The organism is Oleisolibacter albus, assembly GCF_003336875.1.
In the GTDB taxonomy this organism is placed as follows: domain Bacteria; phylum Pseudomonadota; class Alphaproteobacteria; order Azospirillales; family Azospirillaceae; genus Niveispirillum; species Niveispirillum album.
In genome coordinates, this window is record NZ_QGNJ01000002.1 from 167836 (window position 1) to 224591 (window position 56756).

Below are 56756 nucleotides of genomic sequence, written 5' to 3' on the forward strand. Positions count from 1 at the left end.
GCCTGCTGGAGGCGGTGGTGGACCGGGCGGCCGACGTGCTGGAGATGGTGGGTGGCGATCTGGACGAGCTGTCCAGCCGCGTCTTCGCCGAGGCCAAGGAGCACGAGCTGCGGACCGACGACCGCGCCGGTGACGGTGCCCGCCGCCGCCGCATCGTGCAGCGGGCCGTCACCGGCTCGCCCAAGCCTGTGGCCGACAGCCTGAAGGCTGTCATCACCGGTGTGGGCCGGGCCGGCGACCTGACGCAGAAGGTCCGCGCCTGCCTGGCCGGACTGGAGCGGCTGTGCGCCTTCGCCCTGACCGTGGTGGGCGCACGCATGAACAAGGACCAGAAGGTCCGGCTGAAGACCATCGCCCGCGACGTGCATTCGCTGGTGGAGCATGCGGGCTTCCAGGCCATGCAGACCAACTTCCTGCTGGATGCCACGCTGGGCGTCATCGACATCCAGCAGACCAACATCATCAAGATCTTCTCGGTGGCGGCCGTGGTCTTCCTGCCGCCGACGCTGGTGGCCAGCATCTATGGCATGAACTTCCATCACCAGCCGGAGCTGGACTGGTCCTTCGGCTATCCGCTGGCGCTGCTGCTGATGCTGTTGTCGGCGGTGCTGCCGCTGGTCTATTTCCGTCGCCGTGGCTGGCTGTAGCGGAGTCCGGCGGCGCGGCATTAACCCAACCTTCAAGAATATTCCGTTGTCTCGGCAGGCCGGTCCCGCGCAGGGTGCCCGGCGCCCGGGAGATATCGTCTGATGGAGAGGCGTATGCCGACGGCTGCTCAGCCGCCCGCACCGCGGCCCGCGCCGCGGTTCGAATCCTGGGCCAACCTGCCCGCCATGTTCTTCGACCAGGCCGACCGGCTGGGGGATCGCCCCCTGCTGCGGGTCAAGCGCGACGGCGCCTGGCACAGTCTCAGCTGGCGGCAGGTGGCGGCGCAGGTGGAGCAGGCCGCCCGCGGGCTGGCGGCGCTGGGCGTCAAGCCCGGCGACCGGGTCTGCATCGTGGCCGAGAACCGGCCGGAATGGCTGGTGGCCGATCTGGCGATCATGAGCCTGGGGGCCGTCACCGTCCCGGCCTACACCACCATCGGCATCCCGGATTATGTGCATGTGCTGCGCAACAGCGGGTCGAGTCTGGTGCTGGTGTCGGGGGCGGCGCTGACGCGCAAGGTCCATATGGCCATGCAGGAGACCCGCTGCTGCGCCACCCTGGTCACCATCGGGGTGGAGCCGCCGGCCGATCCCGCGCTGCGCACCCTGGATTGGGCCGGCCTGCTGGACGCAGGGCGGCAGACGGCGGTTTCCGGCGGGGATCAGCCCGGCGATGTGCTGCCCGGCGGGGCGCTCGACGTGCGGGCGCTGGTCGCCGGCTGGCCGCTCGACCGGCCCGCCTGCATCATCTACACGTCCGGCACCGGCGGCGCCCCCAAGGGCGTGGTGCTCAGCCACCGGGCGGTGCTGGCCAATTGCCGCGGCGCCGTCGACGTCATTGCCGAGATCGGCATCGGCACCGAGCTGTTCCTGTCCTGCCTGCCGCTGTCGCACGCCTATGAGCACAGCTGCGGCCAGTTCTTCCCCCTGACCATCGGGGCCGAGATCGCCTATGCCGAGGCCGTGGACAAGATCGGTGCCAACCTGCAGGAGCTGCGCCCCACCATCGTGCTGGTGGTGCCGCGCCTGTGCGAGGTGGTGATGCAGCGCATCCAGCGCGAGGTGGACCGGGCGCCGGCCCTGAACCGGCGGCTGTTCCAGCTGGCCCTGGCCCTGGGTGAGCAGCGCTACCGGGCCGGGGGCCGGCTGCCCCCGCACAAGGCCCTGCTGGACCGGCTGCTGGACCGGCTGGTGCGGCGGAAGGTGCAGGCCAGGCTGGGTGGGCGCATCCGCGGCCTGATCTCCGGCGGGGCGGCGCTGAACCCCGGTGTGGGCCTGTTCTTCCAGGCCCTGGGCTTCCCGCTGCTGCAGGGCTATGGCCAGACCGAGGCGGCGCCGCTGATCAGCGTCAACCGCTTCTCCAGCCCGCGCATCGATTCGGTGGGGCCGCCGGTGACCGGCTGCGTCGTCACCTTCGCCCCCGACGGCGAACTGCTGGTGCGTGGCCCCAATGTCATGCTGGGCTATTGGGACGACGATGCCGCCAGCGAGCGGGCGCTGGTGGACGGCTGGCTGCACACCGGCGATGTCGGCCACCGGGATGTGGAAGGCCGGATCGTCATCACCGACCGCAAGAAGGACCTGCTGGTGACCTCGGGCGGCGACAATGTCTCGCCGGCGCGGCTGGAGGCGCGGCTGAGCCTGGAGCCGGAGATCGCCCAGGCCGTGGTCTGCGGCGACAAGCGCCCCTATATCGTTGCCCTGCTGGTGCCGGATGCCGAGATCGCTGCCGCCTGGGCCCGCCGCCGCGGCAAGCCCGAGGCGCTGTCCGTCCTGGCCGGGGATGCCGAGTTCCGCAAACTGGTGGGCGATGCCGTCGACCGGGCCAACCGCACCCTGGCCGGGGTGGAGCGCATCCGCAAATTCGCCCTGGTGGCCGAGCCCTTCACCATCGACAACGGCATGCTGACGCCGACGCTGAAGATCAAGCGCGGCGTGGTCCAGGCCCGGTTCCAAGCCCAGATCGACGCCCTGTACGACTGAGGCCGGCCGCCGCGGTCAGGCCGGCGTCACCCGGCGCAGGGTCAGGTTGATGCGGCCGCCGCCCGGCACCAGCCGGCTGCTGCCGGGCAGGATGCGGTCGATGCCGTGGTAGCAGACGCGGGACAGGCCGCCGAAGACCATGGCGGTGCCGCTGGTCACGGCGAAGCTGCGGGTGGGGTCGCCGCGCCGGGGGCCGCCCAGCCGGAACACGGCCGTATCGCCCAGCGACAGGTTCAGGATCGGGGCGTCGAAGGTCTGCTCGTCCTCGTCCCGGTGCAGGCCCAGCCTGGCGCCGGCCCCGTGATAGAGGTTGATCAGGCAGCATTCCGGATCGGCGCGGTAGCCGGTCAGTGTCCGCCACAGCGCCAGCAGCGCCTCCGGGATCGGCGGCCAGGGCCGGCCGGTGCCGGGATGGGCCGGGGCATAGCGGTAGCCGCTGCGGTCGGCCACCCAGCCCAGCGGGCCGGCATTGGTCATGTCGATGCTGAAGGGCCGCCCGGACCCGGGCATGACATAGCGGCTGAACGGCGCCTCCCCGGCCAGGGTCAGCACGGTCCGCACCAGCGCCTGCTGGGCGGCGGGATCGAGGTGATCGGGATGGTGGCGGAAGCCGTCCACGGCGACCGGCATGGCGGGATCTCCAGGCGGGATATCCTGATGTATGGGCGTTGCCTGCCGGACTGCCAAGTCCGGCAAATTCGTCCCAGCCTTCTGCCGGACATGGACTCCCGGCCCGGGCATGCCTAGATTCGACCCCATGTGGGATGAAGCCTTCGATACGGACCCGGGTTCGGACTGGAGCCCCGTCGCCCTGCGCGGCGGCGTGGCCTCGCTACGCCTGCCGGCGGACTGGCGCCGCCTGTCGCGGGATGATGGCGGGCTGGCCTTCCAGTCGCCCGGCCCCAACCCGGTTGACCTGCTGGTGTCGGTCACCACCTACCGCAATCCCTATGGCGTGCGGACGGAGGAAGCCATCCAGTATCTCGACCGGGAGAATGTGCTGCCCCACGGCATCGCCCCCTCGGAGGATGGCGATGATGACGGGCGGCGCTGGATCGCCTATGCCGTGGCCCAGCCGCCGGACCGCCAGATCTTCGTCTGGAAGGTGGCGGACTTCCAGCCGCCGGATCAGGTGCGGGTGGTGACGGTGCAGCTGCTGGTGCCCGAACTCAGCAGTGCCCAGCCCGATCTGGACGAGCTGGTGGACCGCCTGGGGGAAGAGGCGGCGCGCATCCAGTTCCATCCCGCCTCCGAAGCGGAGCCGGTGAAGCGGGTGACCATGCGCAATGTCGGCCATGCCGACATGGTGCGCTTCCGTCTGCCCTGGGACTGGCAGATGGACAGGGACGGCGACCTCTCCGTCTTTTTCCGCGACGAAGCGGACAGCGGCACCCTGCGTGTGGCCGTCCATAGCTTCCCCCATACGGGAGAAGGGGCGGAGGGGGAGGCGCTGGCGCGCGTGGTGCTGCAACAGACGGCGCAGCAGTTCGCCGAAGGGCCCGACGGCCGCGTGGGCGAGGGCAGCGTCGAGGATCTCAGCGGCGACAGCGTGCTGGCGCGCTTCACCACCGATGGCGAGGAGGATGGGGAGAAGCTGCGCTTCCATCTCTGGCTGCGGGGCGTCACCGTCGATAACCAGACCATGCTGGCCCTGTTCAGCTATGCCATCGCCGAGGACCGGCGTGGCACGGAGATGGCGCGGGACACGCTGGCCATGCTGGAGCGGGAGATCCGCGCCGCCGTCCTCGGCCACACCACAGTCGAGGACGAGGATGAGGAGGACCTGTTGCCCGCACCGGATGTGGCCGGCAGCCAGGACGATGACGGTGATGACGATGATGACGGTGTCTGATCCGCTGCCCGCGCTGCGGCCGGCTCCGGAACACCTTTTGGTGGCAGAAATGACTTTTTTCGCCGAATCAGGGGCTTGCCAGCTCCCCCGGAATTGTTCCAGATAGATAGACACCTTCCATACCCTGTGCCGGCATCCCATATCCCCGCCATGACCACGACCGCCGCCCCCCGCACCTACAAGCCCGCCCTGGATCGTCTGCTCCAGGCCGGTCTGCGTCCCACCCGTCAGCGGCTGGGGCTGGCCCGTCTGCTGTTCGATGGCTGCGACCGCCACATCACGGCGGAACAGCTGCATGGGGAGGCGGTGGCGGCCGATCTGCCGGTGTCGCTGGCCACGGTCTACAACACGCTGAACCAGTTCACCACCGCAGGACTGCTGCGTGAGGTGGTTGTGGAGGCGGGACGCTCCTACTTCGACACCAATGTCGGCATCCACCACCATTTCTTCGTCGAGGGCAGCGGCCACCTGCAGGACATCCCGGAAGAGAGCATCCAGGTCTCCAACCTGCCGGAGCCGCCGCCGGGCACCCGCATCGCCCGCGTCGATATCATCGTCCGCCTGGCCGAAGTCGACGGCGCCGCCGATCGTGGCCTGGACCAGCCCACGGCGGAGTGATCGCCGGTCCTGATCTGCCGGTCCTGATCCGCCGGTCCTGGTCCAGCGTGTGTCGTTTCGTCACCGGAACGGCAGCTGACACCTCTGTGAGCGGCAGGGGGTGGGCCGGGGCGGCTCTGTGCGCTATAAGCCGGAAAACACTTCCGGAGCCTCGGCACGATGGATCATCCCCTCTATCTCTGGATCAAGTCCCTGCACATCATCGCGGTGACCGCGTGGATGGCCGGCCTGTTCTACCTGCCGCGCCTGTTCGTCTATCATTGCGAGGTGCAGCCGGGCACGCCGGAGTCCGAGCGCTTCAAGGTCATGGAGCGGCGGCTGCTGCGCGCCATCATGAATCCGTCCATGATCGCCACCTGGCTGTTCGGCCTGACGCTGCTGGTGATGGAACCGGGCTGGCTGCAGGGGCAGGGCTGGCTGCATGCCAAGCTGCTTCTGGTGCTGGGCCTGAGCGGCGTGCATGGCGTGCTGGCGAAGCACCGCAAGGCCTTCGCCGCCGACCAGCGGCCGAAGCCGCAGCGATATTACCGCATCCTCAACGAGGTCCCGACCCTGCTGCTGATCGGGATCGTCATCCTGGTGGTGGTGAAGCCGTTCTGATCGGCTCGGCGGCGGCGGCTCAGGCCGCCGCGCAGGCCCCGTCCTGGCAGCCGCTGCGCCGGTTGGCCGCCACCTGCTGGACCAGGGCCAGCAGATCCTCGCGATAGACGCCGTCGCGCGCCATCAGCAGCTGCAGCGGCTCATCCTCCAGCAGATCGCGCAGGCGCGGCTCGGCCAGGATCAGTCCGGTCACCACCGGCCCGGCGACGGTGGCTTCGGGCTCTCGGTTGTCCATGTCGTCCTCCTGATGCTTGGCAGCGCTGCTGCGTGACGCGCTCCTGCCGCGGACCATGCCCCGGTCCGATTACAGCGGCATGAAGGATCTGCGGCACTTGGGCCGTCCTATCCCAAAGAACAGGGCTTCGGACTGTTGGTTGCAAATGTGGCAACCATAAGGTCGGGCGTCCCTGTCATGGCGCTGTCGACCGCCCAGAACAGAACCGCCCCGGGCCGGGTGGCCGCGGGGCGGTTCGTCGCACATCCGTGGGAAAGCCGCCGGCGGGCGGCCCGCCGTTACTGGTTCATGCTGTCGAAGAAGTCGTTGTTGGTCTTCGACTGCTTCAGCTTGTCCACCAGGAATTCGACGGCGTCCTGGGTGCCCATGGGGTTCAGGATGCGGCGCAGGATCCACATCTTGGACATGGCGCCCTTGTCGACCAGCAGCTCCTCCTTGCGGGTGCCGGACTTCTGGATGTCGATGGCCGGGAAGATGCGCTTGTCCGAGAGCTTGCGGTCCAGCACGATCTCGCTGTTGCCGGTGCCCTTGAACTCTTCGAAGATCACCTCGTCCATGCGGCTGCCGGTGTCGATCAGCGCCGTGGCGATGATGGTCAGGCTGCCGCCCTCTTCCACATTGCGGGCGGCGCCGAAGAAGCGCTTGGGCCGCTGCAGGGCGTTGGCGTCGACACCGCCGGTCAGCACCTTGCCCGACGACGGCACCACCGTGTTGTAGGCGCGGCCCAGGCGGGTGATGCTGTCCAGCAGGATGACCACGTCGCGCTTGTGCTCGACCAGGCGCTTGGCCTTTTCCAGCACCATCTCCGTCACCTGCACATGGCGGGTGGCCGGCTCGTCGAAGGTGGAGCTGATGACCTCGCCGCGCACGGACCGGGCCATGTCGGTCACTTCCTCCGGCCGCTCATCGATCAGCAGGACGATGAGATAGACCTCGGGGTGGTTGGTGGCGATGGAATGGGCGATGTTCTGCAGCATCACCGTCTTGCCGGTGCGCGGCGGCGCCACGATCAGGGCGCGCTGGCCCTTGCCCAGGGGGCTGACAAGGTCGATGACCCGGGTGGTCATGTCCTTGCGCTTGCCGGAATTATCGACCTCGATCTCCAGCTTCAGCCGCTCGTCGGGATAGAGCGGCGTCAGATTGTCGAAGTTGATGCGGTGCCGGACCTTGTCCGGGTGGTCGAAATTGATGCTGTTGACCTTCAGCAGGGCGAAATAGCGCTCGCCATCCTTGGGCGCGCGGATCTGCCCTTCCACCGTGTCGCCGGTGCGCAGGCCGAAGCGCTTCACCTGGGACGGCGACACATAGATGTCGTCCGGACCCGGCAGGTAGTTGGCTTCCGGCGAGCGCAGGAAGCCGAACCCGTCGGACAGCACCTCCAGCACGCCCTCGCCATAGATGGGCACGTCGTTTTCGGCCAGCTGCTTCAGGATCGCGAACATCATGTCCTGCTTGCGCAGGGTTCCGGCATTCTCGATCTGCAGCTCCTCGGCGAAGGCGAGGAGTTCGGCGGGGGTCTTGGCCTTGAGTTCCTGAAGATTCATCGGGATTTGGCTTTGGTCGGGGGCCGTATGGCGAGGGGGAGGAAAGCCGGGATTGGCCGGGGGGCAGGTCGCCGATGTGCCCGCAACGGCAGGCGCCGTGGAACACACCGAAGCTCAGGTCCGGGAATCGGGCCACAGTCACGTCGTCCACGAGGCGGACGCCGGAGAACTCTTGACGGTTCTCAAGGGAAAGGGCCGATGGCCTTGAAGATGGTTATTACACCGATTCCGTCAAGTCAAAGCAAAACCGTGGCCCGCCCCGGCTCTCCCGGGGGATTATGGGGGAGGGGGGGCGATTCCGCCCCGGCCGGCGGCCGCCGATGCGCCCGGTCATGGCGGCCGATGGTCGTCCGCGTCCAGGATGGGACTGCGCGATGATCCCTTGCCGTCCGGTGCCATCCCGGCTTTCGAGGAGACAGGCCATGTCCGACCGCCCCGAACTGCCCACCATCGTCCGTGCCACCGCGGCCGCCGCTACCCCGGCCGATGCCCCCGGCTGGCATCGCCTGCCGGTGCCGGAGGTGCTGGCACGGCTGGACAGCGCGCCCCATGGGCTGGCGGAGGCGGAGGCCGCCGCCCGGCTGGCGCGGCATGGCCCCAACCGGCTGACCCCGCCGCGCCCGGTCTCCGCCCTCCAGCGCTTCCTGCGCCAGTTCACCAATCCGCTGATCGCCGTGCTGATCCCGGCGGCGCTGGTCATGGCCGCCCTGGGCGATCTGGTGGATGCCGCCGTCGTCGCCGGGGTGGTGCTGATCAATGCGCTGATCGGCTTCATCCAGGAGGGCCGGGCCGAGCAGGCGCTGGCCGCCATCCGGGACATGCTGTCGCCGCAGGCGGGGGTGGTGCGCGGCGGGCAGCGCCACACCATCCCCGCCGAACATCTGGTGCCGGGCGACGTGGTCTGGCTGGCCAGCGGCGACCGGGTGCCGGCCGACCTGCGGGTGCTGCAGGCGAAGGGGCTGGAGGTGCAGGAGGCCGCCCTGACCGGCGAGAGCCTGGCCGTGGCCAAGCACAGCGCCCCGGCGGCGGCGGACGCCGCCCTGGGCGAACGCCATTCCATCCTGCATTCCGGCACGCTGGTGGCCCGCGGCCAGGGGCAGGGCGTGGTGGTGGCCACCGGCGACCGCACCGAGCTGGGCCGCATCGGCCGCCTGCTGGCCGACACCCAGTCCGGCGAGACACCGCTGATCCGGCAGATCGGCCTGTTCGGGCGCTGGCTGACGATCGCCATCCTGGCCCTGGGCGCCGCCACCTTCGGCGTCGGTGTGCTGGTGCGCGGCTTCTCGGTGGCGGAGATGTTCGCCGCCGCGGTGGGGCTGGCCGTGGCCGCCATTCCCGAGGGGCTGCCGGCCATCCTGACCATCACCCTGGCCATCGGCGTCACCCGCATGGCCCGGCGGAATGCCATCATCCGCCGGTTGCCCGCCGTGGAGACACTGGGGGCCGTCAGCGTCATCTGCACCGACAAGACCGGCACCCTGACCCGCAACGAGATGGCGGTGCGCACCGCCGTGACCGCAGGCGGCCGTTTCCAGGTCAGCGGCGACGGCTATGATCCGGCCGGCCGGGTGACGGGGCCGGGCGCCGGCGGCGATGCGCTGCTGCGGGATCTGGCGCGGGCGGTCCTGCTCTGCAACGACGCCGCCCTTGACCACGGCGCCGAGGGCTGGCGGGTGGAGGGTGATGCCGTGGACGGGGCGCTGCTGGCCTTCGCCGCCCGCGCCGGCCTGGACCGGGTGGCGGAGACGGCCCGCCACCGGCGGCTCGATGGCATCCCGTTCGAAAGCGACCGGGCCTACATGGCCACCCTGAACCGCGCGCCGGACGGGGAGGCCATGGCCTATGTCAAGGGCGCGCCGGAGACGCTGCTGGCCCGCGCCGCCGCGGTGCTGACGCCGGACGGTGCGCGGCCGCTGGACCGCGACGCCTGGCGCCGGAGCATGGACGCGCTGGCGGCCGAGGGGCAGCGCCTGCTGGCCGTGGCCTGCAAGCCGCTGCCGGGGGCGGAGACGCTGGTGCCGGGGGATGTGGAGGACGGGCTGCTGCTGCTGGGGCTGGTCGGGCTGATCGACCCGCCGCGGGCCGAGGTGCCGGCGGCCGTGGCCGAATGCGGCCGGGCCGGCATCGCCGTGAAGATGATCACCGGCGACCATGGGGTGACGGCCCGCGCCATCGGCGCCCAAATCGGGTTGCAGGCCGGGTTGCAGGCCGGGTTGCAGGGAGGAGTCATCACCGGTCCCGCGCTGGACCGGCTCGACGGGGACGGGTTCGACCGCGCCGCCTGCGACCATGCCGTCTTCGCCCGCGCCACGCCGGAACACAAGATCCGGCTGGTGGAGGCGCTGCGCCGGGCCGGGCACATCGTCGCCATGACCGGCGACGGGGTCAACGATGCCCCCGCCCTGAAGCGGGCCGATGTCGGCATCGCCATGGGGGCCAAGGGTACCGAGGCCGCCAAGGAGGCCGGCGACATGGTGCTGGCCGACGACAATTTCGCCACCATCGTCCATGCGGTGGAGGAAGGGCGCACCGTCTTCGACAATCTGCGCAAGGCCCTGATCTATGTGCTGCCCACCAGCTTCGGCGAGGCGGGCACCATCGTCGTGGCCGTGCTGCTGGGCATGGCCATGCCGATCACGGCGACTCAGATCCTCTGGGTCAACATGGTCACCGCCGTCACCCTGTCGCTCAGCCTCGCCTTCGATCCGGCCGACCGTGACCTCATGGACCGGCCGCCGCGGCCGCGCGACGTGCCGCTTCTGTCCGGATTCCTGGTCTGGCGCATCGCCTTCGTCACGATGCTGATGGTGGCGGGCTGCGCCTTCATCTTTGCCGATGCATTGGCCGCCGGCCGGCCGGAGGCCACGGCCCGCACGCTGGTGGTCAATGCCCTGGTCCTGTTCGAGGTGGCCTATCTGTTCAATTGCCGGGTCCTGGTCGCCGCTGCCTTCACGCGGGCGGCGCTGTTCGGCAATCCGATCGCGCTCTGGGCCGTGCTGGCCGTGCTGGCGGCGCAGCTGCTTCTGACCTATGCGCCGCCCATGCAGGCCCTGTTCGCCACCACGCCCCTGACCGGCGCCGACTGGCTGCGCCTGACCCTGCTGGCCGTGCTGCTGTTCCTGCTGGTGGAGGGGGAGAAGGGCCTGCGTCGGCGTCTGGGGTGAGCGGGGGCCGGCGGTCCGGTCAGGTTCGGGCGCTATGGGACGGCCGGATGCGTGTCGCGGCCGGGATGTGCCACGCCTGATGCGGCGTCCACACCATCTCCCTCGTCATCAGGCTCCCTGGTCAGGGCGCGCTTGCGCGCAAGCCCCTCGCTGGTGCGCAGGCTGACCGGGCCGGGAGCGTCACCGGGCCAGTGCTTCGCCTCGTGGACGGCCGCGCCGGCATCGGTCATGGCCGTCCCGTTCGGGGGGGACGGTCGCCCGGACGGGGGAGTGCGGGCCGGGAGATGGAACATCCGCGCGCGGTGGCGGGTTGCAGCGGGACCCTGCAACCGCATTTCCGGAGCCGCCTCCCATGTTGCGCGCCTGCCGCCCGCTCCTGCCGGTCCTGCTGCTGGCTGGCCTCGCCGCCTGTTCCTCCACGCCCGATGCGCCACCGCCCAGCCTGCCGGCGGCCCGGGCCGCGCTGGACGGGGCCGATCCCCAGATCCTGAACCGCTATGCCCCGGTCGAGATGCGGGCGGCGCAGGATGAGGTGGCGGCGGCCGAGGCGGCCTGGCGCGCCGAGGATTACGCCCGCAGCCGGCGGCTGTCGGAGCAGGCCCTGGCCACCGTGCGCCTCGCCCAGTCCAAGGCCCAGGCGGCCCAGGCCGAGGAAGCGCGGGAGGATGTGGCCCGCACCATCAATGCCCTGCAGGCGGAGGTCGGCGGCACGGGGCCGTCATCGGCCGGGTCAATGCCGCCACCGGCAGCCACGGGCAGCACCGTTCCGCTGTCGCCGGTTCCGACCGGCGACTGATCCCGCGCCGCCATGTCCGCCCCTTCCGTGACCGAATCCGAGGATGCCCCCATGAGCCAGCCGCCGATGATCCTGCCGCTGTCGCGTCTGCTGACCGCTGCCGCCCTGCTGGGGCTGGCCGCCTGCTCCTCCGCGCCGAAGAGCTATGCGCCCCTGGCCGCCCTGGAACAGGATTTCGATCAGGCGCGCCTGACCCAGGTGCCGTCGCTGGCGCCCGTGTCCTTCCAGGATGCCGAGCGGTCGTTGCAGACGGCCCGGAGTGCGCTGGGCGAGGCCGACGAGGCCGAGCTGGGCCATCTGACCGATCTGGCATCCCGCCGGCTGGAGGTGGCCCGTGCCGATGCCGCCGCCGCCCGGTCGCGGGAGGAGCGCCAGACCCTGGTGCAGCAGCGGGACCGCATCCTGCTGGGCGCGCGCGAACAGCAACTGACCCAGGCCCGCCTGACGGCCGAGCAGGAACGCCAGCGCGTGCAGGCGCTTGAGGCGCGGCTGGCGGACTATGAATCCCGCCGCACGGCCGAAGGGCTGGTGCTGACCCTGCGCGACATCAACTTCGATCTCGACAGTGCCAATCTGGCGCCGGGTGACGCCCAGCGCCTGCAGCCGCTGGCCGACTTCCTGAAGCAGAACCCGGACCGCATGGTCACCATCATCGGCCATACCGACAGCAGCGGCGACCAGTCCTACAATCTGGCCCTGTCCAAGCGCCGGGCCGATGCGGTGGAGGATTTCCTGGTCGGCCAGGGCATCGACCCCGGCCGCATCCGCACAGATGGACGTGGGGCCGCGGTTCCGGTGGCCAGCAACACCACCCAGGCCGGCCGGCTGCAGAACCGCCGCATCGAAGTGACCATCAGCGATCCTGGTGCGGTGCGGGGTGTCGCTTCCAGCCGTGGTTGAGTCCGGTTTTCGATGTTCGACTGCCTGACATGGTAAAAAGCACTATTACCAATTCCGTGGGAGCCATGATATATATGGTCGAATAATAACCACAGGCGTAAACTGGGGCGATGCGGCTTCTTATTGCGGACGATCATGATCTCGTGCGCGACGCCTTGCGATCGCATATCGAGCGAGCCTCTCCCGAGACCATTGTCCTGGGGGCCGGTACCGTCAATGACGCCTTGAAGGTCATGGGGGAACCGCCCGGCGTCGACATGGTGCTGCTGGATTTCCGTATGCCGGGCATGAACGGCCTCAACGGCCTGATCCGGCTGCGGGAGCGGCATCCGTCGGTCAAGGTGGTCTTCATGTCGGGCGAGGCCCGGCCGGAAGATGTGCGCGCGGCCCTGGCCCATGGCGCCTCGGGTTTCCTGCCCAAGACCCTTCCCGGGGCCGAACTGGTGGAAGCGGTCAACCGCATGGCGGCGGGGGAGGTGTTCATTCCCGCCGGTGCGCCGCAGGATGCCTCGCCGACCGGCGCCGCGGCCGGGTTCACCCGGCGCGAGCGCGAGGTGCTGGACTATCTGCTGAAAGGCCAGTCCAACAAGGAGATCGCCCGTGCCCTCGACCTGGAGGAGGTCACGGTGAAGCTGCATATCCGCGGTCTCTGCCGCAAGCTGGGGGCCAAGAACCGGACCCAGGCGGCCATGCGGGCGGTGGAGTTGGGCCTTGGCCGCTGAGCGGCCGGATCGTCCCGTCGTGCCGGGCCTGCCGCCCGGCCTCCGTCATGATCTCCTCAACGCCCTGAACGCGGTTCTGGGCTATGCCACCTTCCTGGTCGAGGATCTGCCCGACGGGCCGCAGCGGGACTTCGCGCTGCGCCTGCAGCGGGCCGGAGAGGAGGCGCAGCGTCTGGCCGAACTGCTGCCGCGCACGCCGCGCCGGTCGCGCGCGGTGCTGATGCTGTCGCCGTCCCCCCAGGCCGACTCCCTGCTTCTGCAGCTGGATGCGCTGGGCTTCGACGGGCTGCGCCTGTCGACCTCGGCCGAGCTGGTGCGCACACTGGCGGCAGCGCCGGCCTCCTGGCTGGCGGTGCTGCTGGACCCCGGTCCCGTCCCGCCGGACATCGCCAATGCCGCCGCCGCTGCGGGCAAGCCGCTGCTGCACCGGCGGGAGGGGGAGGATGCCGCCGGCCTGGCGGCCCGGCTGGAGCAGTTGGGCGAGGGGTGATGCCCGTTCGATCTGGCGCAAGCGGGGGTGTGGTGCAAGGATGGGGGCCACCCCGTCCGCAGGCCCTCCGTCATTGCCGATGATCCCGCCCGACCCGTCCGCCCTGCCGGATATCCCGGCCCCGGCCGATCCCTGGCAGCTGTTGGCTGATGCCAGCGATGAGGCTTTGCTGCTGCTGGTCCGGTCGGATGGCGCCCTGCGGGTCCGGCTGGCCAATGCCGCGGCCCGGCGGCTCGCCGGTGTGGTGCCGGGGGCCGCGGTCGAGCGCATACCGGCCCTCGCCGCCCATGCCGTGGCGCTGGCCGGCGCCGCCGATGCCGCGCGGCCGGTCAGCCTGTCGACGCGCGACCTGTCCATCGTCCTGCGCCCGGCCGGCGACGGGCTTCTGCTGCTGACGCTGCGCCCGGCGGCGGACCCGCAGACCGCGTTGCCGTCCCAGCCGCTGGTCGAGGCGCTGCAGAGCCTGGATGAAGGCTTCGTGCTGTTCGATGCCGATGACCGGGTGGTCATGACCAACAGCCGGTTCCATGAATATTATCCGGCCGCCCATCCCTTCTTCCGCCGGGGCGTCACCTTCGAGGAGGCTCTGCGCGCCTGTGTCGGGGCCGGCGCCATCGTGCCGGACGAGCCCGATACCGAAGCCTGGATCCGGCAGCGGGTGGAGCGGCACCGCAATCCGGCCGGGGGGATCGAGCGCCGGCTGCCGGACGGCCGGCTGATCCGCATCGTCGAACGGCGCACCAGCGACGGCGGCACCCTCAGCCTGGGGCTTGACATCACCGCCCTGGCGGCCAGCGAGGCCCGCTTCCGCGATCTGGTCGATACCGTGCCCGGTATGGTCTACCAATGGGTCGAACGCAGCGACGGCAGCCGGGGCTACAGCTATGTCAGCCCGCGCTGCCACGAGATGTTCGGGGTGGAGGCGGAGGCGCTGCTGCGGGACTGGCGGCTGATCCGCATCCACCCCGACGATGCCGAGCGCTGGCAGGCCAGCATCGACGCCGTCCTGGCCAGTGGCGGTGACTGGGAGTTCGAGGGGCGGTTCGTGCTGCCCGACGGCACGGTGCGCTGGTGGCGCGGCTTCGCCCGCCAGTTGCGGTCCGGCCTGGATGAGCGTCGATTCAACGGCATCGTCATCGACATCGACGCGCAGAAGCGGGCGGAGGAGGCCCTGCAGTCGCGTCAGGCCATACTGCGCTACACGGCCGGCCTGGCCGGGCTGGGCTATTGGATCTGGGACGCGGAAGAGAACCGCATCGTCTATTGGTCGCCGGAGCTGGCAGCCATCCGCGGCGTCCCGGTCGATGCCTACCAGGAGAAGCTGGGCACGCTGGAGCAGCTGCTGGATGCCATCCACCCCGATGACCGCCAGACCTATCTGCAGCGGGCGGTGCAGGTGGCGCGCAGCCGCGGCAGCTATGCCGTGGAATACCGCATGCTGCGGCCCGACGGGGAACTGCGCCATGTCAGCGAGGTCGGCGGTCCCGTCTATGGCGCCGGCGGACGGCTGACCAAATTCGTCGGGGCCGTTCAGGACATCACCCTGCGCAAGCAGCGCGAGCTGGAGCTGGAGGACGCGCGCGACCGGCTGGAACGGCAGGCCCTGGAAATGACCAAGCTGGCCCGGGCGCTGGCCGCGGCCCGCGATGCCGCCGAGGCGGCCAGCCGCGCCAAGTCGCGCTTCCTGGCCGTCATGAGCCACGAGCTGCGCACGCCGATGACCGGGGTCATCGGCATGATCGACCTGCTGGCGGGCACGCCGCTGTCGCCGGAGCAGCAGCAATATGTGGAAACACTGCGCTCCTCCTCTGATTCGCTGCTGGTGGTGGTCAACGACATCCTCGATTTCTCGAAGATCGAGGAGGGCCAGTTGACGCTGGAGCGCATTCCCCTGCGCCTGCCGGTCCTGCTGGAGGATGTGCGCCGCCTGTTCACGCCGGCGGCCCGGCGCAAGGGTGTTGACCTGCTGGTGCAGCTGCCGCCGCAGCCCGTGCCCGATCTCATGGGCGATCCCACCCGTCTGCGTCAGGTCCTGACCAACCTCATGGGCAATGCCGTGAAGTTCACGGAACGCGGCCGGGTGGAACTGCGGCTGACCGATCTGGTCTGTGATGGAGCGGCGGCCTCCCTGCGGGTGGAGGTGGCCGATACCGGGATCGGAATGGACAGCGCCACCTTGACAACGTTGTTCGAACCGTTCAGTCAGGCCGATGCCTCCACCACCCGCCGGTTCGGTGGCACGGGTCTGGGGCTGGCCATCTGCAAGCGCCTGATCGGCATGATGGGCGGGGAGATCGGGGTGGACAGCCGGCTTGGCGCCGGGTCCACCTTCTGGTTCCGCCTGCGCCTGCCGCTGGTGGTCGAGACGGCCCGTCCCGCGCCCGCGGGCGGGAATGTGACGGAGGAAGCACCGATGGCCGCACGGGTCCTGCTGGCCGAGGACAATCAGGTCAACCGGCTTCTGATCACGGCCATGCTGCAGCGCAAGGGCTTCCAGGTCGAGGCCGTGGTCAATGGTGTGGAGGCGGTGGACGCCGTCCGCCGCGATGCCCATGACGTCGTGCTCATGGACATGCAGATGCCGCTGCTGGACGGGGACGGGGCGGCCGCCACCATCCGCGGTCTGGAGGGGCCGGAGCGCGACATCCCCATCGTCGCCCTGACGGCGGAGGTGCTGCCGGAGGAACGGCTGCGCCGCATGAACGGGGGCCTGTTCGACGGCTACATGACCAAGCCGGTGGACTGGTCCAAGCTGACGGATCTGGTCACCAGCCTGGCCCTGCGCTGGCGTGAGCGGCGCGGCGGCGGCGACATCTGACCGGCCGCCCTTGCGCCCGGTGCGTCCGGTCCGGGATCAGCGGTAGGTCTCGACATAGGCGGCGGTGCGGTTCAGCAGGAACCGCCATTGCCGCACCAGGGCGGCATTGTGCGCGGCGGTACAGGGGCCTTCGCGGCCGATATTGACGCCCAGCTCATAGATGGCCTCGATGCGGGCACGGCTGCGGGCCAGATGGTAATGGTCGTACCAGGTCATCAGCTCCTGCCGGTTGGGCTTCAGGCCGAAGCCGCAGGCTGCCTCGAATCCGGTCAGCTGGCCCGACACCAGCATCAGCTCGCCATGCAGTTCGAAATCCGCCGGCACCTGACCCAGCGTGCCGCCGGTGGAGGGGCGCGCGTCCTGCGCCCGCAGCGGCGGCACCGCCGCGGTCTGGGCCAGGAGCAGCAGCAGCAGAACCGGGCCGAAGCGGGTGTGCCGTATCGGAGGTGGCATGGATGACCTCCTTCGTCCGTGTCGTCATTCGGGAAGACAACGCGCCAGACCCGGATCGGCTCCCGTCATGGGGGACGATCCTGTACGAAGGCGTTCAGCGCGGGCGGCGCGTCCGTGGCACACTGGCGGCATGCATGACCATGCCATCCCCTTCGCGCCGCGGCGCCGCGGTCTGTCCCAGCCGGGGGTCCTGCTGGGGACCCTGTCGGCGTGTCTGCTGCTGATGGCGGGGCCGGCGCTGGCCGGGCCGTGCCGGATGCCACACCTGCAGGCGGCGCGGCAGGACGATCCCGGCATGCTGGCCCGCGACCGGGCGGCGCTGGATCTTTATGAGGCCTGCCTCGGTTCCGAGCAGGCGATCCTGACGGCGCTGGACCCGGCCGGCGCCCGTGGTGTCGAACGCCAGCGCCGGGCGGTGGCGGCGCTGCGTCAGACGCTGGAGGCCTGGCAGACGGCCAAGGAACAGGCGGCGGATCGCGACCGGCGATAGGCGCCGGTCACAGCGGGCCGGGTCACAGCGGCCGGGTCACAGCGGCCGAGGCCGCCCGATATGGACGGGACCCGACCGATCGGGCGATGAGGGCTATCGGACGGGGGCGCGCACGCCGCCAGGGGGTGGCGCGCCGTCCCGGACCGGCTGTGGCGGTCAGCCGCCGGCCTTGGGGCTGAAGAACTTGGCGTATTTGTCGGCCACGTTCTTCCAGTCGTCGGCGTCGGCCGGCGCGTCCTTCTTGCGGGTGATGTTGGGCCAGCTGCCGGCATAGTCCCGGTTCAGGGCCAGCCAGGCCTCGGCCTTGGGATCGGTGTCGGGCAGGATGGCTTCCGCCGGGCACTCAGGCTCGCACACGCCGCAGTCGATGCACTCGTCCGGGTGGATCACCAGCATGTTCTCGCCCTCGTAGAAGCAATCCACGGGGCAGACTTCCACGCAATCGGTGTATTTGCACTTGATGCACAGTTCGGTGACGACGTACGGCATGCTCGTCCTCTCTTCCTCGGACCCGGTCGGCGCCGCTGTCGGTCTGGAACCGTCATTCCGGCAAGGCAGGTCCCTGGGGCAGCCCCAGCTTGGCCTTCACACGCCGCTGGGCTTCGCCTCGATCCCGGTCGGAGACGTAGAGCAATCCACCCACCCTGCGCAACAGGCTTGATTCGAGATGGTGCAGTTCGCCATCGGCATAGGCCACCTCCCACAGCATCTCGATCAGCTGCACGCGCTCGTCGTAATCGAAGGCGTCGGCCAGGGTGGAGGTGAAGCGGTGCCACTGGGCCGGCCCTTCCGCCACCTTGGCGGCAGAGGCCAGAAGATCGTCGGCCTCGGCCGTGTCCAGGCCGAAACGGCTGCGCACCAGGGCGTGGATGCGTCCCGTCTCCTCCGCGGTCACGCTGTCGTCGAGGCCCGCCGCTTCCAGCATCAGCACGGCGGCGGCGAGGTGGAGCCGGTCCGGGCGCTGCAGGCTGGCGAGCGCGCGGTCGGGCTGGTCGAACAGGCGGCGGATACGGTTCAGCATGGCCTGAAAGGTTGGGGTGGGGCGGGGCGGCGACAAGGGGTGCGCCTCTGACCGGAACGCCGTTCCCGCCCCCGGCGTTCCCGGCGCTTGAGAGCATCTGGCCGATCGGTCACGATCGGACGGCCGTTGATCGTCGCCTTCTTCTCCCGCCCGGATGACCGCCATGACCGATCCCCGCCGATTCGCCTCCGCCACGCTGCGCAACCGGCAGCCGATCCTGGAGGTGTTGCAGCGGGTGCTGCCGGCACGCGGCACGGTGCTGGAGGTGGCCAGCGGCAGCGGCGAGCACGCGGTCTTCTTCGCCACGGCGCTGTCGGCGCTGAGCTGGCAGCCCAGCGATCCCGATGCCGACTGCCGCGCCAGCATCGCCGCCTGGACGCGGGAGCTGGGACTGCGCAATGTCTGCGCCCCGCTGGCCCTGGATGCCGCCGCGCCGGACTGGCCGCTTGATGCCGCCGATGCGCTGGTCTGCATCAACATGATCCATATTTCCCCGTGGGCGGCGACGCTGGGACTGTTCGCCGGAGCCGCCCGGCTGCTGCCGGCCGGGGCGCCGCTGCTGACCTATGGTCCCTACAGGCGCGGCGGGCAGCACACCGCCCCCTCCAACGCCGCCTTCGATGCCGACCTCAAGGCGCGCAATCCCGCCTGGGGCCTGCGCGACCTGGAGGCGGTGGAGGCCCTGGCCGCCAGCCACGGCTTCCCCTTGGCCGAGGTGGTGGAGATGCCGGCCAACAACCTGACCCTGGTCTTCCGCAAGGGCTGATCCGCGCATGATTCCGTTGCCAGCACCGGGGCGGCTTGGCATGGTTGCGCTATGTCTATCTGGATATAGCGTCGGGGTCGATGATGCGCGTTCCGTTCCCCCGGTTGGCCGCCTGGCTGGTTGGCCTGCTGCTGGCCGTTGCCCCGGTGATGCCCGCCCTGGCCGGGACCACCGTCTTCGCCGCCGCCAGCCTGAAGACGGCGCTGGATGCCATCAGCCGCGATTACCAGGCGCGGACGGGCCGCAGTGTCACCCTGTCCTATGCCGCCAGTTCGGCCCTGGCCCGCCAGATCGAGGCCGGGGCACCGGCCGACCTGTTCCTGTCCGCCGATCTCGACTGGATGGATTATCTGGCCGGCAAGGATCTGATCGATCCGGCCAGCCGGCGGACGCTGCTGGCCAACCGTCTGGTGCTGATCGGCCCGGCCGGCCGGGCCGGTACGGTGGTCCTGGAGAAGGGGCTGGATCTGCGTCCGCTGCTGGGGGCCGACGGGCGTCTGGCCGTGGGCGATGTGGCCGCCGTTCCTGCCGGCAAATATGCCAAGGCGGCGCTGCAAGGTCTGGGCGCCTGGGACGGGGTCGCGGACCGGCTGGCCCAGGCCGAGAATGTGCGGGTGGCCCTGGCGCTGGTGGCGCGGGGGGAGGCGCCGCTGGGCATCGTCTATGCCACCGATGCCAAGGCCGAACCGGCAGTGCGGGTGCTGGGCAGCTTCCCGCCCGGCAGCCATCCCGACATCCTCTATCCCGTGGCGCTGACCCGCACGGCCGGGGCGGAGGCGCGGGATTTCCTGCTCTATTTGACGGGACCGCAGGCGCAGGCGATCTTCACGGCCAACGGCTTCACCCCGGTGGAGCGCTGAGCCGGATGTGCCGATGCCCTTTCCCTTCTCGCCAGAGGAGCTGACCGCCATCCGCCTGTCGCTGCGGGTGGCGCTGTGGGCGACGGTGCTCAGCCTGCCCGCCGGTATCGCCGTGGCCTGGCTGCTGGTGCGCTGCCGCTTCCCCGGCCGGCTGCTGCTGGACGGGCTGGTGCATCTGCCGCTGGTGCTGCCGCCGGTCGTGACCGGCTATGGGCTGCTGCTGCTGTTCGGGCGGCAGGGGCCGCTGGGCCGGCTGCTGGCCGAGGCCGGGATCGTGCTGGCCTTCAACTGGACCGGCGCCGTGCTGGCTGCCGCCGTCATGGCCTTTCCGCTGCTGGTCGGGGCGGTGCCCCGCGCGCGGGTGGCGCCCGCCCGCCGGCTGGCGCAGGCGGCGGCCCCCCGGGGTGCGCCGCCGCCGCTGGTGTTCCTGACCGTGACGCTGCCGCTGATGCTGCCCGGCATCCTGGCCGGGGCGGTGCTCTGCTTTGCCAAGGCGCTGGGGGAGTTCGGCGCCACCATCACCTTCGTCTCCAACATTCCCGGCCGGACCCAGACCCTGCCCAGCGCCATCTACAGCCAGACCCAGGTGCCCGGCGGCGATGCCGCCGCCCTGCGCCTGACCCTGGTGGCGGCTGTCATCGCCATCCTGGCCCTGCTGGCCAGCGAGGTGCTGGCGCGGCGCGTGCGCCGGCGGGTGGAGGGGGCCGATGGCTGACGCCCGCCATGCTTGACCTGCGCCTCTCCCACCGCCTCTCCCACCGGCAGGGCGCCTTCACGCTGGAGGCCGATGTGCAGGCCGGGCCGGGCGTCACCGCCCTGTTCGGCCGCTCCGGCGCCGGCAAGACCACGCTGGTCAATCTCATCGCCGGGCTGGAGCGGCCGCAGCGCGGCCGCATCGTGCTGGACGGGGTGGTTCTGGTCGATACGGAGGCGGGGCTGTGGACGCCGCCGCACCGCCGCCGCATCGGCTATGTGTTCCAGGATGCGCGGCTGTTCCCCCATCTCAGCGTGCGCCACAATCTGCTCTATGCCCGCTGGATCACCGGGCGGCGCACGGCGCCGGCGCAGCTGGCCCGCATCGTCGATCTGCTGGGCATCGGCGGCCTGCTGCATCGCCGGCCCGGCGCGCTGTCGGGCGGCGAGCGCCAGCGTGTCGCCATCGGCCGGGCCCTGCTGGCCGCGCCGCGCCTTTTGTTGCTGGACGAGCCGCTGGCCGCCCTCGACGCCGCGCGCCGGGCCGAGATCCTGCCCTATCTGGAGCGGCTGCGCGACGATCTGGCCCTGCCCATGGTCCTGGTCAGCCACAGCCTGGACGAGGTGCTGCGGCTGGCCACCACGCTGGTGCTGCTGGACCAGGGGCGCATCGCCGCCGCCGGCCCGGCGGAGGCTCTGGCCGGCCGGCCGGACCTGTCGCCCCTGCTGGGCCGCTCCGGTGTCGGCGGGCTGCTGTCCGGCCGCGTGGTGGGGCAGGAGGCGGGCTGGGACCTGACCCGGGTGCGCACCGCCGCCGGCGATCTGCTGGTGCCGGGGCGGGTGGGGGTGGTGGGACAGCGCGTCCGCCTGCGCATCCGCGCCCGCGACCTGCTGCTGGCGACGCAGCCGCCCCAGGGGCTGTCGGCCCGCACTGTGCTGCCGGCCCGTATCACCGGCCTGTTCCCGCGCGCGGGCGCCGGTCTGGGTGCCGGGCTGGAGGTGGCGCTCGATGTCGGCGGCCAGCCGCTGCTGGCCAGCATCACCCGGATGGCCGCGGCGGAGCTGGGGCTGGAACCGGGCCGGGCGGTCTGGGCCGTGCTGAAGGCCGTGGCCGTGGAGGAGGACGGGGAGCCGCTCTAGTCGATGCTGAGGAACCGGCTGGCATTGGCGTCCACGGGGTTGGCGATCCAGCCCTTGATCCGCGGGTTGACCAGCCGCGCCCGGCTGTAGGTGAACAGCGGGATCACCGCCTGCTCGGCCAGCACCAGCCTTTCCGCCTCGGCCAGCAGGGCCAGCCGCGCCGCCGGGTCGCGCTCCAGGGCCGAGCGGTGGATGAGGTCGTCGAAGGCCGGGTTGGCATAGCCGGTGAAATTCTCCGGCCCGACGCTGCTCTGCAGGAATTCCAGAAAGGCATGGGGGTCGTCATAGGCGCCGATCTGGCCGTGCCGGGCCAGATCGGGATAGGTCTTGGCCCGCCGCGTCTCCAGGAACACCTTCCATTCCAGATTGGTCAGGCTGGCCTTGATCCCCAGATTCTGCTGGATCATGCCGGCCAGGGCCACGGCGATGCGCCGGTGGCTTTCCCCGGTGTTGTAGAGCAGCTCCACCGTCAGCCCGGCCCCGCCGGGATAGCCGGCCTCGGCCAGCAGCCTTCTGGCCTCCTCCACCCGCCGGGCCTGGGGCCAGCCGGCCCAGTCGGGCAGGGGCGGCGTATAGCCGGTGACCGTTCCGGGAACGAAACTGTAGCTGGGGATCTCGCCGCCCTGGGTGATCTTCTCCGTCAGCACGGCGCGGTCGATGACCATCGACAGGGCCTGGCGCAGCTTGACGTTTGACGTCCACGGCTCCCGCGTCAGGTTCGGGGCGTAGAAATAGCTGCCCAGCTGCGCCGCCACGCGCAGATGCTCGGGCAGCGCCTGGCGTGCCCAGGGGATCTGCTGCGGCGGCAGCACGAAGGTGGTGTCCAGCTCCCCGGCCCGGTAGCGCTTCAGCTCGGTGTCCTGGTTCTCGGTGGGATGGAAATAGACGGTGTCGATGCGGGTCGTGCCGGCATCGCGGTGATAGGGATTCTTCACCAGCTTGACGTGCCCCTGTGGCACCTGCTCCGCCAGCCTGTATCCGCCCGACGAGACCAGGGCGCCGGCCCGGAAGAAATCCTTGCCCAGCCGCCGCACCGGCTCGGCCGGCAGCACCACCAGCATGGGATAGCTCAAGAGCGAGACCAGATAGGGCGTCGGCTGCTCCAGGCTGACCTCCACCGTGACCGCATCGACGGCGCGCACGCCCAGGGCGGCCGGGTCCTTGATGCGGCCGTCGCTGATGGCGCGGGCGTTCTTCACCGGCCAGAGGAAATGGCCGTTGTGGCTGCCCGATGCCGGGTCCACCAGCCGGCGGAAGCTGAACACCACATCGTCTGCCGTGATGGGGCTGCCATCCGACCAGCGGCCGCCGGGGCGCAGATGGAAGCTGACGCGCAGCCCGTCGTCGCTGGTCTCCCAGCGCTCGGCCAGGCCCGGGCCGGGCTTGCCGTCCGGCCCGCGGGCCAGCAGCCCCTCGAACAGATCGTAGAAGATCTGGGCCTCGGGCATGCCCGTGGCCTGATGCGGATCCAGCGTTTCCGGCTCCGCCCCGTTGCCGCGGTGGAGCACGGTTTCGGCGGCCGCCGATCCCATACCCAGAAGCAGGATGAGAAGGGCGGCCGCCAGATGCCTCACGGGGTGATCTCCAGATAGCGGGACAGGTTGAAGTCCAGCGGGTTCGGGATCCAGCCCTTGACCTTGGGCGAGACCAGCCGCCGCCGCACATTGTGGTACAGCGGCACGATGGGATGGTCGGCCTGGGTCAGGGCCTCGGCCTGCCCCAGCAGGGCCAGACGCTGGGCCGGATCGATGGTGCGCGTGGCCTCCTCCACCAGCCGGTCATAGGTGGGGTTCTTGTAGGCGGGATAGTTCTGCTGGGTCACATCCCCGCGCATCAGCTGCAGGAAGGTATAGGGATCGGGATAGTCGCCGATCCAGGCGAACATCAGAAGATCCTTATAAGCCTTGTCGTTGCCGATGCCGGCGACCACGCGGAATTCCTGGTTGTTCAGCTGCACCTCCACGCCCAGCTTCTGCTTCCACATGGCGGCTACGGCCACCAGGGCGCGGCGGTTGTTCTCGCCGGTGGCGTACAGCAGCTCGATGGGCGGCAGCGGCTTGCCGCCGGGGCCGAATCCGGCCTCCTTCAACAGGGCCTTGGCCATCTCGTCCCTGGCCTTCTGATCGGTCTTGGCCCAGTCCGGCAGCGGCGCGTCATAGCCGCCCACCGTGCCCGGCGGGGTGAAGGTCCAGGCGGCACGGCCGGTGCCGGTCAGCACCTTCTCGGCCAGGACCTCGCGGTCCACGGTCAGCGACAGGGCGGCGCGCAGCTTGGGGTTGTCGCGCCAGAACGGCTTGGTCAGGTTGAAGGACAGGTAATAGGTGGAATAGGTGGAGCCGGAGATGAAGGCTTCGGGCAGCGACTTCTCGGCGAAGGCGTTCTGCGTCACCGGCAGGGTTTCGGTCACGTCCAGCTCACCGGCGCGGAAGCGCTTGAACTCGGACTCCTGGTCCTCGATCGGGAACGACATCACCGTGTCGATCTTGACCTTGTCCTTGTCATAGTAATGGGGGTTCTTGACGATCTTGATGTGCGACTGGGGCACATTCTCCACCAGCATATAGGCGCCGTTGGACACCAGCTTGCCCGGCTGGGTGAAGGACTCCCCGTCCTTCTGCACGCTGGCCGCCTGCACCGGCGCCATGGCCAGATGCTGCAGCGAGGCCAGGAAATGGCCGGTGGGCTCGCGCAGCGTGACCTTCAGCGTCCTGGCATCCACGGCCTGCACGCCCAGCGTGGCCGGGTCGGCCTTGCCCTCGGTGATGGCCTGACCGTTGACGATGGGCCAGACATAATAGGCATAGGGGCTGGCATTGTGCGGATCGGCCAGCCGGCGCCAGGCGAAGACGAAGTCGTTGGCCGTCACCGGCGTCCCGTCGGACCATTCAGCCTGCCGCAGGGTGAAGCTGTAGACCAGCCCGTCGGGGGAGATGCTGTAGCTCTCGGCCATGCCGTTGCGGCGCTGTCCCTGGGCATCCAGGGTGAACAGCCCCTCGAACAGGTCGTAAAGGACACGGGCGGCCGGCTGCACTTCCGACTTGGTGGGGTCCAGCGTATCCGGGGCCGGGCCGATGCCGCGGCGATAGACCGTTTCGGCCCCCGCCGGCTGCGCCGCCGACAGGGCGAGCGCGGCGGCGATGACAAGGGCGGGCAGACGCATGGGAACGGAACTCCTCAACGGGCGATGTCCAGGAAGCGGGACGGGTAATGGTCGCGGGGGTTGGGGACCCAGCCCTTGACCTTGGGATTGACCAGCCGGAACCGGGTCAGGTGGATGACCGTGGCCACGGCATGGGATTCCGTGAAGATCGACTCGGCCCGGGCCAGCGTGGCCAGACGCCGGGCCGGGTCGGTGGCGGCATTGGCCTCGTCCAGCAGCCGGTCGTAGTCGGCGCTGGCGAAGGAGGCGTAATTCTGCAGCGGCACATCGCTGCGCACGATCTTCAGGAAGGTGTTGGGGTCGGTGTAGTCCCCGATCCAGCCATAGAACACCAGATCCTTGAAGCTGTGGTTCTGGGCGATGTCGGCGACGACGCGGGATTCCTGGTTGGCCAGATTGACCTCCAGCCCCAGCTTCTGCTTCCACATGGCCGCCACGGCGATCAGGATGCGGCGGTTGTTCTCGTTGGTGGCATAGAGGATCTCCACCGGCGGCAGCGGCTTGCCGCCGGGCCCATAGCCGGCCTCGGCCAGCAGGGCCTTGGCGCGGGCATCACGCTCCGCCTGGGTCGGCTTCGACCAGCTCGGCAGCGGTGCGGTGTAGCCGGGCACGCTGTCCGGCGGCACGAAGGTGAAGGCCGGCCGCACCAGCGGGTCCATGACCTTGTGGGCGATGGTCTCCCGGTCCAGGGCCAGCGACAGCGCCTCGCGCAGCTTCGGGTTCGATGACCAGGGCTCGTGCTGCAGGTTGAAAGCCAGATACAGCGTGGCGAACATGGGCGTCGGCTTCAGCGCGTCCGGCAGCTCCCGGCGCACGGACGCCAGCTGCGACAGGGGCAGGGAGAAGGTCACGTCCAGTTCCCCGGCCCGGTACTGCTTGAACTCGGTCTCGGAATTCTCGGTGATGTGCAGGAACACGGTGTCGATCTTCACCTGCCCGGCATCATAGTAGTGCGGGTTGCGCACCAGCTTGTAATGGGTCTGCGGCACCGCCTCGGCCAGCACATAGGCGCCGCTGGACACCAGATTGCCGGGCCGGGTGAACTCGGCCCCGAACTTCTCCACATTGGCCTTCTGCACCACCGACATGGCCTGATGGCTGACCTGGCCCAGGAAATAGCCGGCGGGCTGGCTCAGCCGGATGCGCACGGTGCGCGGGTCCACCGCCTCGACGCCCAGCTCGCTCGGGGGCTTCCTGCCGGTGGTCACCTCCAGCCCGTTGACCATGGGCCAGACGAAATAGGCATAGGGGCTGGCATTGGCCGGATTGGCCAGCCGGCGATAGGAGAAGATCACATCCTCCGCCGTCACCGGGCTGCCGTCGGAGAAGCGGGCATTGGCCCGCAGATGGAAGATGTAGGTCAGCCCGTCCGCCGACACCTCGTGCCGTTCCGCCAGCGCGTCCCGCGGCTCGCCGCGGTCGTCCAGGCTCATCAGCCCCTCGAACAGGTCATAGATGACCATGGCCTCCTGGATCACGTCGGCCTTGTGCGGGTCGATGGTGCCGGGGGCCGGGCCGATGCCGCGGTGGAAGGTCTTCTCCGCCAGGGCGGCGGCGGGCAGCAGGGACGTGGTCCCGGCGGTGAGGATCAGGGCCAGGGCGAGGCGGCGCAGCAGCGGACGCATGGGGCGGGGAACCTCCGGGACGGGGACGGGATCGGCGGGGAGGGATGTTACGGGGCCAGGTCCAGCCAGCGCGTGGGGTTCTGGTCCAGGGCGTTGGGCACCCAGCCCTGGACCTTGGGGCTGACCAGCCGGCGCCGGTTGTTGTGATAGATCGGGATGACCGGGAACTCGGCCTGGGACAGGGCTTCGGCCTGCTGCATCAGCCGCAGCCGTTCCGCCGGGTCGGTGCTGCGGTTGGCCTGGTCCAGCAGCGCGTCATAGGCGGGGTTCTTATAGCCCGACAGGTTCTGCTGGGCCACGTCGCTGCGCAGCAGCTTCAGGAAGTTGATGGCGTCGGGATAGTCGCCGATCCAGCCATAGAGCAGCAGGTCGCGGTAGGATTTCTGGTTGCCCAGCTGCGCCACCACGCGGAATTCCTGGTTGTTGAGATTGGCGCTGACGCCCAGGGCCTGCTTCCACATGGCGGCCACGGCCACCATGACGCGGCGGCTGTTCTCGTTGGTGGAATGCACCACCTCCATCGGCGGCAGGGGCTTGCCGCCGGGGCCGTAGCCGGCCTCGGCCAGCATCTTTCTGGCCAGGGCCACGCGCTCCGCCGCCGGCAGGGCGGCCCAGTCGGGCTTCGGCGGCTCATAGCCGCCGACCTTGCCCGGCGGGGTGAAGCTGTAGGCCGGCAGCATGTCGCCTTCCAGCACCTTGCCGGCGATGATCTCGCGGTCGATGGCCAGGGACAGGGCGGCGCGCAGCGCCGGGCTGGATTTCCACGGCTCGTTCTGGAAATTCAGGCCGAGATACTGGGTGGAGAAGGTGGGGGTCGGCGTATAGGCCTTGGCCTCGTTCTCCTTGGCCCAGCGCACCTGCGTCACCGGCAGCTGGTAGGTGACGTCCAGCTCCCCGGCGCGGTAGCGCTTCAGTTCGGTCTCGATGTTCTCGGTCACGAAATGCATGACCGTGTCGATCTTCACCTGGGCCGCGTCGTAGTAGCGGGGATTCTTCACCAGCTTGTAATGGGACTGCGGCACCGCCTCGGCCAGCGTATAGGCACCGTTGGACACCAGCTTGCCGGGGGTGGTGAACTGGCCGCCCAGGGCCTTGACGTTGGCAGGCTGCACCGGGGCCATGGACTGGTGCACCAGCGAGGCCAGGAAATAGCCGGTGGGCTCGCGCAGGGTCACCTTCAGCGTCTTGGCGTCCACCGCCTCCACCCCCAGGGACGAGGGCGGGGCCTTGCCGGCGGTCACCTCCGGCCCGTTGACCAGGGGCCAGACATAATAGGCATAGGGGCTGGCATTGGCCGGGTCGCCCAGGCGCTGCCAGGAGAACACGAAGTCGGCCGCCGTGACGGCCGTGCCGTCGGACCATTTGGCGTCGGGGCGCAGATGGAAGGTGTAGACGGTGCCGTCGGCGCTGATCTCCCAGCGTTCGGCCATGGCCGGGCGCGGGGCGCCGTCGCGGCCGGGGGCCAGCAGCCCCTCGAACAGGTCATAGATGACGATCGATTCCGGATGCAGCTCGGCCTTGCCCGGGTCCACCGTGCCGGGGGAGGAGCCGATGCCGCGGCGCAGCACCTTCTCGGCCAGGGCGGGGCCGCTGCCCAGGGCCAGCGTGGCGGTCAGGGTGACGGCCAGGGCGGCCAGCGCGGTGGGAGATGGGGCAAGCCGGCGCAGCAGACTCATGGGCCGTCGGTCCTCCGAAAGTGCGGGTCGGGCTGCAACGGTAGGCCGTCCGTCCCGTCCCCGCAAGGGAGCCGGCCAGCCGGTAGTGTCTCAGTGTGAGATCCGAGCGGCCTGGAGGATCACTTCGCTGTTTCCGTGGTCGGCTTCTTGCGGGGGCCGTGCTTGGACGGCGGCTCCGCCCAGGTGTCGGTCCCGGCAAAGAGATTTTCTATGCTCCACAGCTGATCGGTGATCCGGTCCGTTATGGCGGGAGAGGTCTGCACAAATCCTCTCTATCTCGCTGAATCCCTAGCTGCTAGAACATCCGGCAGAGGCCATGGGGCATTAAGATGGCGGCAATGATTTCGAACGTCAGCCAGCGCGGCAGCCGGAGACCTGTCGTCAAGGACGGCGACGTGAGAGATGCGCTGCACAAGAAGGTACTTGCTGAGCACCACGGGGAGCCGGACACACTCGTCCTCGACGAACTCGGCCTGGAACATGGCTCATGCCGAGTTGATATTGCAGTCATCAACGGCATGATTCACGGGTACGAAATTAAGAGCGACGCCGACACGCTGGAACGGCTGCCATTTCAGGCGCAGGTATACTCACGCACATTAGACAAGGTGACGCTCGTATGCGGCGCTGGACATATCGACAAAGCCACGGCGATCGTTCCGGAATGGTGGGGCATAAAGCTGGCGGTTGGCGGATCACGGGGGGCGGTTCACTTTGAGGACGTCCGACGACCCAAGCTGAACCGCACTCTCGATGCCGAGGCACTCGCAATGCTTCTCTGGCGCAACGAGGCTCTCGCCCTTCTGGAAGCCGTCGAAGCGGGAAAAGGGATGAAGAGCAAGAGCCGCGCCGCGCTTTACAAGAGACTCACGGAGACGATGCCGCTGCAACAGCTCCGTGACCAGGTCCGGGCGTGCCTGAAGAGCCGGACGCAGTGGCGCCCGTCTGCGTCGTCACAAACGTCAGGTGGTGATTGACCGTGATACGAACCCAGGTTTCGTGACTTCCAGGCGTCGTGGCTTGTGTTGCGATGTCATAGATTTCCTGATCGCCAGCACTGAAGCCTGGACCGCAGTAGTCCGGATGAGACTTCAAGTTTATAGCATGGGTAAGATACTGCGAGAAGCCCCCGCCGCCGCGCGTCTTCACTCCCTGGCCGCGTAAAACGAGCCAGTAACCTTCACGAGTGTAGCGGACACTTGCGCTGGCGTTCACAACTGCAGGATCAATGTCGCCGAGCACCGGATGCCTAGTGGCGTAATCCCCGTATGTCGGTAGTCGAGGCACAGACGCAGCGCGGACCGCGTTGTAGACCAGCCAGTCGGTGCGGGCGATAGTGTGAATGCCTACGGAGTAGGCGCCCAGCGCTTGAGGAAAAGCGCCACCCGCCAGCGTCACCGTCCGCAGGCTTACGGCATGCGGTAGGGTACGCAGGCCGCTGACGATCAGACGTGCTAGCAGTCCTGGATTGGCGATGCTATCGACCGGACCTAGGTCGATGATAACGTCAAGCTCGGCCACCCCGACTCCGATAGCGGCCATCAGTCTGGCCATATCAGCGGCGAGGTCCGAGCGATCAAGATCTGCCAAGTCAAGCCGAAGGCAGGCTCCACGTTGATCCAGAGACACTGCCTGCCTCACAGCGGCCTGATAGGCGGGATCACGGTCGAAACTGGTTACCGGGACCGCAAGGAGGCCGCTCGCGCGCGCATCAGCGAAAACGGCAGTGACAATGTGGGTGGCGCTGCCGACGCGGGCGCCGGGATCAATGAGTCCGGCGTCGATGAAGACAGGGGTGCTCGTTCCCCAACTCCGAACAAGTTGCGGAACATATTGCGACGCACGCGCATTGAATGCGGCATCAAGGCCGGACGGGTCGGGGTCGAAATCGTCATCATACAAAAGGTCGAAAAGCGGCGTTAGGCGTTGCTTTGCGGTGCCGGAAAGGCCGGCGACGGCGTTAAGTTCGCCCCGCTTGCATTTCAGCAAAGGGACGTAATGGTTTTCGTCGAACATCGCAGCTCCAGTCAAAGTGGGTACGAGTTGCCTTGACGCTCGACGATTCATGTGCGTTCATACTTTGGTATGCTGAGGTCGAAGCCATGGCAACACATCGTCACGGCTTCAAAGATCGGCCGAGCGCCAACTCGGCCGATCTTTTAATTGCCGTAACCCAACTATATTAGGTAACTCAAAAGAGAATTCAAGGCTTCGATGCATTGTCTGGCGCGTTAAAATGAAAATCTATGGTCGTTTTGCAAGCCATTACAGAGGGGGAGAACACCTTGGGAAAATTAATATCCTTTGCATTCAACGACATACTTGCTTCAGGTTATGCTTGCCGGTAGGCCCATAGGATCTGCGGCATGGATGCGGCCACTTGTCGGCTGCATGGGCCTGCATAACAAATTCAAATTATGATACTATCGGCCAGCCGGCACAGCCCACGGCTGCAGGATTGGCCCTGGAACCCGGCCGCGGTTCGGGCCATTGAGACAGCGGCGCCGTCCGCCGGCTCCCCCCGCCTGCCGCGCATCCGCCGCCGCCCCTTTCCCTTGCCGTTCCCACTGCACACCCCACTGCACACCCCACTGCACATCCCACTGCACAGGACCCTTCCACGATGCTCGACTGGCTGTCCGATCCCCAGGCCTGGGCCAGCCTGGCCACGCTGACGATCCTGGAGATCGTGCTGGGCATCGACAACATCATCTTCATCTCGATCATGGCGGGCCGGCTGCCGCCGGCGCAGCAGGCCCGTGGCCGCACGGTCGGGCTGGGGCTGGCGCTGCTGACCCGGCTGGGCCTTCTGGCCTCCATCGCCTGGGTCGTCACCCTCACCGACCCGCTGTTCAGCCTGCTGGGTCAGGATGTCTCTGTGCGCGACCTCATCCTGCTGACCGGCGGCCTGTTCCTGATCTACAAGGGCACGGGCGAGATCCATCACAACATGGAAGGCGAGGATGAGCAGGTGGGCGGGCGGATCACGGCCGGTTTCGCCGCCACCGTGCTGCAGATCATGGTGCTGGACATCGTCTTCTCCCTGGACAGCGTCATCACCGCCGTCGGCATGTCCGGCCATCTGCCGGTCATGATGCTGGCCGTGGTGCTGGCCGTGGGCGTGATGCTGTTCGCCGCCGGTCCCACCAGCCGCTTCGTGCAGGACCATCCCACGGTGAAGATGCTGGCGCTCAGCTTCCTGCTGCTGGTCGGGGTCGCGCTGGTGGCGGACGGTCTGCATTTCCATATCCCCAAGGGCTATCTGTACTTCGCCATCGCCTTCTCCATGGGGGTGGAGGCGCTGAATCTGCGCATGGCCAGGCGCCGCCGTGGCCGCAAGCAGGCGGGCGCCTCCATGCCGGGGGCGTGACCCGGTGCTTCTGGCCGCCGGCACCGCGGCGGTGCTAGTCTGCCCCGGCTATGACGCGCCTGATGCTCCGTCTCGATTTTTCCACCGGTGCCCAGCTGGGTCCGGGCAAGATCCGCCTGCTGGAGGAGGTCGACCGCACCGGTTCGATCTCCGCCGCCGGCCGGGCGCTCGGCATGTCCTATCGCCGCGCCTGGACGCTGGTGGACGCCATCAACCACAGCTTCCGCGATCCGGCCGTGCTGGCCCAGCCCGGCGGCGCCCGCGGCGGCGGTGCGGCGCTGACCCCCTGGGGGCGGGAACTGGTGCGCCTCTATCGCGGGCTGGAGCGGGATGCCGCGGCGGCGGGGGCTGACAGCCTGGCCCGGCTGGAACAGGCCCTGTCCGATCCGGCCTCCGGCGCCCCGGCCCCGTCCGTCCCGGATGCGCTGCCGGTTTCCGCTCGGTAACACCCCTGGACAGGGGCGCCCCCAGACCGCACATAGAACGGGTATTTTCCTGTCCGCCGTTCCACCCGGCCGGTCATCGGCCGGTCGTTGCCCTGTCCATTGATGGAGACCTGACGCATGCACTTCGCCCGACGCTTGGCGCCGGCACTGGCGGCTGTTGCCGTGGCGGCCACCCTGACCGCCGCACCGGCCATGGCCGCGATGATCCTGAACCGCGGCAACCAGGCCGAGCCCACCTCGCTCGACCCGCACAAGGGCACCGACACCCAGTCGTCGCGCATCGCCTACGATCTGTTCGAAGGGCTGATGACCTTCGGACCCGACGGCAAGATCATCCCCGGTGTGGCCGAGCGCTGGGAGATCAGCGCCGATGGTCTGGTCTATACCTTCTTCCTGCGCGCCGATTCCGTCTGGTCCGACGGCACGCCGGTGACGGCGGAGGATTTCGTCTTCGCCTGGCGCCGTCTGGTCGATCCCAAGACCACCAGCGACTACGCCTATTTCCTGTGGCCGGTGAAGAACGCCGAGGCCATCAGCAACGGCAAGGCCCCGCTGGAGGCGCTGGGGGCGGAGGCGGCCGGGCCGAAGACGCTGAAGGTGACGCTGGAACGGCCCACCGGCTATTTCCTGACCTCGCTGATCCACCGGACCACCTATCCCGTGTCCAAGGCCAATGCCGAGAAGTTCGGGGCCGATTTCATCAAGCCGGGCAACCTCGTCTCCAACGGCGCCTATGTGCTGACCGAGGCGGTGCCGCAGAGCCATGTCACGGTGGTGAAGAACCCGAAGTTCCGTGAGGCGGCCAGCGTCCGCATCGACACCGTCAACTTCTTCCACACCGACAGTCCGGAAACCGAGCTGCGCCGCTTCCGCGCCGGGGAACTGGACCTGGTGCAGATGGCGCCGGTGACCCAGGTGGACTGGCTGCGCCAGAACATGCCGGAGGCCATGCGGTTCTATCCGGTGCTGGGCAACCGCTATCTCGCCTTCAACATGACGAAGGAGCCGTTCAAGTCCAACCCCAAGCTGCGCCAGGCGCTGGCGCTGGCGGTGGACCGGCAGATCCTGGTGGACAAGGTGACGAAGTCCGGCGAACTGCCGGAGATGACCTTCGTGCCCAGCGGCATCCCCGGCTATGCCAGTCCGGACCTGGATATGCTGAAGATGACCCAGGCGGAGCGTGACGCCCTGGCCAGGACGCTGGTGGCGGAGGCCGGCTACGGCCCCGGCGGCAAGCCGCTGGCCATCGACATCCTGCATTCCACCAGCGAGAGCGTGCGCAAGACCATGGTGGCCGTGGCCAGCATGTGGCAGAGCAAGCTGGGCGCCAAGGTCACCCTGAACAACCAGGAATGGAAGGTGGTGCTGCAGAAGGCCGGCGAGAAGGATTATGCCGGCGTGGTCGAGCTGGGCTGGATCGGCGACTATCCCGACCCCTACACCTTCCTGAAGCTGTTCCATGGCGGCGTCGGCAAGATGAACCGCTCCGGCTATGCCAACCCGGCCTATGACGCGCTGCTGGACAAGGCCAACCTGACCGTGGACCCGGCAGCCCGCATGGCCCTGCTGGCCGAGGCGGAGACGCTGCTGCTGACCGATGCGCCGATGCTGGTGCAGTACCACACCACCTACCGCAACCTGGTCTCGCCCAAGGTCAAGGGCTGGGTCGAAAGCCCCATGGGCGTGCAGCCCTCGCGCTACCTGACCGTGGAGCGGTGATTATCGGACAGGGGGGACCCGCGGGTCCCCCTTGTCGCCTCACATCAGAAGACAGCCGGGTTCACCCGGCGGACGGGGAGTTCGATGGGTATGACGCGTATGGCGATCCATCTGCGCCGCTTGGCGCTGGTGGCGATGATCTGTCTGGCCGCTCCGCTGCCGGCCTTTGCCGAGAAGGTGCTGCACCGGGGCAACGGGGCCGAGCCGGAAACGCTGGACCCGCACAAATCCAGCGGCGTGCCGGAAAGCTGGATCCAGTACGATCTGTTCGAGGGGCTGCTGACCCCGGACGGCAAGGGCGGCTTCCTGCCCGGCGCGGCCGAGCGCTGGGAGGTCAGTGCCGACGGCACCGTCTATACCTTCCATCTCCGCCGCAACGCCAAATGGTCGGACGGCACGCCGGTCACGGCGGCCGACTGGGTGTTCTCCTGGCGCCGTGCCGTGGCCCCGGCCACGGCCAGCGACTATGCCTTCTATCTCTGGCGGGTGAAGAACGCCGAGGATGTGACCTTCGGCAAGAAGAAGCCGGAGGAGATGGGCGTGCGCGCCGTGGACGACCACACCTTCGAGGTGACGCTGGTCGGCCCGACCCCCTACTTCCCCAAGATCCTGCACCACCACGCCTCTTATGCGTTGAGCAAGGCCAATGTGGAGAAATATGGCGACGACTTCATCCGGCCTGGCAATCTGGTCAGCAACGGCGCCTACAGGCTGGCCGAATCCGTGCCGCAGAGCCATGTCAAGCTGGTGAAGAACCCGTATTTCCACGATGCGGCCGAGGTCCGGATCGACACGGTCTATTTCTACAACACCGAGAACCTCGATACCGAACTGCGGCGCTTCCGCGCCGGTGAACTGCACCTGACCTACGAGGTGCCGGTCACCCAGACCAAGCTGGTCAAGGAGACCATGGCGGCGGACTACCGCTCGGCGCCCTATTTCGGCAGCCATTTCTATGCGCCGAACCTGACCAAGGAGCCGTGGAAGTCCAACCGCGACCTGCGTCTGGCCCTCAGCCTGGCCCTGGACCGCGACGTGCTGGCCGAGAAGATCATGGGCCAGGGCGAGAAGGGCATCTTCTCCTTCGTGCCGCCCGGCATCGCCGATTACCAGCCGCCGGTGATGGAATGGGCGGGCTGGACCCAGGCCCAGCGCGAAGCCAGGGCCAAGGAGCTGCTGCAGAAGGCCGGCTATGGTCCCGGCGGCAAGCCGCTGGAACTGGAGGTGCTCTACAACACCAGCGAGAACCACCGCAAGGTGGCCATCGCCGCCGCCAGCATGTGGCAGAGCAAGCTGGGGGTGAAGGTCACGCTGAACAACCAGGAATGGAAGGTCTTCCTCAACACCCGTGACGAGAAGGCCTTCAAGGACATCGTCCGCCATGGTTGGATCGGCGACTATCTCGATCCCTACAGCTTCCTGGAACTGCTGCGCAGCGATGTGGGCCAGCAGAACCCCACGGGCTATGCCAATCCCGACTATGACCGGCTGGTGCGGGAGGCCAACAACAGTCTGGACCCGGCCCGGCGCACCGCCCTGCTGCAGCAGGCGGAAAAGCTGGCGCTGGAGGATGTGGCGCTGATCCCGCTGATGACCTATGCCAGCCAGCACATGGTCAGCCCCAAGGTCGTGGGCTGGACCGACAATCTGCTGGACCTGCATCCCAGCCGCTTCCTGGACCTGAAGGACTGACATCCCGCCGGGCGGGGGCATTCCCCCCGCCTGGACAGGCCCGGCCCCGAGGACTACCGTCGCCGTCAAACCGGAACAGCAGGGGTGGCGACGGATGCGGATTGGACCTTGGGTGGCGGCGGTGCTGGCCGCCGCGGGGCTGGTGCTGGCAAGCCCGGCCTGGGCCGACATGGTGTTCCACCGCGGCAACGGGGCCGAGCCGGAAACGCTGGACCCGCAGAAATCCACGGGCGAGGGCGAGGCCTGGATCCAGTACGACCTGTTCGAAGGGCTGATGACGGTGGACGCGCGGGGCAAGCTGATCCCCGGCGTGGCCGAACGCTGGGAGGTCGCCGCCGACCGGGTGACCTACACCTTCCATCTGCGGCCCGACGCCCTCTGGTCCGACGGTACGCCGGTCACGGCCGAGGATTTCGTCTTCGCCTGGCGCCGTCTGGTCAGCCCGCGCACCAGCAGCCGCTACGCCTTCTTCCTGTGGACGGTGAAGAACGCGGAGAAGATCAGCAAGGGCCAGATGCCGGAGGAGTCCCTGGGGGCCGAGGCGGTGGATGCCCGCACCCTGCGGGTCACGCTGGAGGCACCGACCAGCTGGTTCGTGGCCGGGTTGCAGCACCATTCGACCTACCCGCTGTCCAAGGCCAATCTGCAGAAATACGGCGACGATTTCATCAAGCCGGGCAATCTGGTCGGCAACGGCGCCTTCATCCTGGCCGAGTCGGTGCCGCAGAGCCATGTCAAGCTGGTGAAGAATCCCCGCTTCCATGACGCCGCCAGCGTGGCGCTGGATACGGTCTATTATTACCCGACGGAGAACCGGGAGACGGAGCTGAAGCGCTACCGGGCCGGGGAGCTGGACGTGACCTACGAGGTGCCGGACGCCCAGATCCCCTGGGTCAGGCAGAACCTGCCCGGCGAGTTCCGGGCCGCCCCCTATTTCTCCACCTACTATTATTCCATCAACCTGCTGAACGAGCCCTGGAAGTCCAATGCGGATCTGCGGGCCGCCCTGTCGTTGGCCATCGACCGCCAGATCATCGTCGACAAGGTGACCAGGGCCGGGGAGGCGCCGGCCTTCTCCATCGTGCCGCCGGGGACGGAGGATTATGCGGCACCGCAGCCCGACTGGGCCGGCTGGACCCAGGCCCAGCGCGACGCCAAGGCCCAGGAGCTGATGCGCAAGGCCGGTTACGGCAAGGGCGGCAAGCCGCTGGACCTGGAGATCATGTTCAACACCAGCGAGAACCACCGGGCCGTGGCCATCGCCATCGCCTCCATGTGGCAGCAGAAGCTGGGGGTGAAGGTCACGCTGAACAACCAGGAGTTCAAGGTCTTCCTGAACACCCGGTCCGAACACAAGTTCAAGGACATCGCCCGCAACGGCTGGGTCGGCGATTACAACGACGCCTACACCTTCCTGTCGATCTTCCAGTCCGACGTGCCCGGCCAGAACCATTCCAGCTATCACAATCCCGATTATGACCGGCTGATGCACGAGGCGGCGGTGGAGATCGACCCGGCCAGGCGCCGGGACCTCATGCAGCGGGCCGAGGCGCTGATGCTGGCGGACCACCAGATCATCCCGCTCTATACCTATGTCACCACCCATCTGGTGCGGCCGGGGGTCAAGGGCTGGGAGGACAATCTGCGCGACGTCCATCCCTCGCGCTTCGTCAGCGTCAGCCGCTGACGGCCAGTCATGAACGGCCGGGTCCCCCAGAAGACCCGGCCGGACCGTCAGCGCAGCGCTGGCCGGCCGCACGCGCCCCCATTCGGGCTTTGCAGTCCGGGCGCAATCGACAGGGCGATCAGCAGGACAGCCCGCGGACGATCCGTGGCCACACCCGGGCGAAGTGGGCCGCGCGGGCTTCGGCGGAATCAACAGCCTGCGGTGTCAGCATGGCGTGCATCATCGGGCCGAGGATCAGGCTGTTGATGATGTGGCCAACGATCTCGGCAGCATCCCCCGCCTGAAACATCCCCTCCTGCTGAAGACGGCGGACCAGCGCCGTCAGGTGATCGGTGATCGGGCTGGCCGCGTCTTGAACGGCGCGCCCGAACACGCGGGCTTCGCTGAAGGCGATACGCTTCATGGCGATGAGGCCGGGGTCGAGGTTGACCTCCAGCAGCCAGCGCGCCGCCGCTTCCAGCTGCTCCAGCGGCGTTCCATGCGCAGCGGCGACGAAGGCGGCGAAGCGGGCATTCGTCCGCTCCCGCTCGCGCAGGGCCACGGCCTCGAACAGATCCAGCTTCGAACTGAAGCGGCGATAGAGGGTGTCGCGGCCGATTCCGCAATCGGCGATCACCTGTTCCAGCGATGTGCCGGCGAACCCATGCTGCGCAAACAGGTCGGCGGCGGCATCGAGAATCTTGTCCCGTGACCGGTCCCGCATGGGCGTGGCCGGAAGCAGGTGGCGGCGAAGGCGTATCATCCTGATTTTCTAACGCGGAACCCGCATGCATGGGAACAGGAACCTCACCGTAATGAGAAGCGTTATCATTTAGCTGGATGGTTCCGTCCCGTTTTTGTATGGTGCCGCGCAGCGAACAGAAACGGGCACGGACATGCAGGCGAACGGAAGATTGGGCGTGGTGTCGGCATTGGCTTTGGTCGGCTGGATGCCGTCGGCCTGGGCGCAGGCCCAGCCCCCGGAAAGTCTCGACGCCATCGTGGTGACGGGTGAGCGCTATTTCGATGAGGTGCCGACCAGCGCCACCAAGACGCGGACGCCCGCGGTGGAGACACCGCAATCCATCGTTACGGTCACCCGCGAACAGATGGACGATCAGAATGTCCAGACGGTGGGCAGCGCCCTGCGCTATTCCGCCGGTGTGCTGTCCGATGTCGATGCGACGTCACGCTTCGACACCGTCTTCATCCGGGGCTTCGGCGGCTTCAGCACCAGTGCCGCCTTTGTCGGGTTCCTGGATGGGCTGCGGCTGCCGCGCGGCCAGGCCTTCGGCCAGTTCTCCATCGACCCGTACCTGCTGGACCGCGTCGAAATCGTCAAAGGTCCGGCGGCGGTCCTCTATGGCCAGGTCAATCCTGGCGGCCTGGTCAACCAGACCAGCCGTGCGGCGACCGTGGGCCGTGCCGGAGAGGTGCGCGCCGAAATCGGCAGCGACAACCGCTATCAGGCCAGCATGAACAGCCGGGGCGCTGTCGACAGCGACGGGACCTGGCGGTATTCGCTGGCCGCCCTGGCGCGCGCGTCGGGCACACGCTTCGACGATGTGGACGAGAAGCGGCTGGCCATCGCGCCGGCCGTGACCTGGGCGCCGGACCGGCAGACGACGCTGACGCTGCGCGGCTTCTATATCGACGATCCGGAGGGCGGCTATTTCAACTCCGCCCTGGCGCGCAGCCTTGCCCCGGCGGCCTATCGCGATGCGCTGAATTCAAAGCTGAATTTCGGTGATCCGGCCGTGGACGATTACGACCGCACCCAATACGGGGTGGGATACGAATTCGACCGTCGATTTGGGGCCGTCAGCGTCCATTCGGCCCTGCGCTATGCCCGCAATTCCACGGATTTCACCGGCGTCCAGGCCGTGGCGCCCCTGACGGCGGATGGTCTGCTGCCGCGTGCCGCCGTCCAGTCCGATGAAACGGCCAAGGGCATTTCCACCGACAACCGCCTGTCGGCGGACGTGAACACCGGCGCCCTGGTCCACCGGATCGTCGCCGGGCTGGATTATCAGCACCACACGGCGGACTGGGCCTATGGCATGGCCGCCGCCCCGGCCCTGAATGTGCTCAATCCCGTCTACGGACAGAGCGTCGGTCCCTTCGCGCCCCTGATCGACAACCGGCAGACGCAGCAGCAGACCGGCCTCTACGCGCAGGACCAGATCGACATGGGGGCCTGGCGCTTGACCCTCAGCACCCGTCATGACTGGGCCGAGGTGAAGACCCGCACCAAAGCGACGGGCGCCGTCAGCAAACAGAAGGATGAGAAGACCAGCTACCGCGCCGGCCTGCTCTATCTCTTCGACTCCGGCATTGCCCCCTATGTCAGCTATGCCACCTCGTTCGAGCCGACGGTGGGTGTGGATGAGAATGGCACTGCCTTCCGTCCGACCACGGCCCGCCAGGTCGAAGGCGGGGTGAAGTACCAGCCCCATGGCGTGCCGGTGCTTGTCACCGCCTCGGTTTTCGATCTCCGTCAGGACGACACGCTGACGCCCTCGGAAACGCTCGGCTTCTCCGTGCAGGAGGGACGGATCGGGTCGCGCGGGCTGGAGGTCGAGGTGCGCGGCGATGTGACGGACAGCCTGGAGATGATCGCCTCGGTGACGGCGCTGGATACGGAGGTGAAGCGCTCCACCAATGCCGCCATCATCGGCAAACGGCCGCAGGCCATACCCGAGTGGTTCGCGTCCGCCTGGGCCAGCTATCGCGTCCCTGCCGGGCCGCTGGCGGGGCTCAATCTGGGCGGTGGCGTGCGCTACGTGGCGGCAAGCTATGGCGACGACCTCAATACGGTCCGCACGCCGTCCTACACCATCGCGGATCTGGCCATCCGCTATGAGCTGGAGAAGCTGATCCCGTCGCTGGGCGAAACGCAGCTGACGCTGAACGTCTCGAACCTGTTCGACAAAGAGTATTACACGAGCTGCAGCTACAACATCTATTGCCAGTTCGGGAACCGCCGGCAGGTGCTGGGCGGCGTGCGCCACGCATGGTAAGCGCGCGCCCGTTGTCGCGGGGGGCGGCCACATCCGGCCGTTCCTCCCAGCGGGTGTGGTGGCTGGTCCATAAATGGACCAGCCTCATCTGCACCCTGTTCATGCTGCTGCTCTGCGTGACGGGGCTGCCGCTGATTTTCCATGAAGAGATCGAGGCGGCGTTCCATCTGCCGCCCCTGCGGACAGTGGCTCCCGGCACGCCGGCACCGCCGATCGATAGCATCGTCGCCGCGGCCCTGGCGAAACGGCCGGATGAAATCGTCCAGTTCGTCTTCTTCGATCAAGCGCTGCCCATCGTCAGTGTGGCGACCGCCCCCGCCGTGGAAACCCCGTTCGATCAGGCCCACATCCAGCCGTTCGACCGCCGGACCGGAGAGGCCATCACCCTGCCTGCGCCGGACGGCGGCTTTCTCCATTGGATGGAGGAGGCGCATATCCGCCTGTTCCTGGGACTGCCGGGCACGCTTTTTCTGGGGGCCATGGGCGTGGTGTTCCTGGCCGCCCTGGTATCGGGCATCGTGCTGTACGCGCCCTTCATGCGGAAACTGCCGTTCGGTGCCGTGCGCAAGCATCGCAGCCCGCGGGTGACGTGGCTTGACCTGCACAACATGCTGGGGATCGTGACGGCGACCTGGTTGCTCGCCGTAGGGGCCACGGGCGTGTTCAATACGCTGGATGTTCCCATCGCCGGCTATTGGCAGGCCACCGGACTGGCGGAGATGACGGCGGCCTACAAGGGCGATGCGGCGGCACCGGCGGACCGTGCCTCCCTGGATGCCGCCATCGCGGCGGCGGCGGCGGTATCGCCGGGGATGCAGCCCTACAGCATCGCCTATCCCGGCAATCCGTTCAGCTCGCCGCACCACTATGCCATCTTCATGGCGGGCAAGGATGCGCTGACCCGGTACATCCTGCGCCCCACCCTGGTCGATGCCCGTACCGGCGTCCTGACGGTGGCAAAGGACATGCCGCCGCTGGTCCAGGCGCTGTTCATTTCCCGGCCGCTCCATTTCGGCAATTATGGCGGTCTGCCGCTCAAGCTGATCTGGGCGTTGCTCGACCTTGCCGCCATCATGGTTCTGGTGTCCGGGCTCTATCTGTGGTGGACACGGCGGCGCGGACCTTCCGGGCCCCACGGGACGACAGGATCGACGCCATGAAACGGCAACGCGATCGCAGCACCTGGATGGTCTTCCGCTGGCCCGCGCTGCTGGCGGTGGTCAGCATCTCCGGCCTGACCTGCGCGCTGCTGGGCGACGGCATGGCCGATATCCTCTCCTGGCTGCTGCTCGGGAGCCTGCCCCTGGTCATGGCCATCGCCTGGCTCCGGAACCCGGTTCAGCAATAAGCCCGCGGCCGCCCGGGGGGCACCACCCCCGAGGGCGGCGTTCGGCCCGCCCTCTTACTGGTCCGCCCCCTTACTGGTCCTCGGGGATCGGGCTGTAGCGGGCGCGGAAGGCCAGTTCGCGGGCGGGTTCGCCCTCGGCCTCGCGGGCGGCCTGGATGTGCTTCAGCAGCTCGAACAGCACCTCCTGCACGCCCTGGCCGCTGGCGCCGGACAGCACGAACACCGGCTTCTTGGCCGAGCGGCGCAGCTTGGTGCGCTTGAACTCCAGCTCCTCCTCGCTCAGCGCGTCCACCTTGTTCAGGCAGAGCACTTCCGGCTTGTCGGCCAGCCCGCCGCCATACATCCGCAGCTCGCGCCGGATGGTGCGATAGGCCAGCTGCACATCCTCCTGGGTGCCGTCCACCAGATGCAGCAGCACGCGGGTGCGCTCCACATGGCCCAGGAAGCGGGTGCCGATGCCGCGGCCCTCATGGGCGCCCTCGATCAGGCCGGGGATGTCGGCCAGCACGAATTCCTGGCCGCCGGCATGGACCACGCCCAGATTGGGCGTCAGCGTGGTGAAGGGATAGTCGGCGATCTTCGGCCGCGCCCGGCTGGTGGCGGCCAGGAAGGTGCTCTTGCCGGCATTGGGCAGGCCGACCAGGCCGGCATCGGCGATCAGCTTCAGCCGCAGCCAGACCCAGCGCTCCTCGCCGGGCCAGCCCGGCGTGCTCTGGCGCGGGGCGCGGTTGGTGCTGGTCTTGTAATGCTCGTTGCCGAAGCCGCCGTCGCCGCCGCGCATGAACACCACACGCTGGCCGGCCTCGGTCAGGTCCAGCAGCACCGTCTCCTGGTCCTCGTCCAGCACCTGGGTGCCCACCGGCACCCGCAGCACCACATCCTCGCCCTTGGCGCCGGTGCGGGACCGGCCCATGCCGTGGCCGCCCCGCCGGGCCTTGAAATGCTGCTGGTAGCGGTAATCGATCAGGGTGTTCAGCCCGTCCACCACCTCGAAGACGATGTCGCCGCCGCGCCCGCCATTGCCGCCGTCCGGACCGCCGAACTCGATGAACTTCTCGCGGTGGAAGGCCACGGCGCCGGGGCCGCCGTCACCGCTCTTCAGGAAGATCTTGCACTGGTCGAGGAACTTCATGGTCGGGCTTCCATCCCGGTGGGATGGCCGGGCAAAGAGTCAGGGGAACAGGCGCGGGCAAGCCTATGGCCGGCACAGCGGCACCGCCGGGCAGGACCGTGCCCGTGCCGGGTCCGAAACCGGCGAACAAACGCAAATCGGGGAAGCGGTTGCCCGCTCCCCCGATCGCGACATCAAAGGACGGTGCGCCGGATTACTCGGCGGCGACCGCGACATCCTCGGCCAACGGAGCAATGGACACGAAGGTCCGCTCCTTCAGGCCGATCTTGAACTCCACCTTGCCGTCCACCAGGGCGAACAGGGTGTGGTCCTTGCCGATGCCCACATTGGCGCCGGCGTGGAACTTGGTGCCGCGCTGGCGCACCAGGATGTTGCCGGCCAGAACGTCCTGACCGCCGAAACGCTTCACGCCGAGACGGCGACCAGCGGAGTCGCGGCCGTTACGGGACGAGCCGCCTGCCTTTTTATGTGCCATGGGGGATTGCTCCTACGATCCTGTCAGACGGCGCTCAGGCCTGGATACCGGTGATGCGCAGCACCGTCAGTTCCTGACGGTGGCCATTCTTGCGCCGGTAGTTCTGGCGGCGCTTCTTCTTGAAGATGATGATCTTGTCGCCACGGGTCTGGGCCACGACCTCGGCCGTGACGGCGGCGCCGGCGACCAGCGGGGACCCGACGGTGGCCTTGCCCGCATCGCTGACCATCAGCACTTCGTCGAGCTGCACGCTGGCACCGGCCTCGCCGGCCAGCTTCTCGACCTGGATGACGTCGCCGGCCGCGACCTTGTACTGCTTCCCGCCGGTGCGGATGACTGCGAACATTTGACCCACCACTTGTCCGATCCGGGCAGGCGCGGAATCGGCCAACCCATCAATCTGTCCAACAAAAAGGACGCGGGCCCCGCATGGGGACCCGCCCTCAGAGACGCGGGACTATACGCATCGCGCCGAGACTGTCAACCGCCAACCGACTCATTTCCCCTGCGTTTCCGCCCGTCACGCATGCATGCGGGCACGGCCGGCTCCGGCGGCGAACCCCGGTGGACCCGGCCCGGGGCCATGCCCCGCTGCCGGGCCCGGCCAAGGTTGCCACCGAGGGAGCGGCAGGACGGGCGGCGTGGTGACAGGGGAACGGCCCGGCCGTGCGCATCCGCGCGGGGCGGCGGTGCCCGCGTCCTGCCCCGGAAGATGGGGGCGCCATGCCGTCCGGGACAGCCCCGCACACACCGCACATCCCATCTTGCAGGCCGGATCGGTTTTGTATAGGGTGCGCGCCACTTCGCGACCGACCGGGGATCGACCACCCCGGTGACAGACGGTCGCGCTGCGGAGAGGTGGCGGAGTGGTCGAACGCGTCGGTCTCGAAAACCGAAGTACCCGCAAGGGTACCGTGGGTTCGAATCCCACCCTCTCCGCCATTCTTGCTGTCTAACGATCTGTTTTTCCTGGTTTGGTGTGGTTATCGCTCCGCGCGTCCCACATCCCGTCCCACACTCGACGTCGGGTTGAGACGGACAGTGGCGCACGAATCCCATGCTCTTCGTCGGTGTCCCCCTTGGAGCCAAGTGAGCCTACCTGGCATCCAGTGCCTTCCCGCGCGCGCGTAATGGTCGGTAACAACGACGGGCTTTGCTTATCCTCTCAAGGTAACAATCTGTGACGGAACCGCGGGGGGATTGTCGGCGGCTACCACGCCTGAGCGCGATGACGCGACGATGAGCAAGACGACGAACAAGTTTTCGACCGAAGTCCGCGCCTGAGCGGTGGGGATGGCTTACGAGCATGAGAGCGAGCACGACTCGCGAGGTGGCCCCGGAAAGCCGGGCCGTAGACTCAATCATCCCTGGCATCAAATCCTGACGGCGACGAGCTTTATGGCCGCCAGGATGTTGTCTGGTTGTTTGTCGTATCGGGTGGCGATACCTCTGAACCACCTGATCGTGTTGAAGAACCGTTCGGCACAGTTCCGCTGCCGATAGCCCCGGGATGAGAAAACGAAGCCGCCCTTGCGGTCGGTATCGGGAGGAATGTTGGCCCAAGCGCGTCCGCCAGCGCACGAACCGGCTGTAACAGGCCGTCGAAGGACCCATCCCGTTCCGGTATCTCCGCCCAGGGACACGATCGGCGATATCCGGTGCGGAACCGCCACAGAATACGGTTCAGAACCCGGCGTCATCCACACGCGGCATACCGCGCGGCGTGTTCGGCAGTAGCGGCGGCAGGATCGACCATTCCTGGTCCATGAGTTCGTCGCGGCGCCGCGTCATCACGGGCTCCTTCGGTACCTCCTTGAATCACGGTACCACTCTTCAAGCCAACTTTATGAGTTTACAGCCTAGGCTCCCCCACACCCGTGGGGATGGACCCCATCCAGAGCGGCACTGGCACGCGGATCAGATCAGCACCATATTATCAGTGCAGTCAGGGGCGAGGGCCGCACGCCGTCGACCCCCTGGCGAGCGACGGCGTGGGTGCGGACAACGCTAGTCACAGCACATCTCAGGATGTGCTTCTCCGGCTCCCCCACACCCGTGGGGATGGATCCGGGATGACGACCGCCGGGTGGGTCGACCGCACGGCGCTGGCGGATCAGGCCGATACAAGCCTGTGCAGGGATCTATATGATGTCGCTGATTTGGTCGCGGGGGTGCGCAACGTCCCCGAAGCCGCACCGTCTGACGACGGGGGCCGCGGCGGGGCCTTTGCAGGCCGGGCCACAGGGCGGAACCGACTTCCCGCCAAGCGCGACCACATCAACAGTACCTCCGGGCCGCCGCCAAATCCAGTGACGACCACCGGGTGCCCTGCCTATAGGGCTGCCCCACACCCGTGGGGATGGACCTATGTCTGGCGCCGGAAGGGAGGCATAGCGTCACCCGCACGTGCGCCGCCGCTCGCCAAAGGGTCAAAAGGGTACGGCCCTCACCTCTGACTGCATTGATAATTATAGTGCTGATCCGATCCGCGTGCCAGTGCCGCTCTGGATGGCCTCGACCTGATCCAGCACCGGCGGATAGGGGCCAGCCCCGTCCATCGCCTTACTGCCCCCGCTACTCGCGCCGGATGACGCCGGCCGGCCCTTTGCCCTCCCCCCCGCAAACGGGGGGACGTCCTGTGGCCGCGATTTCTCCATCAGCGCGATACTCCCGCCTCTTGCCGCATGAACCCATGGGGACCGGCGAAGCGTCGAGGCTGCTCGATCGCCCGATCTATCCTGGCCGGGGCCGCAACCCACTGATGTGGCGTGATAAAGGAAGCTTGCGGCCGCGTTGCGGCCATTCTTCCGCCCCGAAGGGCCGGTCAAGGTGTGTCCAGTGTGGTAAGACGTCTTTATCACAGGGCGGGGCATGATCTGACCGGCCTAGGCCGGACTGATGCTCCGCAGTGAATGTCATAAGCCAACTTTGACAAGGGAAGATGCCATGGAAATCCATCAATTGCATCGGGGGCGGCTTATCGATCACATCCAGCTCGTGGTGCAGGATCTCAAGGCCAGTCGGGATTTCTACACGGCCATTCTGGCTGTGCTGGGGATTCCTGTCGTCGACACCACCGATGGATATTTCTGGGCTGACGAACTTGTCGTATCTTCGGCAGAAAGTCCGGCGGCGCTGGGGGTCCTGACGGGACGACACCACCTTGCCTTCCAGGCGAGGGACCGGGCGACAGTGGATGCCTTCCACGACGCGGCGCTGGCCCATGGCGGGCGCGACAACGGGGCGCCGGGCGAGAGAGCCTATCATCCCGGATATTATGCGGCTTTCGTGCTCGACCCTGATGGCAACAACATCGAGGCCGTTTTCCACGGCGAGGCGCAGCGCAGCGCGCCGTCGGTGGTGGTGGAGTTTTAGCGTTCAGCCCGGCGGTCGATCGCGCATAGGCGATTCTGGTCCTCGATCAGGCAAAGACGCGGCGTGAATCAGTCGCCTGACAGCGAAGACCGGCTCACCGATCACAAGGAAGGAAGTCGGCGTGAGAAGGCGGGACATACTCATCGGCGCAGGCGGTGCACTCGTGCTGGCTGGGGGCGCCGCCGCCGGTTGGCGGTCGGCCGTGGGGTCGATGGCCGATTTCGAGTCCGACATGGGCGGCCTTCGCGCCCCGATGCCCGCCGACCCGGACATCGCCGAGATCATCCGATACGCGACGCTTGCCGCCAATGGCCATAACACCCAGCCTTGGCGGTTTCGCGTGGGGGAGCGCACGATCGACATTCTGCCCGACCTCTCCCGCGCGACACCGGTCGTCGATCCCGACAATCATCACCTCTTCGTCAGTCTCGGATGCGCCGCCGAGAATCTGCTGATCGCCGCCACCGCGGCCGGGCGGGCCGGGCAGTTGGAAACGGACGCTGGAGGCGAGCGCATCCGCTGTTCCTTCTCCAGGGCTGAAGCGCGTCCGCATCCGCTGCTTGCCGCCATCCCCAGGCGGCAATCCACGCGGGCGCAATATGACGGGCGCTCGGTGCCTGCGGCCGATATCGAGTTGCTTCGACAATCCACCGAAACGCCGGGTGTGCGTTTCGTCCTGCTTACCGACCGGGCGCGGATCGATCCGGTGCGGGACCTGGTCATTGCCGGCAACGCTGCGCAGATGGCGGACGCGGCCTTCATGGCCGAGTTGAAGCGGTGGCTGCGGTTCAATCCGCGCAGCGCCATGGCGGCTGGGGACGGGCTGTTCTCGGCCGCGAGCGGCAATCCCGTGCTCCCCGAATTTCTCGGGGGTCTCGCCTTTGACAGGTTCTTCACAGCCGGCGCCGAGAACGACAAATATGCGCGCCAGATCGATTCCTCGGCGGGGATCGCGATCTTTCTGGCGGAGCGTGAGGACAAAGCGCACTGGATCGCGGTTGGTCGCGCCTGCCAGCGTTTCGCACTTGCCGCGACCGCTTCCGGCCTCAAACATGCCTTCGTCAACCAGCCTGTCGAGGTCGCGCGGCTGCGGCCTGAATTGGCGGCGCTGATCGGGGAAGCCGGAAGGCGGCCCGATATCATCATGCGCTTCGGCTACGGCCCGACGCTGCCATTCTCGCCCCGCCGCCCCGTGAGCGCTGTTCTGGTCTAGCAACGGCAAGAAGCGACGCGCCTCCAGTTCCGCATAGGCAGGCGGTCTGCCCGCCTTGCCGGACAAGCGGTTGAAAGGGCTCTGGCGCAGACATGCTGCTCCGTCTCATCGTTCTCGGCCCGCCCGTTCCCTGATCCCTCCGCACCGCCCATGCCATTGCCTGCCCCTCTGCCTGCCCCTCTGCCTGCCCCTCTGCCTGCCCCTCTGCCTGCCCCTCTGCCGGCGTCGGCGGCAAGGCGGCGGCGGGTCCTGCGCCGGTCTGTGCGCCCCGGGATGTCCGCATCCAGAATTCCCCGCCGCTTCCCGCCTCCATCCGGGAAGGCGCTCATTCGGACTGAAAAGTATAGACCTGGCTTCTCATCAATATATTATTAACCATAACGCCTATACGCAGGAATAGGATCGGGTCGTTGCCGGAAACGGTGCTGGTTTCTCTCCGGATCCATTGAGGTGGGTCATTCTTCTGTGCCGCTTTATGTGCAGATTCTCCCCATGGCGGCGGCCTTTCCCGGATGCTTCCTATGCTTATGGTCAGGTTTTTCATGGGGGGTCCCTGCTGGCACAGTGAGCCGGAGGGGAAAGTCTCTGGTCCGGGCTCGCGGAGAGGGTGTGTTGATGTTGAATGATCGGCCGATCGGCGTTCGCATCCTTGTGGCCCTGTTGGTGCCGATGCTGGGCCTGCTGGCCTTCGCCGGCTGGCTGGTCAGCGAGCGCTGGCAGGTCCGGCAGGATGTGGGGCGCTTGGCGGCCCTCTCCACCTTCTCCGCCGACGTTTCGGCCCTGGTGCATGAGCTGCAGCGCGAGCGTGGCTCCTCGGCCCTGTTCATGGGCAGCGGCGGGCGTCAGTTCGGGGCCGAGCTGGAGCAGCAGCGCCAGCGCACGGATGCGGCCCTGGGGCGGTTCGACCAGGCGGCGGCGGCGCTGGGGCCGGCCGGTTCGGTGGCGGAGCGGCTGGCCGCCGTGCGGCAGGGGCTTGCCGGCCTGCAGGGGCAGCGCGCCCGCGTCAGCGCCCTGGGCGTCGAGCTGAAGGATACCGTCGCCTTCTACACCGGCATCATCACCAATCTGATCGCCGTGGCCCATGATCTGGCCCTGCACAGCCCCAGCGCGGAGGTCGGCAATCTCATCTCGGCCTATGTCAACCTGATGCAGGCCAAGGAGCGGGCGGGCATCGAGCGCGCCGTCGGCTCGGCCGGATTCGCCGCCGGGGCCTTCGCGCCGGACCTCTACCGGCGATTCGTGTCGCTGGCGGCGGAGCAGGAGGCCTATCTCGCCGTGTTCCGCAGCTTCGCCCAGCCGGACCAGCGCCAGGCGCTGGAGGCGGCGCTGACCGGCCCGGCGGCGGAGGCCGTGGCCGCCCTGCGCAAGACCGCCTATGACAGCCCGACCACCGGCACCACCGGCGGCGTGGCCGCCCCGGACTGGTTCGCCACCAGCAGCCGCCGCATCGATGCGCTGAAGCAGGTGGAGGACCGCATGGCCGCCGATGTGGCGGCCACGGCGCACGCGGCCGGCGCCGCCGCCGACCGGGCGGTGTGGACGGCGCTGACCGCCGTTGTGCTGCTGCTGGGCGGGGCCTTGCTGCTGGCCCGCAGCATCGTGCGCGGCATCACCGGGCCGCTGGTGCAGCTGACCGGGATCATGGGCCATCTGGCCGCCGGCGATGTGTCGGTGCGGGTCGAGGGCACCGGCCGCAAGGACGAGATCGGCGCCATGTCCCGCTCGGTGGAGGTGTTCAAGGCCAACCGGATCCAGGCCGACGCCCTGGCCGCGGCGCAGCGGCGCGACCAGCAGGCCAAGGAGGAGCGCCGGCTGCTGCTGGAGACGCTGGTGGCCCGGTTCGATGCCGGCGTGTCCAGCGTGCTCGACTCGCTAGGACAGGCCTCAGGGCGCATGCGCGGCACGGCCGAGGGCATGTCGGCCACGGCGGAGGAGACGGCGCGTCAGGCCACGGCCGTGGCCGAGGCCGCGGCCCGGGCGTCGGGCAATGTGCAGACGGTGGCGTCGGCCGCCGAGGAGCTGTCGGCCTCCATCACCGAGATCGGCGGCCTGGTCAGCCGCTCCACCGGCATCTCCGCCGCAGCGGTGCAGCAGGCGGAACGGACCAACGGCACAGTCGCCAGCCTGGCTGACAGCACCCAGCGGATCGGGGAGGTCGTGACCCTGATCACCGACATCGCCAGCCAGACCAACCTGCTGGCGCTGAACGCCACCATCGAGGCGGCGCGGGCGGGCGAGGCCGGCAAGGGCTTCGCCGTGGTCGCCGGCGAGGTCAAGACCCTGGCCACCCAGACGGCGCGGGCCACCGACGAGATCTCCGCCCAGATCGGCGCCGTCCAGTCCGCCACCGGCGACGCCGTCGGCGCCATCCAGGGCATCACCGCCACCATCCGCGAGATCAGCCAGATCACGGCCGCCATCGCCGCCGCCATCGAGGAACAGGGGGCCGCCACGCGGGAGATCGCCCGCAACGTGCAGCAGGCCTCGGCCGGCACCCAGGAGGTCACCGGCAACATTGCCGGCGTGACCGAGGCGGCCGACGCCAGCGGCCGGGCCGCGCATGAGGTGCTGCAGGCGTCCGACATCCTGTCGCAGCAGACAGGGGTGCTGCGCCGCACGGTCGGCGACTTCCTCGGCAGCATCCGCTGACGTCCCCCCGCCGCCCGCGAATCCGGCCCGGGTCCGTCCCAAACGGAAAGGGCGGCCGCCGGGCCGCCCTTCCTGCATCCGTCCGGGACCGATCGGCCTCAGCCGACGGCGCCGTGGCAGTGCTTGTACTTCTTGCCGCTGCCGCAGGGGCAGGGGGCGTTGCGCGGCGTGTTCTTCCACAGGTCCGGATCGCCCAGGTCGGTCTCGCTGGCCACCGGCAGAGCCGTGGCGCCGAAGGCCTGCGGCATGGAACGGCGCACCATGCCCGGGGGCAGGGGCGCATCCGCCGGCGGCTCGCCGCCGGCCATGGCCGGGTCGGTGCGGCCCATCACGGCGCCGGCCGGCATGTCCGGCAGGGGCAGCGGCTCCTGCACCCGCACCTGCACCAGCATCAGCATCTGCGTCACCTGCTCGCGCAGCTGCGAGAGCATGCCCTCGAACAGCTCGAACGCTTCCTTCTTGTATTCGTTCAGCGGATCGCGCTGGGCATAGGCGCGCAGATTGATGCCCTGGCGCAGATGATCCAGGGCCAGCAGATGGTCCTTCCACACCTGATCCAGGATCTGCAGCACCAGGCTCTTCTCGATGTTCCGCATCAGCTCAGGCCCATAGGCCTGCTCCTTCTCGGCCATCTTCTCATCGGCATAGGCCAGCAGCCGGTGGGTGATCTCCTCGTCGGCGATCCCCTCCTCCTTGGCCCAGTCGCGGATCGGCAGGTCGGCGCCCAGCACGCGCAGGGCGTCGGCGTGCAGCTGCTCCACATTCCACTGTTCGGCATAGGCATGCTCGGGGATGGCGCTGCGCACCATCTCGGCGATGACCTCCTGGCGCATGGAGGTCACCATCTCGTGGGCGTCCTCGGCGTCCATGATCTCGCGGCGCTGCTCGTAAACGACCTTGCGCTGGTCGTTCATGACGTTGTCGTACTTCAGCAGGTTCTTGCGGATCTCGAAATTGTGGGCTTCGACGCGCTGCTGCGCCTTTTCCAGGGCCTTGTTGATCCAGGGATGGATGATGGCCTCGCCGTCCTGCAGGCCCAGCTTCTGCAGCATGCCGTCCAGACGCTGGCTGCCGAAGATGCGCATCAGGTCATCGTCCAGCGACAGGAAGAACTTGGAGGCGCCGGGATCGCCCTGGCGGCCGGAGCGGCCGCGCAGCTGGTTGTCGATGCGGCGGCTCTCATGCCGCTCGGTGCCGATGACGTACAGGCCGCCGGCCTTCAGCACCACCTCCTTGGCCGCTTCCACCTCGGCTTTGATGGCGGCGATGCGGCGCTGGCGCTCCTCGCCCTCCGGCACCTCGGCCAGCTCGACCTCGATGCGCATCTCCTCGTTGCCGCCCAGCTTGATGTCGGTGCCGCGGCCGGCCATGTTGGTGGCGATGGTCACGGCGCCCTGCCGGCCGGCCTGGGAGACGATATACGCCTCCTGCTCGTGGTAGCGGGCGTTCAGGACGTTGTGCGGGATCTTCTTCTTCTTGAGATAGTCGGACAGCAGCTCTGACTTCTCGATGCTGACCGTGCCCACCAGCACCGGCTGCTGCCGCTCGCGGCATTCCTCGATCAGCTTGACGATGGCGGCGTACTTCTCCTCGGCCGTGCGATAGACCTCGTCATCCTGGTCCTGGCGCTGCACCGCCACGTTGGTGGGGATGTCCACCACCTCCAGCCCGTAGATCTCCTGGAACTCGCCGGCCTCGGTCATGGCCGTGCCGGTCATGCCGGCCAGCTTGGGATACAGGCGGAAATAGTTCTGGAAGGTGATGCTGGCCAGCGTCTGGTTCTCGCGCTGGATGGTGACGTGCTCCTTGGCCTCCAGCGCCTGGTGCAGGCCCTCGGAATAGCGCCGTCCCTCCATCATGCGGCCGGTGAACTCGTCGATGATGACGACCTTGTCGTCCTTGACGATGTAGTCCACGTCGCGGGTGAACAGCTTGTGGGCCTTCAGCGCCTGGTTGGCGTGGTGGACCAGCGAGACGTTCTGGATGTCGTACAGGTCGCCGGTCTTCATCAGCCCGACATCCTTCAGGATCTGGGCCACATGCTCCTGGCCCTGCTCGGTCAGGGCGACGGTGCGGGCCTTCTCGTCCTTCTCGTAATCCTCCTCCGTCAGCTGCCGCACCACCTTGTCCACGGCGATGTACAGCTCGGAACTGTCGGTGGAGGGGCCGGAGATGATCAGCGGGGTACGCGCCTCGTCGATCAGGATGCTGTCGACCTCGTCGACGATGGCGAAGTTGAACGGCCGCTGGACCATGTCCTGCAGCCTGTACTTCATGTTGTCGCGCAGATAGTCGAAGCCGAATTCGTTGTTGGTGCCATAGGTGATGTCGGCGCCATAGGCGGCGCGGCGCTCGTCATCGTCCAGCCCGTGCACGATGACGCCGGTGGTCAGGCCCAGGAAGCCGTACAGCCGGCCCATCCAGGCGCTGTCGCGCTTGGCCAGATAGTCGTTGACCGTGACCACATGCACGCCCTTGCCTTCCAGGGCGTTGAGATAGACCGGCAGGGTGGCGACCAGGGTCTTGCCTTCGCCGGTGCGCATTTCCGAGATCTTGCCGGAATGCAGCACCATGCCGCCGATCAGCTGCACGTCGAAGTGCCGCATGCCCATGACCCGGCGCGAGGCCTCGCGCACCGTGGCGAAGGCATCGGGCAGGATGTCGTCCAGCGTCTCGCCGTTTTTCAGCCGGTCGCGCAGCCAGTCCGTGCGCATCTGCAGTTCGGCGTCGGAGAGGCCCTGCAGCTTGGCCTCCAGCGCGTTGATGGCCTCGACCTTCTTCCGCAAGGATTTGACAACGCGGTCGTTGGCGTTGCCGAAGATCTTGCGGGCCAATGCACCGAACATGGAAACCTCTAGAGAGCGGAAACGCGGATGAAGCGGACCAGCCGGCGGACAGGGATATCCGCCGGACACACCTGCCACAGATAGGACCTCCGCACAGCCCGGTCAACGCGCGCGATGGTGCGGCGGCGCGGGCGGACCATACCATGATGGCGCCATTTTCCTATTGCCTTGATGTCCCGGCATGAATGCGCGAGCCCTTGCCCCGCTCGGCGCGTCATGGTTTAAGCGGGCTTGCCGACGGCAGCCCGTGGCGCGGGTGGCACTCCGGGAGGCGCAAGCCCCTTCCCGCAGGCCGCACGCCGGTTCATTTGCCGTCTGTCAGGAACCCTTCGGGAAGGATGCTCAGTCCGATGTTTGGTCACAAGATGCGCGCCGCCATCGTTGCCGCGGCGCTGGGTTCGGTGGCTGCGGCCGCCCTGCTTCCGGCCAACGCCCAGAATGCCCAGGGCCAGAGCGCACCGGCCCAGAAGCCGGCCGCTGCCGCCGACGATCCGGTGGTCGCCCGCATCAATGGCAAGGAGGTGAAGCGCTCCGAAGTCCTGGCCTATATGCAGCAGCTGGGTCCCCAGGTGCAGCAGATCCCGCTGGCCCAGGTCTATCCGCTGGTGCTGGACCAGATGGTCAACGCCAAGCTGGTCACCGATGCCGGCTACAAGGCCAAGCTGCAGGACAGCGCCGAGGTCAAGCAGAATCTCAAGGACGCCGAGGAGCAGTTCGTCCAGCAGGCCTGGCTGAAGAAGCAGATCGACGCCAAGCTGACCGACGCCGCCGTCAAGAAGAAGTATGATGAGTGGATCAAGGCCAATCCGCCGCAGGACGAGGTGCGCGCCCGCCACATTCTGGTGAAGGACAAGGCCGAGGCCGAAGCCATCATCAAGCAGCTGAAGGGCGGCGCCGATTTCGCCAAGCTGGCGTCCGAGAAGGGCACCGACGGCACCAAGGACCAGGGTGGCGATCTCGGCTACTTCACCAAGGACCAGATGGTCGCCCCCTTCGCCGAGGCCGCCTTCGCCATGAAGGCCGGTGAGGTCAGCCAGACCCCGGTGCAGACCGACTTCGGCTTCCATGTCATCAAGGTCGAGGACAAGCGCAAGCAGACCCCGCCGACCTTCGAGCAGGCAGCACCCCAGCTGCGCCAGGCCGCGGCGCAGGAGATCGCCGGCGAGGTGGTGGAGAACCTGCGCAAGTCCGCCAAGGTGGAGATGTTCAATCTCGACGGTTCGGCCATGCCGGCCGCGGCCGACGCGCCGGCCGGCGGGCAGAAGCCGGCCGCCGACAAGAAGGCCGACAAGAAGTAACCCCAAGCCGCCCCCGGGCGCCTGACCGGTGCTCGGGGGCATCGACCCCAGGCCGGCGACCGCCGGCCCGCGCCCTGCCTCTGTGCGTGTGGGGCGGCGCGCCAGCCAAGGCGGCGGATGCCGCCGCCCGGCGCCTGAGGGACGGAAAGAGTCGGCGACCGCCGGCCCGCGCCCTGCCTCTGTGCGTGTGGGGCGGCGCGCCAGCCAAGGCGGCGGATGCCGCCGCCCGGCGCCTGAGGGACGGAAAGAGTCGGCGACCGCCGGCCCGCGCCCTCCCCCTGTGCGTGTAGGGCGGCGCGCCAGCCAAGGCGGCGGGCGCATCAGAACCACACCGACTCGGGTGTTGGATCGGGAAGGGCAGGCCCCAGGGTCTGCCCTTTTCCATTGCGGTGCCATCCGCCCCTTGACCCGCCGGGGCCGCCTCGGCTTGATGACGCGTCCGTTTGCCCTTCCGGGAGTCCGATTCGCCATGGCAACCGCCATTTCCCCGCTGGCGCCCGCCGCCTTTCCCGCTCTGCCGGCCATTGCCGGCGTGCAGTTCGCGGTGCATCGCTGCGGGATCCGCTACAAGACGCCGCGCAACGATACGCTGGTGGCCGTGCTCGATGCCGGCACCAGCGTGGCGGCGGTGCTGACCAAGTCGCTGACGGCGTCGGCGCCGGTGCAGCGCTGCCGGGCCAACCTGAAGGGCGGCTCGGCCCGCGTGGTGGTGGTCAATGCGGGCAACTCCAACGCCTTCACCGGCAAGGCGGGCGAAGCTTTCGTGGATGTCACCGTGGCCGAGGCGGCGCGTCTGGCCGGCTGCAAGGAGACCGAGGTGTTCCCGGCCTCCACCGGCGTCATCGGCCAGCCCATGCCGGCCGATCTCATCGCCCGCCATCTGCCCGACGCGTTCGGCAAGCTGCAGCCGGCGGCCGGTCCGGCCTGGGAAGAGGCGGCCCGGGCCATCATGACCACCGATACCTTCCCCAAGGGGGCCGCGGCCACGGTGGAGATCGACGGCGTGCCCGTCAGCATCGCCGGTTTCGCCAAGGGCAGCGGCATGATCGCGCCCGACATGGCCACCATGCTGGCCTATGTCTTCACCGATGCCGCGGTGGCGGCGCCGGTGCTGCAGGACCTGCTGTGGGACGCCACCAACCGCAGCTTCAACAGCATCACCGTGGATGGTGACACCTCCACCTCCGACACGCTGGTGCTGTGCGCCACCGGCAAGGCCGGGCACCGGCCGATCCAGTCCATCGACGATCCGCGCCTGCCGGCGCTGAAGGCGGCGCTGGACGCCGTCTGCCTGGATCTGGCCCAGCAGGTCATCCGCGATGGCGAGGGCGCCACCAAGTTCGTGGAGATCCGCGTCACCGGTGCCGACAGCGACAGCGCCGCCAAGCGCATCGCCATGACCGTGGCCAACTCCCCGCTGGTGAAGACCGCCGTGGCCGGCGAGGACGCCAACTGGGGCCGCATCGTCGCCGCCGTCGGCCGCTCGGGCGAGACGGCCGACCGCGACCGGCTGGTCATCTCCATCGGCGGCGTCCAGATCTGCCGCGACGGCATGGAGGTGCCCGGCTATGACGAGGCGCCGGTGGCCGCGCACATGAAGGGCACCGATATCCTGATCGAGGTGGAACTGGGCCTGGGGGCCGGCCATGCCACGGTGTGGACCTGCGACCTGACCCACGGCTATATCGACATCAACGGCAGCTACCGGAGCTGACGGCGATGATCTGGCGCGCCACGCTGGAGACGGAACGGCTCTATCTCCGGCCGCTGGCGGCCGTCGACCTGCCCGATCTGGTGCGGGAGATCGGCCGCTGGGACGTGGCGCGCTTCCTGATCCGGGTGCCGCATCCCTATGATCCGGCCGATGCACGGCGCTGGCTGGCCCAGTGCGAGGCCATGGAGCGGGACCGGCGCCAGTACCACCGCGTCGCCGTCCCCCGCGGCGGCGGCCCGCTGCTGGGGGCCGCCGGGCTGATGCTGGACGCCCACGGGCCGGGGGAGGCCGAGCTGGGCTACTGGCTGGCCCAGCCGGTCTGGCGGCGTGGTTACGGAGCCGAAATGGTGCAGGCCATATGCGACAGCGGCTTCCGCGATCTCGGCCTGCGCGCCATCGCCGCCGCGGTGGACCCGGCCAACGACGCCTCCAACGCCCTGGCCCGCACGCTGGGCTTCCGGCTGGAGCGGGTGGAGCCGGCGCATGATATGGGCCTGCGCGGCCCGCCGGCGCCGGCCCATATCTGGCGGCTGGACCGGG

At 68.4% G+C, this 56756-nt stretch carries 47 protein-coding genes, 1 tRNA gene and 1 pseudogene (2 of these 49 only partly in view); 32 read left to right on the top strand and 17 right to left on the bottom strand.

The genetic code is table 11. The annotated features are described in order from the left end of the window. Both DK368_RS03805 and DK368_RS03810 read left to right on the top strand, forming a co-directional pair. Positions 1 to 647, top strand: the 3' portion of a protein-coding gene (locus DK368_RS03805) for a magnesium transporter CorA family protein (RefSeq protein ID WP_114392238.1). 406 nt of this gene lie to the left of the window's left edge; the window shows 647 of its 1053 coding nt (coding positions 407-1053); the start codon falls outside the window, past its left edge; its stop codon occupies positions 645 to 647. Between the two features lie 114 nt (positions 648 to 761). Next, positions 762 to 2630: an AMP-dependent synthetase/ligase gene (locus DK368_RS03810; protein ID WP_114392239.1), complete on the top strand. Its 1869-nt coding sequence runs from the start codon at positions 762 to 764 to the stop codon at positions 2628 to 2630. Between the two features lie 15 nt (positions 2631 to 2645). Here the strand turns inward: DK368_RS03810 and DK368_RS03815 are convergent, their stop codons facing one another. Next, positions 2646 to 3260 carry an alpha-ketoglutarate-dependent dioxygenase AlkB family protein gene (locus tag DK368_RS03815; protein ID WP_114392240.1) on the bottom strand — a complete coding sequence of 205 codons (615 nt, stop codon included), beginning with the start codon at positions 3258 to 3260 and terminating at the stop codon, positions 2646 to 2648. Positions 3261 to 3387: 127 nt separating this feature from the next. Between DK368_RS03815 and DK368_RS03820 the strand changes: the two genes are divergently transcribed. The 3 genes from DK368_RS03820 (at position 3388) to hemJ (ending at position 5700) form a co-directional block, all read left to right on the top strand. Further along, positions 3388 to 4482 (top strand): hypothetical protein, encoded by a 1095-nt coding sequence (locus DK368_RS03820; protein ID WP_114392241.1) that lies wholly within the window; start codon positions 3388 to 3390, stop codon positions 4480 to 4482. Positions 4483 to 4632: 150 nt separating this feature from the next. After that, complete coding sequence (gene irrA, locus DK368_RS03825; RefSeq protein WP_114392579.1) at positions 4633 to 5100, top strand: iron response transcriptional regulator IrrA; 468 nt, start codon at positions 4633 to 4635, stop codon at positions 5098 to 5100. A 159-nt stretch (positions 5101 to 5259) separates the two neighbouring features. Next, a complete protein-coding gene (gene hemJ, locus DK368_RS03830; RefSeq protein WP_114392242.1) occupies positions 5260 to 5700 on the top strand; it encodes a protoporphyrinogen oxidase HemJ in 441 nt (146 codons plus the stop codon). A gap of 19 nt (positions 5701 to 5719) precedes the next feature. Here hemJ and DK368_RS03835 read toward each other — a convergent pair whose 3' ends face one another. Next, entirely contained in the window at positions 5720 to 5935 is a 216-nt protein-coding gene (locus tag DK368_RS03835) for a hypothetical protein (RefSeq protein ID WP_114392243.1), read from the bottom strand. Between the two features lie 278 nt (positions 5936 to 6213). Then, positions 6214 to 7479: a transcription termination factor Rho gene (gene rho, locus DK368_RS03840; RefSeq protein WP_114392244.1), complete on the bottom strand. Its 1266-nt coding sequence runs from the start codon at positions 7477 to 7479 to the stop codon at positions 6214 to 6216. A gap of 422 nt (positions 7480 to 7901) precedes the next feature. On the opposite strand from rho, the gene DK368_RS03845 reads away from it, so the two are divergent. The 6 genes from DK368_RS03845 to DK368_RS03875 all read left to right on the top strand — a co-directional run bounded on the left by DK368_RS03845 (position 7902) and on the right by DK368_RS03875 (position 16369). After that, positions 7902 to 10643 (top strand): cation-translocating P-type ATPase, encoded by a 2742-nt coding sequence (locus DK368_RS03845; RefSeq protein ID WP_114392245.1) that lies wholly within the window; start codon positions 7902 to 7904, stop codon positions 10641 to 10643. A 352-nt stretch (positions 10644 to 10995) separates the two neighbouring features. Beyond that, positions 10996 to 11439, top strand: a complete 444-nt coding sequence (locus DK368_RS03855) for a DUF4398 domain-containing protein (RefSeq protein ID WP_114392247.1) — start codon at positions 10996 to 10998, stop codon at positions 11437 to 11439. A gap of 51 nt (positions 11440 to 11490) precedes the next feature. After that, positions 11491 to 12339, top strand: coding sequence for an OmpA family protein (locus tag DK368_RS03860; RefSeq protein ID WP_162305853.1), 849 nt, complete (start codon positions 11491 to 11493; stop codon positions 12337 to 12339). A gap of 110 nt (positions 12340 to 12449) precedes the next feature. Continuing rightward, a complete protein-coding gene (locus tag DK368_RS03865) occupies positions 12450 to 13061 on the top strand; it encodes a response regulator (protein ID WP_114392249.1) in 612 nt (203 codons plus the stop codon). Beyond that, a complete protein-coding gene (locus DK368_RS03870; protein ID WP_155524460.1) occupies positions 13051 to 13551 on the top strand; it encodes a hypothetical protein in 501 nt (166 codons plus the stop codon). Before DK368_RS03865 ends, DK368_RS03870 begins: the two co-directional genes overlap by 11 nt. 79 nt (positions 13552 to 13630) lie before the next feature. Continuing rightward, positions 13631 to 16369: a PAS domain-containing protein gene (locus DK368_RS03875; protein ID WP_162305854.1), complete on the top strand. Its 2739-nt coding sequence runs from the start codon at positions 13631 to 13633 to the stop codon at positions 16367 to 16369. A gap of 36 nt (positions 16370 to 16405) precedes the next feature. On the opposite strand, the gene DK368_RS03880 is transcribed toward DK368_RS03875, so the two are convergent. Then, the gene (locus DK368_RS03880) at positions 16406 to 16822 is read right to left on the bottom strand and encodes a hypothetical protein (protein WP_114392252.1); all 417 of its coding nucleotides are present in this window, start codon (positions 16820 to 16822) and stop codon (positions 16406 to 16408) included. A 130-nt stretch (positions 16823 to 16952) separates the two neighbouring features. On the opposite strand from DK368_RS03880, the gene DK368_RS03885 reads away from it, so the two are divergent. Further along, positions 16953 to 17312, top strand: a complete 360-nt coding sequence (locus tag DK368_RS03885) for a hypothetical protein (protein ID WP_114392253.1) — start codon at positions 16953 to 16955, stop codon at positions 17310 to 17312. A 156-nt stretch (positions 17313 to 17468) separates the two neighbouring features. Here the strand turns inward: DK368_RS03885 and fdxA are convergent, their stop codons facing one another. Beyond that, a complete protein-coding gene (gene fdxA / locus DK368_RS03890) occupies positions 17469 to 17801 on the bottom strand; it encodes a ferredoxin FdxA (protein WP_114392254.1) in 333 nt (110 codons plus the stop codon). Positions 17802 to 17853: 52 nt separating this feature from the next. Then, positions 17854 to 18333, bottom strand: a complete 480-nt coding sequence (locus DK368_RS03895; RefSeq protein ID WP_114392255.1) for a tellurite resistance TerB family protein — start codon at positions 18331 to 18333, stop codon at positions 17854 to 17856. Between the two features lie 163 nt (positions 18334 to 18496). On the opposite strand from DK368_RS03895, the gene DK368_RS03900 reads away from it, so the two are divergent. From DK368_RS03900 to modC, 4 genes are all read left to right on the top strand, one after another. Continuing rightward, on the top strand, positions 18497 to 19099 hold the full coding sequence (locus DK368_RS03900; RefSeq protein ID WP_205028031.1) for a DUF938 domain-containing protein: 603 nt from the start codon (positions 18497 to 18499) through the stop codon (positions 19097 to 19099). 80 nt (positions 19100 to 19179) lie between these two features. Next, positions 19180 to 19959 (top strand): molybdate ABC transporter substrate-binding protein, encoded by a 780-nt coding sequence (gene modA / locus DK368_RS03905; RefSeq protein WP_240002322.1) that lies wholly within the window; start codon positions 19180 to 19182, stop codon positions 19957 to 19959. Positions 19960 to 19972: 13 nt separating this feature from the next. Beyond that, complete coding sequence (modB, locus tag DK368_RS03910; RefSeq protein WP_114392257.1) at positions 19973 to 20674, top strand: molybdate ABC transporter permease subunit; 702 nt, start codon at positions 19973 to 19975, stop codon at positions 20672 to 20674. 8 nt (positions 20675 to 20682) lie between these two features. Beyond that, complete coding sequence (gene modC / locus DK368_RS03915; protein ID WP_114392258.1) at positions 20683 to 21792, top strand: molybdenum ABC transporter ATP-binding protein; 1110 nt, start codon at positions 20683 to 20685, stop codon at positions 21790 to 21792. Here modC and DK368_RS03920 read toward each other — a convergent pair. From DK368_RS03920 to DK368_RS03935, 4 genes are read right to left on the bottom strand one after another with little or no spacing between them, the layout of a single operon-like run. Further along, entirely contained in the window at positions 21789 to 23366 is a 1578-nt protein-coding gene (locus DK368_RS03920; RefSeq protein ID WP_240002323.1) for a peptide ABC transporter substrate-binding protein, read from the bottom strand. The genes modC and DK368_RS03920 overlap by 4 nt on opposite strands. Then, positions 23363 to 24952, bottom strand: coding sequence for a peptide ABC transporter substrate-binding protein (locus DK368_RS03925; RefSeq protein ID WP_114392259.1), 1590 nt, complete (start codon positions 24950 to 24952; stop codon positions 23363 to 23365). The genes DK368_RS03920 and DK368_RS03925 overlap by 4 nt, the downstream gene beginning before the upstream one ends. A 14-nt stretch (positions 24953 to 24966) precedes the next feature. Then, positions 24967 to 26577, bottom strand: coding sequence for a peptide ABC transporter substrate-binding protein (locus DK368_RS03930; RefSeq protein WP_114392260.1), 1611 nt, complete (start codon positions 26575 to 26577; stop codon positions 24967 to 24969). Between the two features lie 47 nt (positions 26578 to 26624). Continuing rightward, on the bottom strand, positions 26625 to 28253 hold the full coding sequence (locus DK368_RS03935) for a peptide ABC transporter substrate-binding protein (protein ID WP_114392261.1): 1629 nt from the start codon (positions 28251 to 28253) through the stop codon (positions 26625 to 26627). A 338-nt stretch (positions 28254 to 28591) separates the two neighbouring features. Between DK368_RS03935 and DK368_RS03940 the strand changes: the two genes are divergently transcribed. After that, positions 28592 to 29230: a sce7726 family protein gene (locus DK368_RS03940; protein ID WP_114392262.1), complete on the top strand. Its 639-nt coding sequence runs from the start codon at positions 28592 to 28594 to the stop codon at positions 29228 to 29230. Here DK368_RS03940 and DK368_RS03945 read toward each other — a convergent pair. Then, positions 29121 to 30269: a beta family protein gene (locus tag DK368_RS03945; protein ID WP_162305855.1), complete on the bottom strand. Its 1149-nt coding sequence runs from the start codon at positions 30267 to 30269 to the stop codon at positions 29121 to 29123. The genes DK368_RS03940 and DK368_RS03945 overlap by 110 nt on opposite strands. A gap of 607 nt (positions 30270 to 30876) precedes the next feature. On the opposite strand from DK368_RS03945, the gene DK368_RS03950 reads away from it, so the two are divergent. The 5 genes from DK368_RS03950 (at position 30877) to DK368_RS03970 (ending at position 37167) form a co-directional block, all read left to right on the top strand. Next, positions 30877 to 31623, top strand: coding sequence for a TerC family protein (locus DK368_RS03950; protein ID WP_114392264.1), 747 nt, complete (start codon positions 30877 to 30879; stop codon positions 31621 to 31623). A 62-nt stretch (positions 31624 to 31685) separates the two neighbouring features. Beyond that, positions 31686 to 32069 carry a winged helix-turn-helix domain-containing protein gene (locus tag DK368_RS03955; protein ID WP_240002324.1) on the top strand — a complete coding sequence of 128 codons (384 nt, stop codon included), beginning with the start codon at positions 31686 to 31688 and terminating at the stop codon, positions 32067 to 32069. 117 nt (positions 32070 to 32186) lie between these two features. Then, complete coding sequence (locus tag DK368_RS03960; protein WP_114392266.1) at positions 32187 to 33788, top strand: peptide ABC transporter substrate-binding protein; 1602 nt, start codon at positions 32187 to 32189, stop codon at positions 33786 to 33788. 90 nt (positions 33789 to 33878) lie between these two features. Continuing rightward, complete coding sequence (locus DK368_RS03965) at positions 33879 to 35480, top strand: peptide ABC transporter substrate-binding protein (RefSeq protein WP_240002325.1); 1602 nt, start codon at positions 33879 to 33881, stop codon at positions 35478 to 35480. Positions 35481 to 35574: 94 nt separating this feature from the next. Next, a complete protein-coding gene (locus DK368_RS03970) occupies positions 35575 to 37167 on the top strand; it encodes a peptide ABC transporter substrate-binding protein (RefSeq protein ID WP_114392267.1) in 1593 nt (530 codons plus the stop codon). 118 nt (positions 37168 to 37285) lie between these two features. On the opposite strand, the gene DK368_RS03975 is transcribed toward DK368_RS03970, so the two are convergent. Further along, positions 37286 to 37909: a TetR/AcrR family transcriptional regulator gene (locus DK368_RS03975; RefSeq protein ID WP_114392268.1), complete on the bottom strand. Its 624-nt coding sequence runs from the start codon at positions 37907 to 37909 to the stop codon at positions 37286 to 37288. Positions 37910 to 38069: 160 nt separating this feature from the next. Between DK368_RS03975 and DK368_RS03980 the strand changes: the two genes are divergently transcribed. From DK368_RS03980 to DK368_RS03990, 3 genes are read left to right on the top strand one after another with little or no spacing between them, the layout of a single operon-like run. Beyond that, entirely contained in the window at positions 38070 to 40166 is a 2097-nt protein-coding gene (locus DK368_RS03980; protein ID WP_205028033.1) for a TonB-dependent siderophore receptor, read from the top strand. Beyond that, complete coding sequence (locus DK368_RS03985) at positions 40160 to 41326, top strand: PepSY-associated TM helix domain-containing protein (RefSeq protein ID WP_114392270.1); 1167 nt, start codon at positions 40160 to 40162, stop codon at positions 41324 to 41326. Before DK368_RS03980 ends, DK368_RS03985 begins: the two co-directional genes overlap by 7 nt. Next, complete coding sequence (locus DK368_RS03990; protein WP_114392271.1) at positions 41323 to 41514, top strand: hypothetical protein; 192 nt, start codon at positions 41323 to 41325, stop codon at positions 41512 to 41514. The genes DK368_RS03985 and DK368_RS03990 overlap by 4 nt, the downstream gene beginning before the upstream one ends. Positions 41515 to 41584: 70 nt before the next feature. Here the strand turns inward: DK368_RS03990 and obgE are convergent, their stop codons facing one another. The 3 genes from obgE to rplU all read right to left on the bottom strand — a co-directional run bounded on the left by obgE (position 41585) and on the right by rplU (position 43467). Then, positions 41585 to 42646 (bottom strand): GTPase ObgE, encoded by a 1062-nt coding sequence (gene obgE, locus DK368_RS03995; RefSeq protein ID WP_114392272.1) that lies wholly within the window; start codon positions 42644 to 42646, stop codon positions 41585 to 41587. Positions 42647 to 42839: 193 nt separating this feature from the next. Continuing rightward, positions 42840 to 43121, bottom strand: coding sequence for a 50S ribosomal protein L27 (gene rpmA, locus DK368_RS04000; RefSeq protein WP_114392273.1), 282 nt, complete (start codon positions 43119 to 43121; stop codon positions 42840 to 42842). A gap of 34 nt (positions 43122 to 43155) precedes the next feature. Beyond that, a complete protein-coding gene (rplU, locus tag DK368_RS04005) occupies positions 43156 to 43467 on the bottom strand; it encodes a 50S ribosomal protein L21 (protein WP_114392274.1) in 312 nt (103 codons plus the stop codon). A 506-nt stretch (positions 43468 to 43973) separates the two neighbouring features. On the opposite strand from rplU, the gene DK368_RS04010 reads away from it, so the two are divergent. Continuing rightward, a tRNA-Ser gene (locus DK368_RS04010) sits at positions 43974 to 44063 on the top strand. Positions 44064 to 44494: 431 nt separating this feature from the next. Here the strand turns inward: DK368_RS04010 and DK368_RS04015 are convergent. Then, positions 44495 to 44912 (bottom strand): annotated as a pseudogene (locus tag DK368_RS04015) (transposase). Positions 44913 to 46067: 1155 nt separating this feature from the next. Between DK368_RS04015 and DK368_RS04020 the strand changes: the two are divergent. The 3 genes from DK368_RS04020 (at position 46068) to DK368_RS04035 (ending at position 50358) form a co-directional block, all read left to right on the top strand. Continuing rightward, positions 46068 to 46496 (top strand): VOC family protein, encoded by a 429-nt coding sequence (locus tag DK368_RS04020; protein ID WP_114392275.1) that lies wholly within the window; start codon positions 46068 to 46070, stop codon positions 46494 to 46496. A 211-nt stretch (positions 46497 to 46707) separates the two neighbouring features. Then, positions 46708 to 47709 carry an Acg family FMN-binding oxidoreductase gene (locus tag DK368_RS04025; RefSeq protein WP_240002326.1) on the top strand — a complete coding sequence of 334 codons (1002 nt, stop codon included), beginning with the start codon at positions 46708 to 46710 and terminating at the stop codon, positions 47707 to 47709. A 615-nt stretch (positions 47710 to 48324) separates the two neighbouring features. Next, the gene (locus DK368_RS04035; protein WP_240002341.1) at positions 48325 to 50358 is read left to right on the top strand and encodes a methyl-accepting chemotaxis protein; all 2034 of its coding nucleotides are present in this window, start codon (positions 48325 to 48327) and stop codon (positions 50356 to 50358) included. Between the two features lie 98 nt (positions 50359 to 50456). Here DK368_RS04035 and secA read toward each other — a convergent pair whose 3' ends face one another. Then, positions 50457 to 53204, bottom strand: coding sequence for a preprotein translocase subunit SecA (gene secA, locus DK368_RS04040; protein ID WP_114392279.1), 2748 nt, complete (start codon positions 53202 to 53204; stop codon positions 50457 to 50459). A 350-nt stretch (positions 53205 to 53554) separates the two neighbouring features. On the opposite strand from secA, the gene DK368_RS04045 reads away from it, so the two are divergent. The 3 genes from DK368_RS04045 to DK368_RS04055 all read left to right on the top strand — a co-directional run. Beyond that, entirely contained in the window at positions 53555 to 54502 is a 948-nt protein-coding gene (locus DK368_RS04045) for a peptidylprolyl isomerase (RefSeq protein WP_114392280.1), read from the top strand. A 469-nt stretch (positions 54503 to 54971) separates the two neighbouring features. Next, the gene (gene argJ / locus DK368_RS04050) at positions 54972 to 56216 is read left to right on the top strand and encodes a bifunctional glutamate N-acetyltransferase/amino-acid acetyltransferase ArgJ (protein WP_114392281.1); all 1245 of its coding nucleotides are present in this window, start codon (positions 54972 to 54974) and stop codon (positions 56214 to 56216) included. A 5-nt stretch (positions 56217 to 56221) separates the two neighbouring features. Further along, positions 56222 to 56756, top strand: partial view of a GNAT family N-acetyltransferase gene (locus tag DK368_RS04055; RefSeq protein WP_114392282.1) — the 5' portion only. It continues 23 nt past the right edge of the window; only the first 535 of its 558 coding nucleotides appear in the window; it begins with the start codon at positions 56222 to 56224; its stop codon lies beyond the right edge, outside the window.

Excerpts from the sequence above, each read along its gene's own strand:
- DK368_RS03810 (WP_114392239.1), top strand. The coding sequence starts at position 762 with ATGCCGACGGCTGCTCAGCCGCCCGCACCGCGGCCCGCGCCGCGGTTC.
- DK368_RS03815 (WP_114392240.1), bottom strand. The coding sequence starts at position 3,260 with ATGCCGGTCGCCGTGGACGGCTTCCGCCACCATCCCGATCACCTCGAT.
- DK368_RS03820 (WP_114392241.1), top strand. The coding sequence starts at position 3,388 with ATGTGGGATGAAGCCTTCGATACGGACCCGGGTTCGGACTGGAGCCCC.
- irrA (WP_114392579.1), top strand. The coding sequence starts at position 4,633 with ATGACCACGACCGCCGCCCCCCGCACCTACAAGCCCGCCCTGGATCGT.
- hemJ (WP_114392242.1), top strand. The coding sequence starts at position 5,260 with ATGGATCATCCCCTCTATCTCTGGATCAAGTCCCTGCACATCATCGCG.
- DK368_RS03835 (WP_114392243.1), bottom strand. The coding sequence starts at position 5,935 with ATGGACAACCGAGAGCCCGAAGCCACCGTCGCCGGGCCGGTGGTGACC.
- rho (WP_114392244.1), bottom strand. The coding sequence starts at position 7,479 with ATGAATCTTCAGGAACTCAAGGCCAAGACCCCCGCCGAACTCCTCGCC.
- DK368_RS03845 (WP_114392245.1), top strand. The coding sequence starts at position 7,902 with ATGTCCGACCGCCCCGAACTGCCCACCATCGTCCGTGCCACCGCGGCC.
- DK368_RS03855 (WP_114392247.1), top strand. The coding sequence starts at position 10,996 with ATGTTGCGCGCCTGCCGCCCGCTCCTGCCGGTCCTGCTGCTGGCTGGC.
- DK368_RS03860 (WP_162305853.1), top strand. The coding sequence starts at position 11,491 with ATGAGCCAGCCGCCGATGATCCTGCCGCTGTCGCGTCTGCTGACCGCT.
- DK368_RS03865 (WP_114392249.1), top strand. The coding sequence starts at position 12,450 with ATGCGGCTTCTTATTGCGGACGATCATGATCTCGTGCGCGACGCCTTG.
- DK368_RS03875 (WP_162305854.1), top strand. The coding sequence starts at position 13,631 with ATGATCCCGCCCGACCCGTCCGCCCTGCCGGATATCCCGGCCCCGGCC.
- DK368_RS03880 (WP_114392252.1), bottom strand. The coding sequence starts at position 16,822 with ATGCCACCTCCGATACGGCACACCCGCTTCGGCCCGGTTCTGCTGCTG.
- DK368_RS03885 (WP_114392253.1), top strand. The coding sequence starts at position 16,953 with ATGCATGACCATGCCATCCCCTTCGCGCCGCGGCGCCGCGGTCTGTCC.
- fdxA (WP_114392254.1), bottom strand. The coding sequence starts at position 17,801 with ATGCCGTACGTCGTCACCGAACTGTGCATCAAGTGCAAATACACCGAT.
- DK368_RS03895 (WP_114392255.1), bottom strand. The coding sequence starts at position 18,333 with ATGCTGAACCGTATCCGCCGCCTGTTCGACCAGCCCGACCGCGCGCTC.
- DK368_RS03900 (WP_205028031.1), top strand. The coding sequence starts at position 18,497 with ATGACCGATCCCCGCCGATTCGCCTCCGCCACGCTGCGCAACCGGCAG.
- modA (WP_240002322.1), top strand. The coding sequence starts at position 19,180 with ATGATGCGCGTTCCGTTCCCCCGGTTGGCCGCCTGGCTGGTTGGCCTG.
- modB (WP_114392257.1), top strand. The coding sequence starts at position 19,973 with ATGCCCTTTCCCTTCTCGCCAGAGGAGCTGACCGCCATCCGCCTGTCG.
- modC (WP_114392258.1), top strand. The coding sequence starts at position 20,683 with ATGCTTGACCTGCGCCTCTCCCACCGCCTCTCCCACCGGCAGGGCGCC.
- DK368_RS03925 (WP_114392259.1), bottom strand. The coding sequence starts at position 24,952 with ATGCGTCTGCCCGCCCTTGTCATCGCCGCCGCGCTCGCCCTGTCGGCG.
- DK368_RS03930 (WP_114392260.1), bottom strand. The coding sequence starts at position 26,577 with ATGCGTCCGCTGCTGCGCCGCCTCGCCCTGGCCCTGATCCTCACCGCC.
- DK368_RS03935 (WP_114392261.1), bottom strand. The coding sequence starts at position 28,253 with ATGAGTCTGCTGCGCCGGCTTGCCCCATCTCCCACCGCGCTGGCCGCC.
- DK368_RS03940 (WP_114392262.1), top strand. The coding sequence starts at position 28,592 with ATGATTTCGAACGTCAGCCAGCGCGGCAGCCGGAGACCTGTCGTCAAG.
- DK368_RS03945 (WP_162305855.1), bottom strand. The coding sequence starts at position 30,269 with ATGTTCGACGAAAACCATTACGTCCCTTTGCTGAAATGCAAGCGGGGC.
- DK368_RS03950 (WP_114392264.1), top strand. The coding sequence starts at position 30,877 with ATGCTCGACTGGCTGTCCGATCCCCAGGCCTGGGCCAGCCTGGCCACG.
- DK368_RS03955 (WP_240002324.1), top strand. The coding sequence starts at position 31,686 with ATGCTCCGTCTCGATTTTTCCACCGGTGCCCAGCTGGGTCCGGGCAAG.
- DK368_RS03960 (WP_114392266.1), top strand. The coding sequence starts at position 32,187 with ATGCACTTCGCCCGACGCTTGGCGCCGGCACTGGCGGCTGTTGCCGTG.
- DK368_RS03965 (WP_240002325.1), top strand. The coding sequence starts at position 33,879 with ATGACGCGTATGGCGATCCATCTGCGCCGCTTGGCGCTGGTGGCGATG.
- DK368_RS03970 (WP_114392267.1), top strand. The coding sequence starts at position 35,575 with ATGCGGATTGGACCTTGGGTGGCGGCGGTGCTGGCCGCCGCGGGGCTG.
- DK368_RS03975 (WP_114392268.1), bottom strand. The coding sequence starts at position 37,909 with ATGATACGCCTTCGCCGCCACCTGCTTCCGGCCACGCCCATGCGGGAC.
- DK368_RS03985 (WP_114392270.1), top strand. The coding sequence starts at position 40,160 with ATGGTAAGCGCGCGCCCGTTGTCGCGGGGGGCGGCCACATCCGGCCGT.
- DK368_RS03990 (WP_114392271.1), top strand. The coding sequence starts at position 41,323 with ATGAAACGGCAACGCGATCGCAGCACCTGGATGGTCTTCCGCTGGCCC.
- obgE (WP_114392272.1), bottom strand. The coding sequence starts at position 42,646 with ATGAAGTTCCTCGACCAGTGCAAGATCTTCCTGAAGAGCGGTGACGGC.
- rpmA (WP_114392273.1), bottom strand. The coding sequence starts at position 43,121 with ATGGCACATAAAAAGGCAGGCGGCTCGTCCCGTAACGGCCGCGACTCC.
- rplU (WP_114392274.1), bottom strand. The coding sequence starts at position 43,467 with ATGTTCGCAGTCATCCGCACCGGCGGGAAGCAGTACAAGGTCGCGGCC.
- DK368_RS04020 (WP_114392275.1), top strand. The coding sequence starts at position 46,068 with ATGGAAATCCATCAATTGCATCGGGGGCGGCTTATCGATCACATCCAG.
- DK368_RS04025 (WP_240002326.1), top strand. The coding sequence starts at position 46,708 with ATGGCCGATTTCGAGTCCGACATGGGCGGCCTTCGCGCCCCGATGCCC.
- DK368_RS04035 (WP_240002341.1), top strand. The coding sequence starts at position 48,325 with ATGTTGAATGATCGGCCGATCGGCGTTCGCATCCTTGTGGCCCTGTTG.
- secA (WP_114392279.1), bottom strand. The coding sequence starts at position 53,204 with ATGTTCGGTGCATTGGCCCGCAAGATCTTCGGCAACGCCAACGACCGC.
- DK368_RS04045 (WP_114392280.1), top strand. The coding sequence starts at position 53,555 with ATGTTTGGTCACAAGATGCGCGCCGCCATCGTTGCCGCGGCGCTGGGT.
- argJ (WP_114392281.1), top strand. The coding sequence starts at position 54,972 with ATGGCAACCGCCATTTCCCCGCTGGCGCCCGCCGCCTTTCCCGCTCTG.